This window comes from Paracoccus maritimus (assembly GCF_025195095.1).
Lineage (GTDB): Bacteria > Pseudomonadota > Alphaproteobacteria > Rhodobacterales > Rhodobacteraceae > Paracoccus > Paracoccus maritimus.
Window position 1 is genome coordinate 1 of the sequence record NZ_JANAVZ010000005.1, and the last position, 57,671, is coordinate 57,671.

Annotated in this window: 46 protein-coding genes and 9 pseudogenes; 32 read left to right on the forward strand and 23 right to left on the reverse strand. The window is 61.7% G+C overall.

The window, feature by feature from the left end; translation table 11 throughout:
- Positions 1-914 precede the first annotated feature (914 nt).
- The 6 genes from MU516_RS09665 (at position 915) to MU516_RS09690 (ending at position 7,448) form a co-directional block, all read left to right on the forward strand.
- Complete coding sequence (locus tag MU516_RS09665; protein WP_260277028.1) at positions 915-2,045, forward strand: LLM class flavin-dependent oxidoreductase; 1,131 nt, start codon at positions 915-917, stop codon at positions 2,043-2,045.
- A gap of 57 nt (positions 2,046-2,102) precedes the next feature.
- Positions 2,103-3,281: a CaiB/BaiF CoA transferase family protein gene (locus MU516_RS09670; protein WP_260277029.1), complete on the forward strand. Its 1,179-nt coding sequence runs from the start codon at positions 2,103-2,105 to the stop codon at positions 3,279-3,281.
- A gap of 17 nt (positions 3,282-3,298) precedes the next feature.
- Complete coding sequence (locus MU516_RS09675; protein WP_260277030.1) at positions 3,299-4,039, forward strand: enoyl-CoA hydratase/isomerase family protein; 741 nt, start codon at positions 3,299-3,301, stop codon at positions 4,037-4,039.
- The gene (gene ribB, locus MU516_RS09680; RefSeq protein ID WP_260277031.1) at positions 4,036-5,109 is read left to right on the forward strand and encodes a 3,4-dihydroxy-2-butanone-4-phosphate synthase; all 1,074 of its coding nucleotides are present in this window, start codon (positions 4,036-4,038) and stop codon (positions 5,107-5,109) included. The genes MU516_RS09675 and ribB overlap by 4 nt, the downstream gene beginning before the upstream one ends.
- A gap of 64 nt (positions 5,110-5,173) precedes the next feature.
- A complete protein-coding gene (locus MU516_RS09685; RefSeq protein WP_260277032.1) occupies positions 5,174-6,376 on the forward strand; it encodes a flavin reductase in 1,203 nt (400 codons plus the stop codon).
- Positions 6,377-6,398: 22 nt separating this feature from the next.
- Positions 6,399-7,448, forward strand: a complete 1,050-nt coding sequence (locus tag MU516_RS09690) for a YeiH family protein (protein WP_425606846.1) — start codon at positions 6,399-6,401, stop codon at positions 7,446-7,448.
- Here MU516_RS09690 and MU516_RS09695 read toward each other — a convergent pair.
- The gene (locus MU516_RS09695; protein ID WP_260277033.1) at positions 7,438-8,583 is read right to left on the reverse strand and encodes an MFS transporter; all 1,146 of its coding nucleotides are present in this window, start codon (positions 8,581-8,583) and stop codon (positions 7,438-7,440) included. The two genes, MU516_RS09690 and MU516_RS09695, sit on opposite strands and share 11 nt — an antisense overlap.
- 364 nt (positions 8,584-8,947) lie before the next feature.
- Here MU516_RS09695 and MU516_RS09700 point away from each other — a divergent pair, with 364 nt between their 5' ends.
- Together MU516_RS09700 and MU516_RS09705 are read left to right on the forward strand one after the other, a co-directional pair.
- Positions 8,948-10,258 (forward strand): short-chain fatty acid transporter, encoded by a 1,311-nt coding sequence (locus MU516_RS09700; protein WP_260277034.1) that lies wholly within the window; start codon positions 8,948-8,950, stop codon positions 10,256-10,258.
- 39 nt (positions 10,259-10,297) lie between these two features.
- Complete coding sequence (locus MU516_RS09705; RefSeq protein ID WP_260277312.1) at positions 10,298-11,191, forward strand: LysR family transcriptional regulator; 894 nt, start codon at positions 10,298-10,300, stop codon at positions 11,189-11,191.
- A gap of 113 nt (positions 11,192-11,304) precedes the next feature.
- Here MU516_RS09705 and MU516_RS19440 read toward each other — a convergent pair.
- The 3 genes and pseudogenes from MU516_RS19440 to MU516_RS09715 all read right to left on the reverse strand — a co-directional run.
- Positions 11,305-11,568 (reverse strand): annotated as a pseudogene (locus MU516_RS19440) (transposase); the annotation flags it as partial.
- The gene (locus MU516_RS09710) at positions 11,569-11,820 is read right to left on the reverse strand and encodes a transposase (protein WP_260277035.1); all 252 of its coding nucleotides are present in this window, start codon (positions 11,818-11,820) and stop codon (positions 11,569-11,571) included.
- Positions 11,821-11,978: 158 nt separating this feature from the next.
- A complete protein-coding gene (locus MU516_RS09715; RefSeq protein WP_311319103.1) occupies positions 11,979-12,164 on the reverse strand; it encodes an AMP-binding enzyme in 186 nt (61 codons plus the stop codon).
- Between the two features lie 35 nt (positions 12,165-12,199).
- Here MU516_RS09715 and MU516_RS09720 point away from each other — a divergent pair.
- A pseudogene (locus tag MU516_RS09720) lies at positions 12,200-12,520 on the forward strand (integrase core domain-containing protein); the annotation flags it as partial.
- Positions 12,521-12,747: 227 nt separating this feature from the next.
- Here the strand turns inward: MU516_RS09720 and MU516_RS09725 are convergent.
- Positions 12,748-12,864, reverse strand: a pseudogene (locus MU516_RS09725) (IS5/IS1182 family transposase); the annotation flags it as partial.
- 391 nt (positions 12,865-13,255) lie between these two features.
- Between MU516_RS09725 and MU516_RS09730 the strand changes: the two are divergent.
- The 3 genes from MU516_RS09730 to MU516_RS09740 are packed head-to-tail and all read left to right on the forward strand — an operon-like array spanning position 13,256 to position 17,705.
- On the forward strand, positions 13,256-15,868 hold the full coding sequence (locus MU516_RS09730; protein WP_260277036.1) for a xanthine dehydrogenase family protein molybdopterin-binding subunit: 2,613 nt from the start codon (positions 13,256-13,258) through the stop codon (positions 15,866-15,868).
- Entirely contained in the window at positions 15,868-16,434 is a 567-nt protein-coding gene (locus MU516_RS09735; RefSeq protein WP_260277037.1) for a (2Fe-2S)-binding protein, read from the forward strand. Before MU516_RS09730 ends, MU516_RS09735 begins: the two co-directional genes overlap by 1 nt.
- Positions 16,431-17,705: a c-type cytochrome gene (locus MU516_RS09740; protein WP_260277038.1), complete on the forward strand. Its 1,275-nt coding sequence runs from the start codon at positions 16,431-16,433 to the stop codon at positions 17,703-17,705. The genes MU516_RS09735 and MU516_RS09740 overlap by 4 nt, the downstream gene beginning before the upstream one ends.
- Positions 17,706-18,236: 531 nt before the next feature.
- Here the strand turns inward: MU516_RS09740 and MU516_RS19445 are convergent.
- The 9 genes and pseudogenes from MU516_RS19445 to MU516_RS09780 form a co-directional block, all read right to left on the reverse strand.
- A pseudogene (locus MU516_RS19445) lies at positions 18,237-18,398 on the reverse strand (IS3 family transposase); the annotation flags it as partial.
- Between the two features lie 5 nt (positions 18,399-18,403).
- Positions 18,404-18,991: a class I SAM-dependent DNA methyltransferase gene (locus MU516_RS09745; RefSeq protein WP_260277039.1), complete on the reverse strand. Its 588-nt coding sequence runs from the start codon at positions 18,989-18,991 to the stop codon at positions 18,404-18,406.
- Positions 18,988-19,713, reverse strand: a complete 726-nt coding sequence (locus MU516_RS09750; RefSeq protein ID WP_260277040.1) for a PIG-L deacetylase family protein — start codon at positions 19,711-19,713, stop codon at positions 18,988-18,990. The genes MU516_RS09745 and MU516_RS09750 overlap by 4 nt, the downstream gene beginning before the upstream one ends.
- Positions 19,713-20,795 carry an acyl-CoA dehydrogenase family protein gene (locus MU516_RS09755; RefSeq protein WP_260277041.1) on the reverse strand — a complete coding sequence of 361 codons (1,083 nt, stop codon included), beginning with the start codon at positions 20,793-20,795 and terminating at the stop codon, positions 19,713-19,715. The genes MU516_RS09750 and MU516_RS09755 overlap by 1 nt, the downstream gene beginning before the upstream one ends.
- Complete coding sequence (locus tag MU516_RS09760; RefSeq protein ID WP_260277042.1) at positions 20,792-21,811, reverse strand: glycosyltransferase family 2 protein; 1,020 nt, start codon at positions 21,809-21,811, stop codon at positions 20,792-20,794. The genes MU516_RS09755 and MU516_RS09760 overlap by 4 nt, the downstream gene beginning before the upstream one ends.
- Positions 21,808-23,868, reverse strand: a complete 2,061-nt coding sequence (locus MU516_RS09765; RefSeq protein ID WP_260277043.1) for a catalase — start codon at positions 23,866-23,868, stop codon at positions 21,808-21,810. Before MU516_RS09765 ends, MU516_RS09760 begins: the two co-directional genes overlap by 4 nt.
- Positions 23,869-23,886: 18 nt before the next feature.
- Entirely contained in the window at positions 23,887-24,930 is a 1,044-nt protein-coding gene (locus MU516_RS09770; protein WP_260277044.1) for a glycosyltransferase, read from the reverse strand.
- Entirely contained in the window at positions 24,930-25,844 is a 915-nt protein-coding gene (locus MU516_RS09775) for a glycosyltransferase family 2 protein (RefSeq protein ID WP_260277045.1), read from the reverse strand. Before MU516_RS09775 ends, MU516_RS09770 begins: the two co-directional genes overlap by 1 nt.
- Positions 25,841-27,304, reverse strand: a complete 1,464-nt coding sequence (locus tag MU516_RS09780; RefSeq protein ID WP_260277046.1) for a glycosyltransferase family 2 protein — start codon at positions 27,302-27,304, stop codon at positions 25,841-25,843. The genes MU516_RS09775 and MU516_RS09780 overlap by 4 nt, the downstream gene beginning before the upstream one ends.
- A 168-nt stretch (positions 27,305-27,472) precedes the next feature.
- On the opposite strand from MU516_RS09780, the pseudogene MU516_RS09785 reads away from it, so the two are divergent.
- Positions 27,473-27,649, forward strand: a pseudogene (locus tag MU516_RS09785) (helix-turn-helix domain-containing protein); the annotation flags it as partial.
- Between the two features lie 39 nt (positions 27,650-27,688).
- On the opposite strand, the gene MU516_RS09790 reads toward MU516_RS09785, so the two are convergent.
- Positions 27,689-28,735 (reverse strand): LacI family DNA-binding transcriptional regulator, encoded by a 1,047-nt coding sequence (locus tag MU516_RS09790; protein ID WP_260277047.1) that lies wholly within the window; start codon positions 28,733-28,735, stop codon positions 27,689-27,691.
- A 110-nt stretch (positions 28,736-28,845) separates the two neighbouring features.
- Here MU516_RS09790 and MU516_RS09795 point away from each other — a divergent pair, with 110 nt between their 5' ends.
- The 7 genes from MU516_RS09795 (at position 28,846) to MU516_RS09825 (ending at position 35,212) form a co-directional block, all read left to right on the forward strand.
- The gene (locus MU516_RS09795) at positions 28,846-29,040 is read left to right on the forward strand and encodes a hypothetical protein (RefSeq protein WP_260277048.1); all 195 of its coding nucleotides are present in this window, start codon (positions 28,846-28,848) and stop codon (positions 29,038-29,040) included.
- A 27-nt stretch (positions 29,041-29,067) separates the two neighbouring features.
- The gene (locus MU516_RS09800; RefSeq protein ID WP_260277049.1) at positions 29,068-30,222 is read left to right on the forward strand and encodes a TRAP transporter substrate-binding protein; all 1,155 of its coding nucleotides are present in this window, start codon (positions 29,068-29,070) and stop codon (positions 30,220-30,222) included.
- A gap of 89 nt (positions 30,223-30,311) precedes the next feature.
- A complete protein-coding gene (locus MU516_RS09805) occupies positions 30,312-30,818 on the forward strand; it encodes a TRAP transporter small permease (protein WP_260277050.1) in 507 nt (168 codons plus the stop codon).
- Positions 30,819-30,827: 9 nt separating this feature from the next.
- Positions 30,828-32,159, forward strand: coding sequence for a TRAP transporter large permease (locus tag MU516_RS09810; RefSeq protein WP_260277051.1), 1,332 nt, complete (start codon positions 30,828-30,830; stop codon positions 32,157-32,159).
- A 10-nt stretch (positions 32,160-32,169) separates the two neighbouring features.
- Entirely contained in the window at positions 32,170-33,486 is a 1,317-nt protein-coding gene (hisD, locus tag MU516_RS09815; protein WP_260277052.1) for a histidinol dehydrogenase, read from the forward strand.
- Positions 33,483-34,220 carry an SDR family NAD(P)-dependent oxidoreductase gene (locus MU516_RS09820; protein ID WP_260277053.1) on the forward strand — a complete coding sequence of 246 codons (738 nt, stop codon included), beginning with the start codon at positions 33,483-33,485 and terminating at the stop codon, positions 34,218-34,220. Before hisD ends, MU516_RS09820 begins: the two co-directional genes overlap by 4 nt.
- Positions 34,217-35,212: a zinc-dependent alcohol dehydrogenase gene (locus MU516_RS09825; RefSeq protein WP_260277054.1), complete on the forward strand. Its 996-nt coding sequence runs from the start codon at positions 34,217-34,219 to the stop codon at positions 35,210-35,212. The genes MU516_RS09820 and MU516_RS09825 overlap by 4 nt, the downstream gene beginning before the upstream one ends.
- Here MU516_RS09825 and MU516_RS09830 read toward each other — a convergent pair.
- Positions 35,209-35,949, reverse strand: a complete 741-nt coding sequence (locus MU516_RS09830) for a GntR family transcriptional regulator (protein WP_260277055.1) — start codon at positions 35,947-35,949, stop codon at positions 35,209-35,211. The two genes, MU516_RS09825 and MU516_RS09830, sit on opposite strands and share 4 nt — an antisense overlap.
- Positions 35,950-36,057: 108 nt before the next feature.
- Here MU516_RS09830 and MU516_RS09835 point away from each other — a divergent pair, with 108 nt between their 5' ends.
- The 8 genes and pseudogenes from MU516_RS09835 to MU516_RS09870 all read left to right on the forward strand — a co-directional run.
- Positions 36,058-36,345: a UxaA family hydrolase gene (locus MU516_RS09835; protein ID WP_260277056.1), complete on the forward strand. Its 288-nt coding sequence runs from the start codon at positions 36,058-36,060 to the stop codon at positions 36,343-36,345.
- 2 nt (positions 36,346-36,347) lie between these two features.
- Complete coding sequence (locus tag MU516_RS09840) at positions 36,348-37,529, forward strand: UxaA family hydrolase (RefSeq protein WP_260277057.1); 1,182 nt, start codon at positions 36,348-36,350, stop codon at positions 37,527-37,529.
- A 108-nt stretch (positions 37,530-37,637) separates the two neighbouring features.
- Positions 37,638-38,597 carry a tripartite tricarboxylate transporter substrate binding protein gene (locus MU516_RS09845; RefSeq protein WP_260277058.1) on the forward strand — a complete coding sequence of 320 codons (960 nt, stop codon included), beginning with the start codon at positions 37,638-37,640 and terminating at the stop codon, positions 38,595-38,597.
- A 76-nt stretch (positions 38,598-38,673) separates the two neighbouring features.
- Positions 38,674-40,644, forward strand: a complete 1,971-nt coding sequence (locus MU516_RS09850) for a tripartite tricarboxylate transporter permease (protein WP_260277059.1) — start codon at positions 38,674-38,676, stop codon at positions 40,642-40,644.
- A 20-nt stretch (positions 40,645-40,664) separates the two neighbouring features.
- A complete protein-coding gene (locus MU516_RS09855; protein WP_260277060.1) occupies positions 40,665-41,597 on the forward strand; it encodes a hydroxyacid dehydrogenase in 933 nt (310 codons plus the stop codon).
- Between the two features lie 3 nt (positions 41,598-41,600).
- Positions 41,601-42,686, forward strand: coding sequence for an Ldh family oxidoreductase (locus MU516_RS09860; RefSeq protein ID WP_260277061.1), 1,086 nt, complete (start codon positions 41,601-41,603; stop codon positions 42,684-42,686).
- Between the two features lie 8 nt (positions 42,687-42,694).
- Positions 42,695-43,717, forward strand: a complete 1,023-nt coding sequence (locus MU516_RS09865; RefSeq protein WP_260277062.1) for a YeiH family protein — start codon at positions 42,695-42,697, stop codon at positions 43,715-43,717.
- A gap of 303 nt (positions 43,718-44,020) precedes the next feature.
- Positions 44,021-44,426, forward strand: a pseudogene (locus tag MU516_RS09870) (integrase core domain-containing protein); the annotation flags it as partial.
- A gap of 188 nt (positions 44,427-44,614) precedes the next feature.
- On the opposite strand, the gene MU516_RS09875 reads toward MU516_RS09870, so the two are convergent.
- The 4 genes and pseudogenes from MU516_RS09875 to MU516_RS19450 form a co-directional block, all read right to left on the reverse strand.
- Positions 44,615-45,763 carry a Hint domain-containing protein gene (locus tag MU516_RS09875; protein WP_260277063.1) on the reverse strand — a complete coding sequence of 383 codons (1,149 nt, stop codon included), beginning with the start codon at positions 45,761-45,763 and terminating at the stop codon, positions 44,615-44,617.
- Positions 45,764-45,874: 111 nt separating this feature from the next.
- Positions 45,875-48,943 (reverse strand): Hint domain-containing protein, encoded by a 3,069-nt coding sequence (locus MU516_RS09880; protein WP_260277064.1) that lies wholly within the window; start codon positions 48,941-48,943, stop codon positions 45,875-45,877.
- A 113-nt stretch (positions 48,944-49,056) separates the two neighbouring features.
- Positions 49,057-49,338: pseudogene (locus MU516_RS09885) on the reverse strand (transposase); the annotation flags it as partial.
- Positions 49,321-49,473, reverse strand: a pseudogene (locus MU516_RS19450) (YcbK family protein); the annotation flags it as partial. The pseudogenes MU516_RS19450 and MU516_RS09885, both read right to left, overlap by 18 nt.
- A 647-nt stretch (positions 49,474-50,120) precedes the next feature.
- Between MU516_RS19450 and MU516_RS09890 the strand changes: the two are divergent.
- A pseudogene (locus tag MU516_RS09890) lies at positions 50,121-50,315 on the forward strand (transposase); the annotation flags it as partial.
- A gap of 76 nt (positions 50,316-50,391) precedes the next feature.
- Here MU516_RS09890 and MU516_RS09895 read toward each other — a convergent pair.
- The 3 genes from MU516_RS09895 to MU516_RS09905 all read right to left on the reverse strand — a co-directional run bounded on the left by MU516_RS09895 (position 50,392) and on the right by MU516_RS09905 (position 54,719).
- Complete coding sequence (locus MU516_RS09895; protein ID WP_260277065.1) at positions 50,392-51,444, reverse strand: ABC transporter ATP-binding protein; 1,053 nt, start codon at positions 51,442-51,444, stop codon at positions 50,392-50,394.
- A gap of 18 nt (positions 51,445-51,462) precedes the next feature.
- On the reverse strand, positions 51,463-53,616 hold the full coding sequence (locus tag MU516_RS09900) for an ABC transporter permease (RefSeq protein WP_260277066.1): 2,154 nt from the start codon (positions 53,614-53,616) through the stop codon (positions 51,463-51,465).
- A 74-nt stretch (positions 53,617-53,690) separates the two neighbouring features.
- Positions 53,691-54,719 (reverse strand): ABC transporter substrate-binding protein, encoded by a 1,029-nt coding sequence (locus tag MU516_RS09905; protein ID WP_260277067.1) that lies wholly within the window; start codon positions 54,717-54,719, stop codon positions 53,691-53,693.
- 260 nt (positions 54,720-54,979) lie between these two features.
- Here MU516_RS09905 and MU516_RS09910 point away from each other — a divergent pair, with 260 nt between their 5' ends.
- Genes MU516_RS09910 through MU516_RS09920 form a run of 3 tightly spaced genes read left to right on the forward strand, consistent with a single transcriptional unit; the run spans position 54,980 to position 57,668 of the window.
- Positions 54,980-55,711 (forward strand): response regulator, encoded by a 732-nt coding sequence (locus tag MU516_RS09910; RefSeq protein WP_260277068.1) that lies wholly within the window; start codon positions 54,980-54,982, stop codon positions 55,709-55,711.
- Positions 55,712-55,719: 8 nt separating this feature from the next.
- Complete coding sequence (locus MU516_RS09915) at positions 55,720-56,568, forward strand: hypothetical protein (RefSeq protein ID WP_260277069.1); 849 nt, start codon at positions 55,720-55,722, stop codon at positions 56,566-56,568.
- Positions 56,569-56,570: 2 nt separating this feature from the next.
- A complete protein-coding gene (locus tag MU516_RS09920; protein ID WP_260277070.1) occupies positions 56,571-57,668 on the forward strand; it encodes an FAD-binding oxidoreductase in 1,098 nt (365 codons plus the stop codon).
- Positions 57,669-57,671: the final 3 nt, after the last annotated feature.

The following is a 57,671-nucleotide window of genomic DNA, read 5'->3' on the forward strand; positions in this document are numbered from 1 at the left end:
GACGTCCTCGCACGACTACCTGAAACGACCGCTTCCCAGGTGCACGCTCTACTGCCATGGAACTGGAAAGCTGCGGAGCACCGCCAAGTCGTATGACCGCGGCCTACGCCGGATGCTAACCGTGGAAATGCGTTATCTGCAATTGCTCGACGAAGCCGAATAGACATCGAAAAATTCTCTCAGGCTGAGGTCGAGACGCTGCCAAGGTGGCGAGGCACATAACCTCGTTGACCGGCGCGTCCCACTCACCAGGCGGCGCGTTGGAGTTCTGGGTCAACCCGGACAGCCCGAACCAAAAATCCTTCTTCGGCGAAGACAGAGCATTTGTTTTTTTGCTGCGGCGGCGCCTGGCGTTCCGCGCTTGCCACGGCGGCAGTGCACGAGATGGGCCTCGAAAAGGTAAGCTATGTCGAGGGTGCCCATTCCTCCTGGAAGACGGAAGGCCGCGCCACCGAAGAGGCCGCAAAAAAGGGGTTCACAGAGCAGTGGCCGGGTCGCGGACTCCGGCACTTTCCATCTGCGCTGCCGTCGCATGGCCTCAACTGGGTTCTCCCGCGTGTGCGCCATAAATCTAAACAGCGTTGAGGCAGGCCTTGTTTCAGCGGTCGTTCCGGGTCGAAGAATATGATCCAGGCACTACAACGCAGCATGAGCACCACGTCCGTTCCACTCCCATAGGTTTGACCCTCCTTCCCCCGGTTCAAATCAATTGTAGGAACCGCCTCCACTTTACTCGTTTGCCGGGGCGCGGTGCGGAACCTTACCTTTCTCCTGTCATCGACGGGCCGATCGGATGTCCCGACGAATACCACAACAAGATCAGCCAAAGAGCAGCAAACCTGCTGCTTCTGGTGCTTGCGATGAGGATGGCGGCGGCGCGTTCCGTCCCGCCCCGCACTGAACGGAGGGAACACATGTCCGAGGAACTGCACACGATCCCGGCTTTGGAGGAAGCAAAGCGAAACCCCCTTCTGCTGGGACTGTTTCTGCCTCTGCAATCCGGTGCATGGAGCCCGTCGCTCGCGTCGCGGGATACCAGACCCGACTTTGACTACAACGCGCGCTGCACGCTGATGGCCGAAGAAATGGGATTCGACCTTGTGTTCGGACTTGCTCAATGGATGGGCAAGGGCGGATATGGCGGCGAGATGAAGTTCCGCGAGGATGCCAACGATCCGCTGTTGATCACCGCCGGTCTGGCCGCGATCACCAAGCGGATCATGCTCGTTTCGACCGTGCATATTCTCTACGGTTGGCACCCGCTGCATCTGGCGAAATTTGGCGCCACGATTGATCAGATGAGTAACGGGCGCTGGGGCCTGAACATGGTCACGGGATACAAGAAATCCGAGGTCGAGATGTTCGGGCTTGGCCAGATCGAGCACGATCAGCGTTATGTCATGGCAGAGGAGTTCGTCTCGCTCATGCGCAGACTGTGGTCCGATCCAGACGAGGTGACATTCGATGGCCAGTTCTGGAAGACAAAGAACGCCTTTGTCTCGCCCAAACCGGTCAATGGTCGTTGCTTGCTTGTGAATGCGTCGTCGTCGAAGGCGGGCATGGACTATGCGATCCGCAACTCGGATCTGATCTTCATCACCAGCCCTGCCGGAGCCGACCTGGATGCCGCCGTCGAGGCGCTTCCCGATCACAACCGCAAAATCAAGGATCTGGCGCGCGCGGCAGGTCGGGACATCAAGACGGTCATCAATCCGCATGTGATCTGCCGCGAAACCGAAACGGAAGCGCGCGCGCAATACGACCGAATCCTTGCGCAGCAGGATAGCGTCGCCGCAGACAACTTCTATGCCACGTTCATGGGGGGCGATCAGTCTTCGTGGAAGAGCGCAAGCCGCGATCAGTGGGTCATCGGCGGGAATGTCCACATCGTCGGCACGCCGGAACAAGTCGTCGATGGCTTCCGGCGCCTTAAGGAAGCTGGCTGCGACGGCGTGCAGGTCAACTTCTACGATTACATCAATGACCTTCAGTTCTTTGGTGACCGGGTGATCCCGCTTATGAAACAGGCGGGCCTGCGCGTCTGACAAGCTGCACCTGCCACGCGATCCATCCCCTGAAGAACTTGAAGACAGGCGAAAAGCATGAGCGACGAAACAACCGACACCCGCGGTCCACTGGCTGGCCTGCGCGTTCTTGAATTCGCACAGATCGCGGCGGGTCCGTTCACGGGCAGCCTGTTCGCCGATCTGGGTGCGGATGTGGTCAAGATCGAACGACCCGATGGAGGCGACGGAATGCGCAGTTGGCCGCCCATCCATCATTCGGCCGATGGTGGCGACTTCAGCGGGAACTTCACCTCGTTGAACCGAAACAAGCGTTCTGTCGCCCTCGACATCAAGAATGCCGATGATGCCGCGCGGTTTCGCCGATTGTTGGCCAAGGCCGATCTGCTGATCGAGAATTTCCGGCCGGGTGCGCTGGCACGCAGCGGCTTCGGATACGAAGACTGCAGAGCCATCAATCCCAGGCTCGTGTACTGCTCGATCACCGGATACGGACAGACCGGTCCATACTCGCAGAAGGGTGCGTTCGACGTGACGGTGCAAGCCATGAGTGGCTTGATGAGCGTGACAGGCGAATCCGGCGGCCCTCCGGTCAAGTGCGGTGTTCCCGTAGGGGATTTCGCCGCGGGTCTGTATGCGGCTTTCGTCAGCCTGGCAGCGGTCAACCGCGCACGCGAGACCGGGGTCGGTGCGCATGTAGATTGTTCGCTCCTCGGGGCGCTGCTGGGGGTTTCGGCGCTGCAGACCAGCCAGTTCTTCGGCACCGGGGCGCCGCCTGAAAGGCTGGGCTCCAGACATCCTCGCAATGCGCCTTACCAGGGGTTCGAGTCCGCCGATCGTCCGTTCACGATTGCAGCTGGGAACGACAAGCTGTGGCGCGATACCTGCGCTGTGGTCCAAAGACCCGAACTGGCCGACGATCCGCGATTTCGCACTCAGTCGCTACGCGCCGCCAATCAAGGTGAGCTTGCCGACATACTGCAGCCGATCTTTTTGACCCGGTCCGCTGACCACTGGCTGACCGAGTTCGACGCCAGAGGCATCCCCTGCGCACCAATTAACGATTTCCGGGAAATTCTGGAGGACGAACACGTCCGGCAGGCGGGTTGGATCACCCGAACTGAGATGCCCAACGGGGCCGACGTTTCGACCGTCGGTTTTCCGGTCGGGCTGACCGGTTTCAATTATTCGATCCGTCGCCGTCCTCCTGCACTTGGCGAACATGACGAGGATGTCATGTCGGAGTGGCATGCATGAACGCCGGGGAAGACCACATGCTGTCAGTCGAGCGCGACGCCAGGCTTGACGTTGAGACGATCACGCTTGCGCGAATGGAGCGGGCCAACGCGCTTGGCACCCCGCTGGTCGAACGCCTGATCGCGGAAATGACTCGAATTGCGGAAATCCAGCACAGTACGGGGCGCCAGCAGGTTGTCAGGTTCAGATCGCAGCATCGCGCATTTTCGGCCGGTTTTGACCTGGGCGAGGCTGAAACGCAGTCCGAAGGTGACATCCTGCTGCGCCTCGTGCGTATCGAGACCTTGTTGCAAAGGCTGCGGCGCGGGCCTGTCGCTTCGATCGCGATGGTGCAAGGGGCGGCCTATGGGGCGGGCGCGGATCTTGCCATCTCCTGCACCTGGCGGATTGGAACGCCAAAGGCGAGGTTCCGCTTTCCGGGCTTCGGTTTCGGAGTCGCGCTGGGCACTCGCCATCTTGCGGCGATCGTCGGTGCCGACATGGCACGGCGGATCCTGATAGAGAACCGCATCGTAGGGGCAGATGAGGCGCTGGACTGCGGGCTGCTGACCCATCTCGTTCAAGAGGACGAGTTCGAGGATACGGTCGCATCTCTCTCGCAGTTGCCGGTGCCCTTTCCCGACGGCGCGGTCGCGCGCATCCTCGGGATGACCGGCAGAGTGAGCGAGGACCAGGATCTGGCCGATATGGTTCGCTCATTGGCCGAACCAGGATTGAAAGACCGCCTTGCCGCCTACCAGAAAGCGAACGCAAAATGAGTAATGTGGAACGGGTAATCGCAACGATCCGCGAAGGCGGAATGGTGATCGTGACAGACGACGCCGACCGCGAGGCCGAGGGCGATCTGGTCATGGCCGCCACGCATTGTACGCCGCAATCCATGGCGTTCATCATCCGCAATAGCTGCGGCATCGTCTGCGCCCCGCTGTCCAGGACCGAGGCGCAGCGCCTGCATCTTACGCCGATGGTGTCGGAAAACGACGCGCCGCTTGGCACGGCCTTCACCGTGTCCGTCGATGTCGCGCACGACCTGACCACCGGCATTTCCGCCGAGCAGCGCAGCAACACGATCCGCAGTCTTGCCAATCCCAATATGGGCGCACGGGATTTTGTGCGTCCCGGCCATGTCTTTCCCCTGATCGCCCGCGACGGCGGTGTGCTGATGCGGTCGGGCCATACCGAAGCCGCAGTCGATCTGTGCGAGCTGGCAGGGCTGCCGCCGGTCGGTGTCATCTGCGAACTGGCCAATGACGACGGGACGGTCATGAAGGGAGCGCAGATCGAAGACTTTGCCGAAGCCCACCACCTGCCGATCATCAGCGTCGATGAGCTGATCTATTGGCGTCGCGCGCGCGAAGTGCTCATCAAGCGGTCCGAACCCTTTCAGTCGGAAAGCGTGATCGGCAGGCTGACGGGTTATGCCTTTTCGACACCGTTCGATTCGATCCGTCATTTCGCCTTTGTCTTTGGTGACATCCGCGTCGACCGGCCCGTGCCGGTCCGTATTCACCGGTCCTCTGTCGTCACGGATGTGATCGTGCAGGACAGTATCGTTCACCGCAGCTTGCGCAAGATGCAGTCGGATGGATGCGGAGTATTGGTCTATCTGCGCGAAGGTTCTTGCGGCGTTCCGTTGGCGTCGCTGGACACCGAGGTATCGGCGTCGGAACAGCAACGGCATCGCCAATGGCTGGAGGTCGGTTTAGGGGCGCAGATCCTGAACTGCCTTGGCGTGACACGGATCAAGCTGATTGCGGAACGGGATGTCAGCTATGTGGGTCTGGGCGGCTTTGGCATCAGCATAGCGTCGATCGAGCGTGCGGACTGACACATCGGGTACAGGCATGAGCCGACCTTCGTCCCCACTGAAACCGCAACCGCAAGAGGTTTGAATGACCACGTCCCCCGCCGCTACCGCCGTCACATCCAGCCAATTTCGCGATGTTCTGGGAAATTTCCCAACCGGTGTGGTCGCAGTCACCGGCATTGATGACGCTGGTCAGCCGATCGGCATGATTCTGGGCAGTTTCGGTTCGGTCTCTCTTGACCCGCCCTTGGTGTCCTTCATGCCCGCCAAATCGTCATCGTCCTGGGCCAGATTGGCTGGCTGCAAGCACTATTGCATCAACATCCTGGGCGCGAGCCAGGAGGATATCTGTCGCGTTCTCGCCTCCAAAAGCGCTGATAAATTTCAGGATGTCGCGTTCACCGCGTCTTCTTGCGGCGATCCGATGATCATAGGATCGCTGGCCCATATCCACTGCCGGCCCGTGACCGTCCACGATGCCGGCGATCATGACATCGTCGTCTGCCAGGTCGACGACCTGTCCGCGGCTTCTCCCGGCACGCCACTTCTATTCTATCGCGGCGGCTTTGGGACATTCACGTCGCAGTCGCTCCTCAGCAGTGAAACCGCGTTGATGGACAAGGTCCGGTTGTTGGACCGCATCCGCGATTTGCCCGAATCGCTCGCACAGGAACTGGATACGGAAGTATCCGCCGTTGCCCTTTTCAACGAAGAGATCGTGCTTATCGGCTCCTACGGGCGGTCGCGCGCTGTCGATTTTCCGTCCCGCGTCGGCCAGCATCTTCCCTTCATGCCGCCGATCGGCGGTGTTTTCGCAAGCTGGTGTTCGCCCGAACTGCAAGCGATGTGGCTTGCGAATGCGGGTGCCGCGGGCAGTCCTGAACGAGCTGTCGCAACCGACACGATCAAACAGATCCGGCGTCGCGGATTTGCAATGGGGCTGGGCCATGAACACAGCCTTGCGTGGGAACAGGCGGCCTATTGGAAATCGGCGGGCGATCCCAAGGTCACATCGGCCGAGTTGCGCCGCCGCATCGCGGCCACGCTGCATCATTACAACCCTGCAAGCCTGTGCGATGCCGAAGAGCATGAATTCCACTTTGCGCAGGCGCCGATTTTTGACGCGCAGTCCGAGGTTCAGTTGGCTCTGACCCTATGGGGCCCGCCGGGAAGCATGCCGGTCAAAAACATCAACGTATGGACTGCGCGGCTGCTGGATGCGACGAAGCTCGCGACGGAACGGATCGGCGGCACAGCCCCTGTCGCGGATGCGAACTGTGCTGGTTGAATTCGGCGGGCATGCCCGGCACATGATCGGTCGCATCCGGACTCTGGTTCCCAGGCCGCATTTCGCCAGGGGCGATATCGGTTCGACGTTGCATAACGTCATGCCGGGTATCGCAGTGTCCATCCTCGTGGCGATCACGGCGCAGTTCCTGGCCGAGCACTATGGCATGCCGGCGATGCTCATGGCGTTGCTGATCGGTCTGGCGCTGAATTTTCTCGCCGAGCCCGACACCCGTACCGCCGCCGGCGTGGCGTTTTCGGCTCGGACAATCCTGCGGGTCGGGGTCGCGCTGCTAGGCGCGCGGGTGTCTGCGGCAATGGTCGCGGACCTGGGGTTTGTCATGGTCCTTCTGGTCATGTCCGGAGTGATATGCACGATCTTGTTCAGTTTGCTTGTGGCAAGATTGTTCGGGCATAAGTGGTCCTTCGCTTTGCTATCGGGGGGCGCGGTCGCCATCTGCGGCGCGTCTGCTGCAATGGCGATCGCCTCTGTCCTTCCCCGGCACGAAAAGAGCGAACGCGACCTTGCCTTTACGGTCTTGTCGGTAACGTTGCTTTCGACCTTCGCGATGATTGTCTATCCGATCATTGCCTTGTCGCTTGCGATGACACCCGGCCAGAGCGGTGTTTTTCTTGGCGGGACGATCCACGACGTCGCGCAGGTTGTCGGTGCGGGCTTTTCTGTCAGCCCGGAGGTCGGCGAAACCGCCACCCTGGTCAAGCTGATCCGGGTATCGATGCTGGTGCCCGTTGTGCTCAGCTTTTCATTGTTCGTCCGGTATTCCGGCCGTGGCAGCACCACCCAGAGAGAAAAACTGCCTCTGCTTCCGGGCTTTGTCGTCGCGTTTCTTGCGCTGGCGGGAATGAACTCCGTCGGACTTGTTCCATCTGAGGTCAGCGATATTGCCGGAGATGTCAGCCAATGGGCGTTGTCGGTGGCGATCGCAGCCGTGGGCATCAAGACATCACTGAAACGGATGCTGGATGTCGGTGCCGGTGCCATCGGCCTGCTGATTGTCGAAACCCTGTTTCTGGCGGTGTTCGTGATTATCGGGATGCGTTTCATCGCGTGACGGCATATGGGCGCCACAACAGCATGACGGCCAGACCCGAACAGGAAAAAAATAGGCCCGCCTGAACGATCAAGACGTGCGATTCCTGTATCGCGAACAGCCGCGCCATGACGAAAGATGACAGCGCCTGACTGATTGCGAAGCCACCCGTGGCCGCCATCCAGATGCTGCCCGCATCCTGCGGCGCAAGGCGGCGGGCGTATCCCAGAACGACCGCGGTCATACCGATACCGGCGAAACCGCCCAGGGCGCCGCCAGTCAGCAGCGCGGGGGCGGATTTTACCAACAGCAGCGCGACCGCCGCGATCTGTACTACAAGCCACAGCAACAAGCTGTTCCGCCCGCCGAGGCGATCCGCCGACCTGCCACCAGCAAGAGCGCCAAGAAACCCGCCCAGTCCGAACAGCAGCCAGGCAGCCGAGGCAACTTTCGTTCCTTGGCCATAGGACCGGATCAGAAGATCTGACAAAAAGACCATGTGTGGAATCATGCCTGCGCCAGCTAGGCCATATGCGATGATGGCGGGGGCCGCGCCTGGAACGGCTCTCCAACCCGAAGACGTGGGGTGCAGTCTGGTTCGGGGCCAGATCCGGGACGTCAGCAACCAGATCAGTCCGGTCAGCGCCGACAGGAACAACCAAGCCCATGACAGCGAAATATGCGGCAAGGCTGGTGTCAGCGCTGCGCCCAGCATGATGCCTGACGCGACACCGGCGATGACGGCGCCGCTCGCCACGCCACGAAACCGTTCGGCGACACCCGCCTGCGCCGCCGGACCGGCCAGCACCATCAGGATTCCGCCCGCAAAGCCGGCAACAAGCCTCCATACGCACAGCCAGATCAACCCCAGATCAAACGCACAGGCCAGAAACGACAGGCTCATCGCGGCCATGCCGAAGTTCATGCTGAACCTCAGGCCGCCCTTCGCGGCCATTCGGTGCGCACCGAACACGCCACACAGATACCCCATCAGATTGAACGCACCGACATACCCACCGTCGGCCGACGCGATCCATCCTTGGTTTATCAACTGCGGAAAGAGCGGATTATAGGCAAAGCGGCCCAATCCTATTCCGACGAACGGCCCGGCCGCTCCCGCCAGAACGATCAGGATCTGCTGCCGCGTCTCAGCCATGGTGGAAACCTTTCCGCACTGGTTGTGCGCGCAATCGCTTTTTGAACAGGTATCGGCCTTGCTGGCGCCAAACCAAGCCAGAAAGCCTGATATGAGCAGACCAGAATTGTTGTTGCGCCCGGTCCCACGCTGGCTGGGTTCAATAATCTTGACGAGCCTGTAACAGATTAACTCGCTTGAGAAGACCGCACAGGAAAGGTTCTCTTGGCAGCGTGTCAGCGAAGGAGGAAACGCTGCACCAACACAGATCTGGCAATTTATGTTGACGTGCAACCCGTCCGGATGCCCGAGGGCGCTGTAAGTCGGTCGCGTCGACCAGCTGGGAGCCAGACGCGCTTGGGGAGGGCGCTGAATGTTCAAGACAATGTTTAAACTATCGGTTCGTGCGGTCGAAAGATGGATGCCGGACCCGCTTCTGTTCGCCTATATCCTGACGATCCTGTCGGCGCTCGCCGCCATCGTGTTCATGCGAACGCCGCCCCAGGATCTGGTGACTTACTGGGGGGATTCCATCTGGAACCTACTGGCGTTCTCGATGCAAATGGTCTTGATCGTCATCAGCGGTTTCGTGCTTTCGACGACCCCGCTGTTCAGCCGGATCCTCAACCGGTTCTCGTCATTGGCGACAACGCCGACAACGGCAATATTGCTGGTCTGCCTCGGCACTCTGACGGCAAGCTGGCTGAACTGGGGACTTGGGCTGATCGTGGGGGCAATCCTTGCAAGGCGGATCGCCGTCAAGGTGCAGAACGTCGATTATCGTCTGCTTGTGGCCAGCGCCTATTCAGGCTGGATCGTTTTCCACGGTGGACTTTCGGGCTCGATCCCGCTGCTGATCGCCACTCCGGGTCATTTCCTCGAGGGCAGCATCGGCATCATCTCGACCTCTCAAACGCTTTTCACCGTCTTCAACCTGTTCATCGTTGTTGCATTGTTCATCGCGGTCCCTGTCGTGAACCTGATGATGCTGCGCGGGATAGACGATCCGGTTCTTGTCGATGCGGAAAAGCTGCGCAAGGAAGACGCGATCAAGGTCGATGATCATAAAGACCACACTCTGGCCGACAAGATCGAGAACAGCCGGATCCTGTCGCTGATCATCGGCGGCGCGGCACTTTATTATGTGCTGTCCAGCCTGCTGACAGGCCGAGCGGGGCTGAACATCAACAGCATAAACCTGCTGTTCCTGGCGGCCGGAATCATCCTGCATGGCAGCCCTCGTCGGTTCCTTGACTCGTTGAACGAGGGCGTCAAGCATGTCGGGGCCATCGTCATCCAGTTTCCGTTCTACGCGGGAATCATGGGGATCATGTCCATGTCGGGTCTGTCCGAGGCGCTCAGCGACTTCTTTATCAGCGTGTCCACCGCCGCCACTCTGCCGATCTGGTCATTCCTGTCCGCCGGCATGCTCAACCTTTTCATTCCATCCGGTGGTGGCCAATGGGCAGTGCAAGGCCCCATCATGACGGCAGCCGCGCAGCAGATCGGTGCCGATGTTCCGCGCGTGGCGATGGCGGTCGCCTGGGGTGACGCGTGGACCAACCTGATCCAGCCGTTCTGGGCATTGCCGATTCTTGCTATCGCGGGGCTCAAGGCGCGCGACATAATGGGCTTTTGCATGATGCACACGCTTGTCTCTGCAATCATCATCATGACAGGGTTGCTGGTGTTCTGAGCCCGCGCAATCGCATACGAGAAGAAGGAGGCAGTGGCGATGAATCTGCGCAGGCTTGAAACGCTGTACTGGGCGGTCAGGTTGGGCAGCTTCAAGGCCACCGCCGAAAAGCTGAACTCGACACAATCGACCGTGTCGATGCGAATACAAGAACTGGAACGGGAACTGGGCGTCACGTTGTTCGATCGCTCGCCCGGTATGGTCAGGCCGACAGAGATCGGACGCGACCTGATCCCTTATGTCGAGCAGGTTCTGCGCAGTGCTGCGGAGATGAACGACCGACTGGCCGAGACTGGCATGAATTCCGGACGGATCAGGATCGGTGTCGCCGAAGTGGTTTCGATGAGTTGGCTGCCGCAACTGGTCGCCGCGCTGCGCGTGCGTTACCCGCGTGTGCAGGTCGAGATCGAAGAGGCGTTGACCCGACAACTGGAACAGGGGCTGGAATCGGGCCGTCTGGATCTGGTTCTGGCGCCGGGAGGCAATCAGAACGGGCGCTATCTGGTGCGTGATCTCGGCGCTGTTGAATTCGCTTGGATGTCCGGGCCTTCGCTGTGCTGTCCCGACACCGTGTACACCCCCTCGGATCTGGCAGAGATGCCCATGATTTCGCTGGCCGAGGAAAGCTATCACACGATTTCGATCACCGAATGGTTCAACAACCATCCCCGAACCGCCAATGCCGGAACGTGCCAAAGCATGGGGGTGGCCGCGTCTTTGGCAATCTCCGGCCTAGGCATAACGTTGTTGCCCGTAAAGTGCTATGACGAGGCGCTTGCGCGGGGTCACCTGATCCGTCTCCGGACGTCGACCGCATTTCCATTGATTCCGTTCCGCGCAATGGTCGCACCGCCGACCACTGGTCGGCTTGCATTGAACGTTGCAGAACTGGCTGCGGAAATAAGTACTTTCCTGAACACCGCAGAGGAGTAGTCCACGTTCATGGAGCGGGGCACTCGCAAGGTTCCGGCATCGCGTATCCGCCTCATTTTCGCGCGATGGCGCGGCCAAGGCTTTTCGAGCTGCGGAGCATATCGTTCCCGGCGATCGTGCCAGGGGTCCAAAGCTTGCATGGCGTGGCGTCCTTGCGGAGAGGGATGACGGCTTCCACGTCGCAACCGCGACGCGTCGTGACACTTGCGGAGATGGTAGGCACCATCCGCGGAGAGCCTCCAGATCTTCACGTTGGCGGGAATCTGGTTGAATGATCTCGCCTGCATGGGCGAGTCACCGACGTTGCTACCTATGATTGCGCCAGCGTGGATCTCCGGCGTTCGTTCATCGACAACGATTTGGATCTTGCGCCATATTCAGCTTTTCACGTCGCGGTGCTCACGTTCATGCCACTCTCCTTCGCCCTCGGCTTGCATGTCGGCGCTATCGATCGGCTGATTCAGCGGCCTCTGCGAACCACGTTGTGGAATGTTCACAGCCAAGGTCTTCTGACTATGGCTCAGCGTACTGAAGTCGGGCAGCGCTAAGTGCAGGGCGACCAGACGATAGGGGCTCACATCAAGATGATGGGACAGTGAGACCTTGATGGTTTGCGTGGCAGAAGCCAATCATTGAGCCACTCTGCATATAAAACAGTGTCCAATGTGAGCCAGCGAAGCCAAATTCACAAAATAATACAGATGCTTAAGATCCTTCCAGACGGGAGGCCTTTTTTGCGTTTCGCGCCCGTGTCATCACTGTGCCAACAGAACCCCGACGCCCTGTGTCACCGGATGGCGCCGAAGAGTTCTCCGTCGGCCAGTTTCGCCATGGTGGCGCGCATGATCTTGCCGGAGCGAGTTTTTGGCAGCCGCTCGATGATGACGCCCATACGGAAGGAGGCGACTGGGCCGGTCTCGTCCCTAACCCGTTTGACGCATTCGGCGAGGATCTCGGAATCGGGTCGTTCCACGCGGGCATTCAGGCAGATGAAGGTCAGCGGCGACTGGCCCTCCGGCGTATGTCAGGTCGGATAACGGGCCCGAGTTCATGGCCATCAAGCTCCGCGAGCGGATCGAGGCCGTCGGTGCCAAAACCGCGTAGATCGAACCGGGATCCCCCTGGGAAAACGGCCATGTCGAGAGCGTCAACGCCAGGCCTCGGGACGAACTGCTCAACGGCGAGATCTTCCATTCGCCGAGAGAGGCGCGGATCCTGATCGAACGATGGCGCCGCCACTAACACTGTGCGGCCCCATGCGCCCTGGGCTATCGGCCACCGGCGCCCGGGACCACCATCCCGATGGACCAAGGGCCAATCCTGCAATAACTCTCAAACCGGACAACACGAGAGCGGCAGGCTAGGGGCTATGGGACCTGAATCGCGGTTGAGTGCTTCCCATTCCTTTCACAGGATCTGGCGCAGTTTAACCTATGATCGGGTCGTGCCGATCGAGTTGTGTTGCTTCGGTTTGCAGCGATGAGACCATTGGTGGTGGTCGATCGCGCTGTCGCAGAACTCAGTCTTCGAGCGAGGTTTCCCCTTTCCCGTTGAGTTCATGCCATGCGCTCGATCTCGGCCGAGACGAGTGCGTTGAAGCGGCTGATGACGGCAATGCGGATGTGGATCTCGGCAGTCTGAACGCCGGGATCCCGTGAAGCGATGCGTTCACCTCAAGAAAGGGGTCAGTTTTGCATGCCGTTCCACACCCTATTCCCCCAACGAATGGCTGGCGGACGATAAGTTCCCCTCGCGGTTCCTTTAGCTTGGAACAATTCTCCGTGCCAAGGGTTGGATATTCAGTTCGCGCGTGCGACTTCGTCCGTTTTTTCCGCGGCCAACTCGCATCCGCAAGGAAGCGGAGAGAGAATGCCCCATCTTGATCTATCGCGCCGAGAGTTTCTGGCAGCCGCCGCCGCACTCGGAGTTGCCGCGGCGGTAAGGCCACTAGGGCAGGCCCGAGCCGCGATGATGAATACGGCCGTTGGTCAGGACCATGGTTGGTTCGCGGGTGGAAAGTTGCGTTACCGCCGGGACGGTATGGCGAAGGTAACTGGTAGCAAGGTGTTTTCTATCGACGTACGGGCGCGCGATATCGAAGGCTGGCCTGATCGGCAATCACACGCGCTGACCATTCACGTCCCGCACACGAATCGCATCTATAAAGGACTGGACCTGTCTCTGCTGCGGCCCGATCTTGAGCCGGACGTTCTGATCGACGCTGAACGGCTTCAGCAGGACGGGGTCGCGATGCCGCAATCCGATTTCTACGGCGACTTCTTCCTTGCCCCCGGTGCCGTCCCGCCAATGCTGGGCCAGCCCGTCGCGATTGGCATCTGGCACGATTACGAACGCTTCCGGGCTGCCCGCAAGAAGCTGCAATTCGTCGACAGCATTTTCCTCTGGGGCGAGGTGGCCGACTCAACCGCGCGCGCCCCATATGGCGCAGCTCGCTATGTCCGGATTGGCGGCGACGACCCGCGCGGCGCTGATCGCTTTTCGCCGATGAAGGATCTCGTCGTCTGGCCGCAGACCGACGACAGAGGCGTGCATTGGCCCGGCCCCGACGACGCGGCCTTTGGCGATGCGATGCGCCACTCCGCAGATCTGCGCGCGAAGATGGAAGATCCGCCGGAAGGCTGGCGGGTCTTTGCCCGCAACTATCACAGCCAGTCAGTCGACCCCGCCGCGATGGAGGTGGAAAACGGCCTCGGGTGGTATCAGCCCGAACAGGGCCGGCTGAACGTCGTCGGCGCGACGCAATCGCCCTATACTGTAGCGCATCACATCTTAGACATGATGTCGGCCAGCCGGATGACGTTGAGCAAGCTTGATTTCGTCACAGGCTACACTGTTGGCTATGGCCAGAAGGAACATCAGTCATTCCCATACTATGTCGCAATTGCGGCGCTTTATGCGGAAGGGCGGCCCGTGCGGTTGGCGCTGGACCGCTGGAAACATTTCCAGTTCGCGCTGAAGCGGCACCCGTTTGACATAAGGACCGCTATTGCAGTCGATGCGGAAGGGCGGTTCCAGATCATGACCTGCGACATGACCGGCGACGGCGGCGGGGTGAAGAATTTCAGCCCCTCAGTGGGCACGGTTGCCGTGACGGCGGCTCAGTCGATCTATTACATGCCAAGCAGCGATCTTTCCGTGCAGATGCTTCCCTCGGTCAACGTCACCGCGGGGTCGATGCGTGGCTATGGCACTCTGCAATCCATGGCCACGACTGAGATGCTGGTCGATGAAATCGCGTCGGAAATGCAGATCGACGCCATCGAACTGCGACTTCGCAACGTCATCCGTTCCGGCATGAAGAACACCCAGGGGGCGGTACCTTCGGGCCACTTGAGGGCGGCCGAGATTCTGGAACTTGCGGCCGGGGACCCGATGTGGACCGGCCGACACGAACGCAAGGCCTCGTTCGAGGCCGAAAATCCCGGCATGGTCCACGGCACCGGTTTCGCCGCCGTGCAGAAGGATTTCGGCACGGGCGCCGAAGCCGCCGTCGTGCAGCTTGAGGTAACGCGCGAAGGTCGGCTGAAGATGCGCCATGTCGCGTCCGAGATTGGCTGCGGCTCGACCACCTCGCAATTGCTGGTGGTGCAGTCACATCTGGGCAGGCCCGCCGACGAGGTGGAATTCTCGGTCCAGGACTGGCCGCAGATGCCTCTGCACACCGAGGACGAGCCCTATACGACCTCGCAAGAGGACGAGGACCGGTTGGCGCAGGATCCGCGTTGGGTGCCGCGCTTCACCTCGCCGCGCTCGGCGTCGAACTCGGCCTATTACTTCACACATGCCTCGCGGCAGGCCGCGCAGCTTCTGCTGCGGTTGACGCTGTGGCCGGCGGCGCGGTCGATCTGGTCGGGCGGCGAATCGGGCGGCCAGATGTTGCCGGAACCCGTCGAATTCGAGGATCTGGAATGGCGCGACGGCATGCTGACCGCGCGTTCGATGCAGCCCTTGTCGCTGGAACGCCTGGCCGCCCACGCCCATGCGCGCGGAATGATCACCGGCGTCTGCGTGCATACCTTCAACCGATGGGCTTGGGCAGAGGCTGATTTCGAGATCGGGGGCGACCGGTTCAGGGCCGCCATCGATGCGCTGTCGGTCAAGTGGGGCGAGGCGGCCGACGACGTGACAAAGGCCCGAATGACCGATGGGGGCTATGCGTTCCAGCCACGCGTGCAGGTTCATTACCCGCCGGTCCAGCGCAACAATGCCGGCACGGTCTACTACGCCCCCTGCGCGACCGTGATCGAACTGGCGGTCGAGACCGGGTCGGGCAAGGTCCATGTGCTGTCGCACAAGACATGGCTGGAATGCGGCACCCAGATCGTTCCCGAATTGGTGTCTGGCCAGTTGCAGGGCGGGGTCGCCATGGGTATCGGCCACGCGCTTTACGAGGATCTGCCGCTTGGCCCCGAGGGACCGGGCAACGGCACATGGAACTTCAGCCGTTATCACCTGCCGCGTGCCGCCGAGGTGGCGGTATGGTCCCAGACCGGCCATGTGCTGCCACCACTGAACGACGCGGACCCGCCCAAGGGCATGGCCGAGGTGGTCATGATCCCCGTCGCCGGCGCATGCGCCAACGCCATCGCGCACGCCACCGGCCATCGCTTCCGCGAATTCCCGATCAGCGCGACCCGTATTCAGGAGGTGCTGTGATGGTCGGCCGGATCAATTTTACTGCTTCCATCAACGGCCAGCAGGTCGGGCCGCTGGATCTGCCCGAAGACCTGATGATGGTCGAACTTTTGCAGGAATACCTGAATCTGACCGGCACAAGGCTGTCCTGCGGTCAAGGCGTCTGTAGTGCCTGCGCCATTATCGTGGACGATCCCGATGGCGGCAGTCGGACCGTACCGGCCTGTATCACCGGTGTCGCCTGGCTGAACGGAAAGACCGTCCGCACGATCGAAGGGATCGCAGGGCGCGACGATCAGGGCAATCCTGTGCTCTCGCCCGTCCAGCAGGCGTTTTTGGAACATTTTTCATTCCAGTGCAGCTATTGCACGCCGGGCTTCGTGAACGCTGCGACCGTGTTGGTCGAGCGATTGGAGCGCGCGCCGATCCCGGTTGAGGATGTCGAGGACGCCATCCTGAAGGCGCTGGACCCGCATATCTGCCGCTGCACCGGCTATGTCCGCTATTACCAAGCGGTGCGTGACGTGATCCTGAGCACCCCTGGCCTAACCATCGGCACGGTCGCGGCGGCGGAGCGCCCGGCATGATCCGGCTGCTGAGGATACTGGGGCTGCTGGTGCTGATCGCCGTCGTCGCCGTGGGCGTGCTGTTCTGGATCGGCCGTGACCGTGGTGCCACCCCGCCGGCAAGTGTGGATCTGGCCAATCTCGGCGCCGACCAGCGTCAGCAGATGCTGGAGCGGGGTAGGTGGGTGGCCCGCGCCGCCGATTGTGCGGCCTGTCACACCGATCCGGATGGCGGCTCGGATCTGGCCGGCGGACTGCCGATGGTAACGCCGATGGGCACGCTTTACGGCACCAATATCACGCCCTCGACCGAACATGGTATCGGCGACTACAGCGCCGACGACCTTTACCGGGCGGTCGCGCAAGGCGTCGCGCCGAACGGGCGCAACCTGTATCCGGCGATGCCCTATCCCAGCTATCACCGGATCACCCGCGCGGATTCCGACGCGCTGTGGCTCTGGCTGATGCAGCAACGTCCGGTGGACAAGCCGAACCGCCCTGACGATCTGATGTTTCCGTTCAACATCCGGCCCGGCATCGCGGTCTGGAACGCGCTGTTCCGCCCCGAGGCCGAACCGTTCGATCCACAGGGCCTTGAAAATCCGCAGGGCGAATATCTCGTCGATGTATTGGGCCATTGCGGCGAATGCCACACGCCCCGCAATGTGGCTTATGCGCTGACCGACGATCATCTTGCCGGTGAGGTCATCGAGGGCGCCTATGCCCCCGATCTGCGCCCCGACGCGCTAGCGCGGCGCGGCTGGTCCGGAGAAGATCTGGTTGCATTCCTGCATCGCGGGTTGTCCCCTCAGGGTGTCATGACGTTTCGCATGTTCCCGGTCCTGTCGCATTCGACCAGTCACCTGTCCGAGGATGACCTGTCCGCGATCGCCGACTACCTTGCCGACGGCACGCAACTGCCCGGCCCGCAACAGCGGCCGCCGGGTGGAGCGACTGCGGTGGACGGGCATACGCTGTATCTGGGGTTGTGCGCCGGTTGTCACGGCGACAATGGTCAGGGCCAGCCGCATTCGTCAGTGCCGCTGGATACCAATACCACCGCGATGTATCGCGACCCGCTGAACCTGATCCGCATCATCGCCGAGGGCATTCCCGAACGCGATCTCGCACAGGGAGAGCGTATGCAGGCGATGCCCGCTTTCGGCGGAATGCTGTCCGATCAGCAGATGGCTGAATTGGTCAATTATCTACGCGAAAGGTGGGGCGGGAGGCCCGGCGACGTGACCACCGGCGCCGTCACCTCGGTGCTTGAAGGTAATGAGAGCCACTAGGCGTTTGATCCCACGGTTTGATGGTGCGATCCTTTCGAAGGAATGGATGGATGCCCCGTGGGACAAGTCCGTCACGGCAACGCCACGACCATGTACGCTCTCAGAGCAGCAATACAGCGGTCGCAGGGTATTACGCATTCTATTCCAACGGTCGCCATCACTCTCGCGCCTTTCCCCTGTTTCTTGACTATCTGCGGCAGGAAGGAAGACGTTTTGCGGGAGAGTAGTTCAGAATGCGTTTCCCGTAATGCGTCGCTCAGCCCTGCCGATGTCACTGCCCAATTTGAACGGGCTGTTTGACGAGATTCACACTGCGCTTGGCAAGCATGATGCGCGTCCTCGGGATCAGGTTAGAAGACGCGCTCGCGATGGTGGAGGCGGTGGAGATCTGAGAAGAAGGGGCCAGCGGCTCGCTGCCGGCTCATGCCAGTCATTCGATCCTGACCTTGCGAATGATCGAAGTTAGCCCTTCTGGAAATTCATCCCCTACCATCACTTTCCAGCCGATCCGTTGGCGGCCGGAATGCGGATGCGCTTTGGGTTGTAAAAACATCTCTGCGTGGCCGACCACGCCCGTCCGGCTTCCTGACGCGTCCGGTACGTGCGGCGCCTGATTCTCTAGCGTTCGAGCAGGTTGAAGAAGCTGTGGGCGTGGGCAATGTCGCCGCACAACTGGTGAGCTTCAACAAGCGCTATCTTCACCCCCCCGCCGGACATGTGCGGCATTCGAAGATCGCCGCGATCCAGGACGCGTCTCGATCCTTGTAGATGGCGTGCCGGGGGTGCGCCTCGGCGAGGCCGTGCAGCAGGCGATCCTGTACGTCAAGCGCACTCAGGGTGGTTTCGGTCGGGCCGGTATAGCCGGCGACGAGACAGCAACCGCCTGCGGCCAGAGATTTCGCAACCAGGGTCACGGTCCTGTCGAGTTCCGCGGGACCGAGGTAATACAGAACCTCGGAAAGAACGATCAGGTCCCATCGCCCCGCGGGCCATTCTGCGGGTATCGTTGCGACCTCGAAGCGGGCATTTGGGATCCCGCGCGCCCGTGCCCGTGCTACCGCCGTCTGCGCGAAATCGAGGGCAAGCAAGCTGTCGCAGCGTTGGGCGATCTCCGCGCTCATCACGCCGATGGAGCATCCGATCTCTAGCCCGCGTGGGTATCTGCATCTTGGCAGCAGTGCGAGGCAACGGCGATACTTCTCGGCCTCATAGGCACTGGTCTCGTAGTTCCAAGGATCGGGCTCGGCCTTGTAGAGCGCATCGAAGGATGTTGCATCCCGGGTCATGACGGAATGAAGATCTCGTCGCTGACGATGAAATGGCGTGCCAGGGCCTGTGGCATTCTAAAACCATCCGGGTCGTCGCGGATCAGGTCGGTCATCTGCGATGCATGGGCGAAGACTGCACGGGACTTGGTCCCGCGATGCTCCTGGCTGCGGAACCGTCGCGCCCCCTGCCATCCGCACCCAGCCACGGGACGCTGGACACGTCCCCAGACCGGGCAGGCGAACATTCGAACGCCGCAGTGACGATGCGTCAGCCACTGCGCCAGACGCCAGACACGTTGGTGATCGGGGTGCGGGTCGCCGTTCCAGGTGGTCCAGATCGCCGTGACGTCGGCAAACACCGGCGCCAGGGCCGTCTCGACTTCCGCGAAGCACGCTTGGTTATCCGGCGCGGCCATGTCCGGGTAGCCAAGCCAGTGGACCACGCCGCTCCCCTCCGTGAGGATCTTTACTGCCAGCCCCACCTCGCGGCGTCGGAGCGCCCGAAGACGGTCGGGAGGATGGCTTTTGGAGTTGGGATGCGACCGCGCGCCATCCGTCACGACCGCGACATGGATCCGGCGGCCGGTTGCGGAAGCGGCCGCGATCGCCCCGCCCATCGCGAGGCTTTCGTCGTCCGGATGGGGGGCAAGCACCAGCACGTCGCCCGATCCCGCAAGTTCGGAAATGCCGACGGCCGGCGCATCGCGAGTCTGACCTACGAGAGATGTGAAAACGATCATCAGTCGCTCCAGATTGCGCCGATCGGTTTCCGGGATTCGCAAAGGGTCCGGCCGACCCGCCGAAGCTTGCCGTCAAGGTCAGCCTGCCTCAGGAAGAACCCGAGATCCCGGCGCAGGAGATCGACCGGATGCCCGGTCACGAACGACCGGGTGCCAAGCGCGCGATCGGCCAACGCCATCGCTTCGAGGCACGCGGTCTCTACCGTCTCGCGCGCCGCAAGGGACAGGGCGACATCTTCCTCGCCGGCGCTGGGTGCCTCGACCCTGCACGCGGCATCTGTGACGAACAGGCGCGCCCCGTGCGCGAGGCCCGCCACACGCGCGACACGGTGCAGCTGCGCCTCGTTGGCAGCGTCGCCGAAGCCGCGCACCGCCCTGCGCACCGCCTCGGCGAGCGCTTCCAGGCCGCCCACATGCACCGCGGCATAGCGCCAGACCCCGCCCTGGAAATAAGGCTCACGCAGGTAGTCGCCAGCCCCACCCAGCGGCTCTGCCTCGAGGCCGTCGAAGTCGTAGCGGCCCGAGACGGTCGCCCGCATCCCCGAGGTCTGCCAGACGCTCTGGTCCGCGCGGCGGGCGTCGGCGACATTGGTGATGACCAGACGCGGACCTTCGGGCGTTCCGACAGGAAGGATGGCGCGGCTGACGATCTTCAAGCCCGAGGCGAATCGTTTGCTGCCTGCCAGGATCAGTCGCCCATCGTGATGCACCCGCAATTCGACCGGCGGGTCATCATCGGCCCCCCACACGCCGTACACCCTGCCGTTCAGGGCTTCCGCGGCATGGGCACACCGCTGCGCGGGCGTTCCGTAGATCGCGATGAGACGCATCGCGTTCATGTGGCCTTCGGCCAGACGACCGACCGGCAGACTGGCCGCACCGATGCGGCGCAGAAGATCCACATGGTCCGCGGGATCGGCCACCGCGCACAATCGTCGCAGGATGCCCGAGGTTGCCAGCAAGGCCATGTCCGCCGACAGGTCGCGATGGCCGGCATCGGCCTCTGCCGCGCCGGCGGCGATGGTGGCGAACACGGCCTGTTCGTCATCTTGGATGCGCCGGGGCGCGGCGGTCCCCCTCATGCCGACGCCCTTTCCCGCCTGGCCCGTTCGCTTGCCAGCGCCGCAGCGAGGCGCGGCAGTTCCCGCGGGATGTCGGAAAGGCGCATGCGCATGCGCGGCATCCCGGCAAGGTGCAGGCGCGCCGCGGACAAGGCCTCAGGGGGGATGTCGGGCCGGGCGGAGAGTTCGCGCAGCTCAGACCGCAGCCGGGCCCGGGCCACTGTCGCCTCGGCAGGTTCCAGCAGCCAATCGAGAACCGGGTCGGGGGCGTGGATCCGGGATCGCAGCGCTTCGGCCATGCCCCCGGGCGCGCGCCCATCGAGCCGGCACGACGTTTGCACGCGCGGTCGCGCGGAATGGCGGACACGCCAGCCCCGCAGGTCCGCGCAACCTGCAAAGGCGCGATCCTCGCCGGATGGCAGGGCAGGGAAGCCACCAACGTCGTTGTAGAGCGGCATGCGGAAGGCGAGGCTCGCGCCGGGCTCGGACAGGTGGGGCGGGTCCGGATCGTGCGGAACCGGATCGATGGCGCTTTTCAGGGCAATTGTCAGCGCCATGTATTCCCCCTCCAGCGCCCCGCGTCGCGCGATGACAGGCGGCAGGCGCACGAATTCGGCCGGATCGGGAAGGACGGTGCCGCAGATCAGGTCGGCCCGGTTCAATTCATCCAGGTTTGCCTCGACCCAGTCGGGAAAGATCCGGCTGTCGGCATCCGTCGTCATGACCACGCCGCGCGGCGCTAGATACGGCGCACAGGCGGCGACAAGGTCCCGCCGCACGGCGCCGACTCCACCCCCTGCTGCGTCAGGACAGTGGAGGACGAGGCCGCTTGCCCCGCGCGCTGCGAACCAGGCAAGCGTGCGTTCAAGCGTCCGGTCCGAGCAGCCGTTGACCCCGACCACGATGCCGCCGCGGCGCCGCAAGCTTTCCGCAGCGGCGTCCAGGCAGTCCGCGATGCGGTCTGCCTCATTACGCGCCGGGATCGTGATCGCCACCGGCCAGGGATCGCCCGCACCGAAGCGGCGCGACCCTTTCATGCCCCACGGTCCCAGAACCGCATCCTGGCGCAGGCGGTCAGGAAGTCCTCGGCTCCGTCATCCGCCGAAAGGACGAAGACGCCTGCGTCGGGGTCATCGGGGACTGCCTTCGGCCAGAATTCAGCCTGTGCCGCCTCTGACAGCGCGATGAATTTGAGATGCGCATGGGCGTCGGCAAGCCAGCCGCGGGCCGCATGAACCCGTCCCAGCCTGGTGGCACCCTCGTCGGAGGCGATCACCGCCACGGCGTCATAGAGAACCGACGGCGCCCCATCAAGCTTCTGGTCCGCTTCAATCCGCTGCCCCCGGTTGGACGTGATGCCGCCAACCTTCTCGGCCACGATCTCTACCGTTGCGCCGGCGTCCTCGGCCGCCAGCTTTAATGCCTCGAGGACCTTTGCGTCGATGCCGTCGGTCACCAGCACGCCCAGCTTGCGCCCTGAGAAGGTATCCGGCGCGTTTGCGAGGATGCTGAGCGCTGGCGACAGGTCGGTGTCGATCACCGGCCGCGCCGGTTCCGCCGCCACTGGCACCTCGTTCAGACCGAGCCCGTCCGCGACGATCTCGGCAAGGCCGATGTCGATGTTGACGAGATGCGACACCATCCGTTCGCGGATCGAGACCGCCTCGACCTTGGAAAGCTCGAAGATCAGCGCATCGGCGATGTGATCCTTCTCGGTGTCGGTCTGGCTGAGATAGAACATCCGCGCCTGGCTGTAGTGATCGGCGAACGTCTCCGAGCGCACGCGCAGCTTTTCCCCCTGTTCCTCGGCCGGGTAGGACCGGAAGCCGCGTTCGGGATTCTCGCGCGGACCCTCGCCGTGGCTGTTCGGCTCGTAATTCGCGCGGCCCTGCGGTTTGTGCATCGCCATGTGACCGTCCTGCTGGAGATGCGCGAAGGGACAGCGTGGTGCGTTGATCGGGATGTGGTTGAAGTTGGGGCTGCCAAGGCGCTTCAGCTGGGTGTCGAGGTAGCTGAAGTTCCGCCCCTGCAGCAGTGGATCGTTGGAATGTTCGATGCCCGGCACGATATTGCCGGTCTGGAAGGCGACCTGCTCGGTCTCGGCGAAGAAGTTGTCCACCATCCGGTCAAGCGTCAGCGTGCCCACCATGCGCACTGGAACCTGTTCCTCGGGGACAAGCTTGGTCGCGTCCAGCACGTCGAAGTCGAAGCTGTCGGCGAAATCTTCGTCGAAGATCTGCACGCCGAGATCCCATTTCGGATAATCGCCCTTCTGGATCGCATCCCAGAGATCGCGCCGGTGAAAGTCGGGATCGGCGCCGTTGATCTTGACGGCCTCGTCCCACAGCACGGACTGCATCCCCTGCTGCGGCTTCCAGTGAAACTTAACGAAGCTGGACTTGCCTGCGTCGTTGACAAGGCGGAACGTGTGGACCCCGAAACCTTCCATGAACCGGAAGCTGCGCGGGATGGTGCGGTCCGACATGATCCACATCACCATGTGCATCGCCTCGGGCATCAACGAAATGAAATCCCAGAAGTTGTCGTGAGCGGTCTGGGCCTGGGGGAATGCCCGGTCGGGTTCCTGCTTGGCGGCGTGGATCAGGTCGGGGAACTTGATCGCGTCCTGGATGAAAAACACGGGAATATTGTTGCCGACAAGGTCCCAGTTGCCTTCCTTGGTGTAGAATTTCACGGCGAAGCCGCGCACGTCCCGGGCAAGGTCGGCCGAGCCCTTGTTGCCCGCAACGGTCGAGAAGCGGACGAACACCTCGGTCTTCTCGCCAACCTCGGTCAGCACTTTGGCGCGGGTGACGTCGTCCAGAGACTGCGTCAGTTCGAACGTGCCATGGGCCCCATAGCCGCGGGCGTGCACGACGCGCTCGGGGATGCGCTCGTGATCGAAGTGGAACAGCTTCTCGCGGAAGATCTGGTCCTCGATCAAGTGCGGGCCGCGACGGCCCACCTTAAGGCTGTTCTGGCCATCCGCAATCGGCATCCCGACCTGGGTGGTCATGGTCTCGTGGCCGTCCTGGGCGGTCTGGTGGGTCTCGCCACCGTCGGTTGGCTGGGTCTTGGAGGTCTTACGAGTCATCTCAGAGCCTTTCCTTGGTCAGAGGGATTGGGTTTCGAGCATCCGCTCGTCTTCCTTCGCCGCCGCGCGCGCCAGCTTTGCGCGCCAACGCGCAACGACCCGCGACAGGCGGAAATCGGGCTGCGCGGCCGCGAGGGGTGCTCCGGGGGGTGAAGCGCGCCACTGTCGGACGCGCAGTGCGATGGCGTCGGAATCGGTGGTGTCGATGCACTGCGATGGGTCCGAGGCGACCTCGTCATTCGCGCCCAGTCCCCGTTGCAGAAGGGCCGGGCAACCCAGCGCGTTGGCCTCGGCGATGACAAGACCAAATGTCTCGGCGAACTGGTCCTGCGGATAGAACAGGCAAAGCGCATGTCGCATCTGGAGGTGAAGGTCGGCTTGGGACAACCTTCCGTAGGACAGGACACCATCCGGTATCCGGCCGGTCGGCCATGCCAGATATCCGGGATCGGCGACGGCCAGTCGCACGGTCGGAATTCGTGACCGAAGCACCTCGAACCGTTGAAAGACCTGGGCCAGCCCCTTGTGAGGCGAGCTTGCGTAGAGAAGCAGATCCGGGTCGCGCGCGGTACCGTCGGGTGCCATGTCATCGGCAATCGGGTTGGGTATGTGCGAGATGCTGGCCAGGTCCCGCCCCGCGAAACCGCGCAGCCAGCGGGCATGCGCCGCAGAGACACAGATCACCTCGATACCAGCGGCGCGCAGGCCGGCTGCATACACGCGGTTGTGGCGTCCCGGAAACACATGCTGCCAGACGATGACCCGGGCGCCGGGATGCTGTCGGGCGAGCTTCGCGGCGATCTTCCAGGAGTTGACGACCACGATCACGTCAGGCCGCGCTTCCAGCGGGCAGCTGACATCCCATCCGGAATAGCACACGCCCTTCACCTGGACCGGGCCAGTCGCCCGGGCGGCCTGGTGGACGGTTACCGGCCGATCCACCGCGAGACCCTCGCAGATGCGCACAAGCGTCGCCTCGGTCCCGCCGAGACCGGCAAGATCGCCCGGCGCTCCGCTGTAGGCGCGCGGGGCCATGGCATCAAGGAAGGCGACGCCGGCCATCACGCGAACTTCTCGGTCATGCGCCCGCACAGCCGACCTGTCGCCGCGGGGTCGCAGAGGCCGGGATTGCTGCATGCGGCGACGCGGACCCCCGTAAGATCGATCGGGATCGGCGTCACCTCACGGGTGCGGAACCAGTGGCCCACCGCATCCCAGACTCGCTGCCGATCCGCCTGACGCCGCGCGCTGTCGTAATCGGTCGCCGATTGCTGGGTCAGCCCGTCCGGGGATTCGATCTTGGTGAGCAGGATTTCCGGAATGACCCAAAGCACCTCGCCGGCCATGATCAACCGGTTGCGGAACTCCCTGTCCTCCTCGATGCAATCCGAGAACCCGCCGAGACGCTGGAAGACCGAGTGATGGAACAAACCGGAATTGATATGTGTCCAGTCGCCGGGAACGCCCGCCGCCATCTGCAGGTTCGGGAAGAAGTCGTCGACAAGGCTGAGCGTGCGACGGATCTCGGCGCGTTCGCCGTTCGGCAGGATCAGCTCGTGGTGGGTCAGGACCGCACCGATCTGTATCGTCGTGTTGGGCTCGCGGCCCGCAAGGCGCCAGTTGAGGCAAGGATGAGCGCCGATGGCCTCATTGCCCATCACCCGCGCCTGCCGCATGACCTTGTCGCGATGCGGAATATCGTCAGAATCGTGGAAGGTTACGGCGTCAGATGCCGATAACGCGATGCCCAGGTTCTTTGCCCGCGCGGTGCCGACGTTTTCCGCCAGGGTGATGCCGACGAGTCGCTGGTTGCCCGCATACCTTTTCAGGATTTCGCCGGTCTTGTCGGTCGATCCGTCGTCGATGACCATCACCGTGATCCCTGGATGGGATTGCCCAAGCGCGGCGTCGATCGCCTGAGCCAGGACACTGGCCCGGTTGTACGTGGGGATGACGATGGTGACGCTAGGGATCATGTCCGGACGTCCTTTTCCGAGCTAAGGGAACCGCGGTATGCGGCGAGGCTGGTGCAGGTGCGACGAGCGAATGGATGCGGCAGCATCAGGACAACCGCACCTGCCAAACCCAACCAAGGCAGGAAGGACCAGCTCCAGAGAATCGCGAGACCTGCAGCGGTAAGAGCAGGAAACAGCCAACCGATGCGTTCGGAAGCCTCACCGGCGTCCTTTGCAGTGCGCCTGAAGGTTCCCGAGCGACCCAAGATGGCGTCGATGCTTGCCATTGCCGAGGGTACGATCATCGCGATCCGCACGGCGAGCGCGGCGAGGATCACCGGCAGCGCGGGCCTGCCGCGGACAATCGTACTGATCACCATCGGCAGGCAGACCGAAAGCACCACCAGCAGCAATCCGAAGCCCGAGAGCGCGCACAGCCGTGCAGCTTGACCGCTGTCGTCACCCAACAGCAGGGCGCAGGTGCCCCCGGTAAGTCCCGCCGTGAGCGGCAGCGCCATGTTGGCCCAGGCCGTCAGCTGAGCGAAAACCTGGATCGCGGTGCGCGCAGACATCCCCTTGAACCCCTGCCGGAGCATGTCCGCGTTCCCCGCGGTCCAGCGATAACGCTGAAGCGCGAGTCCGGTGAAATCGATCGGCAGGATACCCCTGCCGACGATGCGGTCGACGAACCGGCCCTGAAACCCCTGCTGCAGCAGTCGCAGCGCCAGTTCTGCATCCTCGGTGATCGTGCGCGCGCTCCATCCGCCGGCCGCTTCCAGCGCGGAGCGCCGGATCACGCTCAATGTTCCCGTCAGCAGCATGGCCTTCGCGCTGTCCGCCTGGCGCGCATGACGCAGAAAGTAGTCCGCCAGTTCCAACGAGAGTCCGGCCGCTGCACCCGAGACGTTGCGGTAAGCCTGCGGGAACTGGATGAAGTCGTCGTCTCGGCACGCCAGTTCGGCGGCCGCGGTTGCCAGGAACGCCGGTGCCACGCAATAGTCGGCATCAACGACGACCACATGAGTTGCCGCCCTGTCCGTGTGGCGCAGCGCAATATTCAGCGCGCCCGCCTTGGCACCCGTCACGCCCTCCACGTGAAAGAAACGGAATCTGGGGCCAAGATCGCGGCAGGTCCGCTGCACGGGCAGCCAGAGCGAAAGATCTTTGGTGTTGTTGTCCAGCAGGATGACCTCGTAGTCCGGCGCACCGACCTGTCGAGCCAAGGCCCGCAAGGTGGCGATGACCATCTGCGGCGGCTCCTCGTGCGTGGCGACGTGCACCGAGAACATCGGCGGCTGATCCGAGGCCCTGCGGTCGGCCGTATGCAGACGCGGCCGCGCGATCCCGGCGAGCAGGTTCAGCATCCCCAGCATGGCCTGCACGGCAGTCGCCAGGGCCACGACTCCCAGCGCCGCGCGGGGTGCCAGGCAGGCAAGCGCCGTCAAGCCGAGGAACACGCCTCGGCCGTCTACCCTGACCATTGCAGAATTCTCCTGAGTGCATCGGCACGGGACATCGTGCGATCCGACAATTCAACACCGCAGGCAGAGCCGTGTTCCAACAACATTTGTTAGGGTGTGTCTGCGGCGTGGTGCGGGTGGGCATCCGGCGCGCACCGGGACGCGGATCTTACTGGGCGCGCGGAAGCGCGACTGCGCATACTGCGACATGCGGAGGAGATCGGTCACGTCGCGAGGACTTGCCGCTATTTCGGGATAGGTCGGTCCAGCTTCTGCCGTTGGCGTAAAGCCTATGCGGAGCATGGCAAAGCTGGCCTGGTTGCGCGAAAGCAGATCCAGCATTCCAATGCCCGATCGTCTTCGCGCTAAAGGCTAAGGAGATGAGCTAAACGCTCTCCATAAGGCTTATCCACTGGAAGGAGGCGCAAGCGAATCGCGAAAGACGAATTCGGCTGAGTAGGACAGGGATTGTGGCTGATGCCCACTGTCTATCCACTCCAACAACCGTTCGCCGGCGGACGCGCCCATGCGCTTGTGCGGAACCCGGACGGTGGTCAATGCAGGAGATACAGCCGTGGCGAGGTCGATATCGTCGAAACCTGTCACCGACAGATCGGCCGGAATGTTGAGGCCCAGGTGTCGCGCGCCGCGCATAGCCCCGGCCGCCAAGACGTCATTGCCGCATATCAACGCGGTCGGACGGTCCGCGCCAGACAATAGCCGCCTTGCGGCGGCTTCGCCATCTTCCAGCGTATAGTGGCATCGAATGACGTCTTCTGGTCCAAGCACCACCCCCGCCGCTTCAAGCGTTGAGGTGATCCCGCGAAGTCGCGCAGTTGCGCGGTCGTTCCCATCGGTCATGCCGGAAATCACTCCGATGCGTCTGTGTCCGAACTCCAGGACGCGTCGGGCGACCTCGGCGGCCGCACGCGTGTTGTCGAAACCGATTGTCAGGTAGGGAAGTTCGTCCGGGATCGACCAAAGAAGTGCAAAAGGTACCTGACGCGCAGTCAGAATGTCATAGGCTTCCGCAGAGCGCTCGGTCCCGATCAGGGCGATGCCGTCAACGCCACGCGCGAGCATCGTCCGCAGTTGAACCTGTTCCTGCTCGGGGGCGTATTGCGAGGTTGCAACGAGCAGTGTCACCTTGCGTAAGGCAAGCGTTTCCTGCAGGGCCTGCAAAGCCGTCGCGAATATGGCGTTTCCCATGGTGGGAATGATCGCCCCGATGGTATTCGTCCGTCGAGACGCCAGCACTTGGCCGCCGAAATTTGGTGTATATCCCAAGGCCTTGACCGCGACCTCGACCGCATTGCGTGTTTCTTCGCGAACCCGGTCGGGTGTGTTGAGACTGCGCGAAACGGTCGCCGTCGATACGCCGGCCAGCCGAGCGACATCCTCGATTGTAGGGAGCCGGTAGGGGCGGTTCTTCGCCTCGGTATCAGATTTCATGTGCCAGGTTCCTTCATCCTGACAATATCGAAAGTAAGCGCTTGCATTGCAACATGTAAGCGCTTACACAGGCGTTAGCCAAGGCGATTCGAACACAAGGGGAGGTGTCGATGAGCATGACTGCAAAGCCTGCATATGGTCTGTCCGCGCTGTTGTTCGCGGGCTTCATTGCCAATCTGTTTCTTGGAAGAAATGGGTCCGCATTCTTCGAGAATGATGCGGAAATGCTGTTGCTGGCGGCGTCCGCCACTGCGTTCGGAATTGGCACGCTGCTAAGCGAAGCAAGAGCAAAAACAGCGAAATGACTGGTTCCAACGGGAGGAGGCGGAACAATGTTCAATGAGAATGAAAGCACGTGGAAGCGACTGGCGTCGCGCCGCAATTTTCTGAAGCTGAGCGGCGCGGGTGGCTTTACGGCCGCCGTCGTTGCCTCGGCGGCGGGGACGCTGTGGTCTGACGAGGCTAGCGCCCAGACCGCCAACGAAGAGCGCGACCGTGAGCAGGCGGCCGAGCACGTCATGACGTTGGCGACGGCCTACACCATGTTTGCCGATCGCAGCTATCCGATCATGCAGCTGGATATGAAGGAGAATATCCAGAACCTCAGCGACGGTAGGATCTATGTCAAACTTGCACCGGCAGGTCAGCTGGGATCGGCCAACGAATTGGTTCAGAAGGTGCAATCCGGCACGATTCAGGCCGCCCAGCATTCGATCGCGAACTTCGCGCCCTACGCGCCAGTCGTCGATCTGATCAACCTTCCATACCTTTGTGGGACCAATCAGCGCTTCACGAATCTTGTGCGGTCGGACAAATGGATAGACACGGTTCATCCGCAGGTCGAGGCGAGGGGGTTCAAGCCCTTGTTCTACGCGTGCATTGATCCGCGTTGTGTCGCCTTGCGCAGCAGCATCGACAAGCCCGTCCTGACCCCTGAAGACATGCGCGGAATCAAGTTCCGGGTACCGGGCTCGGAAATCATGCAGATGTATTATCGCATGGTTGGTGCCAACCCGACACCGATTGCCTGGGGCGAGACGCCTTCAGCCATCCAGCAGGGTGTCGCCGATGCCTTGGATCCGGCACCGGGCGCACTGTACGTCTTTGGCTTCAAGGATATGCTGAGCCATGTGACCTTCACGCAGGCGGTCCCGGATGCGCAGGTCTATTCATGCAATCTGGAATGGTATCAGGGCCTGCCCGATGACCTGCGCGAGGCGGTCGATTTCGCGGCGCAGGTGACGGCGGATCAGAACCTTGCGAAGGTTCCTGCTGCTCGCGGTTATGCCATGGCCGAACTGAGCAAAAGCGGCGTCCAGTTCCACACACTGAACGAAGATCAGTTGGCGCAGTGGCAAGAGGCAGGCGGATATCAGCGCGCGGAATGGGACGAGATGAAGACCCATCTCGCCGGTTCGACGGCCGAGTTCGAGCAGTTCGCCGAAGCGGCGTCGTCGGACGGTCGCGCCTTTGTCCACGACATGTGATCGACACGGGCCGCGCTGAACCGCGCGGCCTTCGCTTCGCCAAACGAAACTTCGGAATCGACCGCCCCGTGGGCGAACGGAGGAGATCTATGTTTCGACTTCTGGACAAGAACATCGAGCGATGGGCGCTGCTGATCTTCTACCTGATGCTGGTCGCTACCATGACCATAGAGGTCATCCGCCGCGAAGTGTTCGCCTATTCCTCGATCTGGGGCGAAGAGATCGTCCGCTACAGCTTTATCTATCTGTGCTGGATCGGCGCGGCGGCAGCGATCCGCGAACGCGCGCATATCCGCATCGACGTGATCCTGAACTATCTGCCGCCGCGCGGTCGGGCGCTGATCTTTATCTTCGGCGATCTGGTAACCTTGGCGCTGGCGCTTCTGGCGCTGTGGCTGGCCATCGAAACAGTCGAAGTGTCGTGGAAATTCGGTTCGGTCAGCCACGGATTGCGGGTCTCGATGGTATGGTTCCTGATGGCGGTGCCGATCGGGTTCTCGCTGATGATCTTCCGTCTTCTTCAATGCCTTGGCCGGGACCTGCGCGATCTGCGCGAGGGCAATCCCGTCTATGAAGGCGAACGTCTGTTCGAGTGAGGTTCCGATATGCTTTGGCAACAAATGGAACAGGGCGCGGTCGCGCTGGATTGGACCTTTTACCTGCCCGTTCTGGTGTTCGTGCTGCTGGTCGCGCTGGCGGTGCCGGTCTGGGTCGCGATCGGCTCGGCTGCCGTGCTGCTGCTTCTGACCTCGCAGGTGCTGCCCTTGTCGCTTGTGGGAGAGGGTCTGTTTTCGGGCATCGATCATTTCGCCCTGACGGCCATCCCGCTATTTATCCTGACCGGGGACGTGCTTGTCCGCACCGGGCTTAGCCGAAAGTTTCTGGACGTGGCCGAAGCGCTGACCAACTGGACGCGCGGTGGCTTCGGTTCGGCGACGGTGCTGGTCTGCGGCATGTTCTCGGCCATTTCGGGGTCGGATGCAGCGGGCGCCGCTGCGGTCGGTCGGATGACCATCAACCGTCTCGTCGAAAGCGGATATCCCCGTCCATATGCCTGCGCGCTTGTGGCGGCAGGGGCTTGCACGGGCATCCTGATCCCGCCCTCGATCGCCTATATCGTGATCGGGCTGGTCCTGGGAATTTCGGCCTCGACGTTGTTCAAGGCGGCTTTGATCCCCGGCATCATCATCCTTGCCTCGATCCTGGTAACGAACACTATCGTCAATCGTCGCCACGCCTATGAAAAGGGAAATGCCCTTACCTTCGGCGAGTGGCTGACCAATCTGGGCCGCACCATTGCGCATGGATGGTATGCCTTCATCGTTCCCGGCGTCATATTCTGGGGCATTTTCAGCGGTCGCCTGACCCCGACCGAGGCCGGTGCCACGGCCGTCACCATAACAATTATCCTAGGCTTCATCCTTGGTACGCTGAAATTGTCGGATTTTCCGTCGATGATGGTCAGCTCGGCCAAGGTGAACGGGGTGATCGTGCCGATTATCGCGATGTCGCTGCCGCTGTCGCAGGCGCTGTCGGCGATGGGTGTGCCGCAGGGCTTCGTCTACACGATGACGTCGCTCAGCAGCGAGCCCTGGGTGATGATCCTGTGCATGATCGCGATCCTGATCCTGGCGGGCTGCGTCATGGAAACCACCCCCAACATCGTCATCCTTGCTCCTCTGCTTAAGCCCTTGGCTGACAGTATCGGCATGAACGACATCCAGTTCTGCGTGATGATGATCACCGCGCTGGGGGTTGGGTTCATCACGCCACCACTGGGGCTGAACCTGTTTGTCGTCGGCGGCCTGACCGGAGAATCCATCCTGAAGATTTCGGCGCGCGCCGTTCCCTTCGTCCTTTGCATGCTGATCGTCGTGCTGCTGATCGCCTATCTGCCGGTCGTCTCGACGCTGATGCTTCCCGATAACCTGAAGTAAGAGGGCCAATATGTCAGTCACCTATCTGAAGAAGGCTGCTCGGCAATCCACGAGCGATGCCGGCGAAACGCGCGAAACCGTCCAGAATATCCTGACCGAGATTGAACACGGCGGCGAAGAGGCCGCGCGCAAATATGCCGACAAGTTCGACCGCTATGGCGGCAATATCGTCCTGACCCGTGACGAGATCGAGGCGGCCTCGGCACGACTGAGCCAGCAGTTGAAGGACGATATCCGCTTCGCCCATGACAATGTGCGCCGCTTTGCCGAAGCGCAGAAGGAGACAATCCGAGACTTCCAGACCGAGATTCAGCCGGGTCTGATCCTTGGTCAGAAGGCAATTCCCTGCAATGCCGCTGGTTGCTATGCGCCGGGCGGGCGATACAGCCATGTCGCCTCGGCGCTGATGACGGTGACGACGGCCAAGGTCGCGGGCTGCGGGCACATCTCGGTCTGCTCGCCCCCGCGTCCCGGGGTCGGCCTGAACCCGGCCATCGTTTACACCGCCGATCTGTGCGGCGCCGATCAGATCCTTGCGCTGGGGGGTGTTCAGGGTATCGCAGCCATGGCCTTTGGCCTGTTCGGATTGCCGCAGGCCGATATCCTGGTCGGCCCCGGCAACCAGTTCGTGGCCGAGGCCAAGCGCCTGCTGTTCGGCCGGGTAGGTATCGACATGTTCGCGGGTCCGACCGACAGCCTCATCCTGGCGGACAGGACAGCCGATCCCGAAATCGTCGCCTGGGATCTGGTTGGTCAGGCTGAGCATGGCTACAACTCGCCCGTCTGGCTGGTGACGGATGATCGCGCCTTGGCGGAAAAGGTCCTGTCCCGCGTGCCGGAGCTGATCGCGACGCTGCCTGAACTGAACGGCAAGAACGCCGCCGATGCGTGGCGTGACTACGCTGAGGTTGTCGTTTGCGATACGCGCGAGGAAATGGCCGCGACCTCGGATCGCTATGCGCCCGAACACCTGACCGTGCAGGCGCAGGATCTGGATTGGTGGCTGAACCGCCTCTCCTGCTATGGCAGCCTGTTCTTGGGCGAGGAAACGACGGTTGCCTTTGGCGACAAGGCGTCGGGCACCAACCATGTTCTGCCGACCTCGGGCGCGGCGCGCTACACAGGCGGCCTTTCGGTCCACAAATACATGAAACTGGTCACCTGGCAGCGCGCCACCCGCGAAGGTGCCAAGCCAATCGCCGAAGCGACTGCCCGCATTTCCCGTCTTGAGGGGATGGAAGGTCATGCCCGCACCGCCGATATCCGGCTGGCCAAGTACTTTCCAGATGAGCAGTTCGATCTGACCGCGCAAGAGGTGCCAGCGTGACGCCATCGCTATCAGTCGAAGGCCGCATAGCGTGCGTCACCGGGGCCAGCTCCGGTCTGGGTCGCACCATCGCGCAGGCGTTGGCCGCGGGTGGCGCAAGGGTCGTCAGCGTATCGCGCCGGAAGGCCGATTGGTGCGACGGCAGGGCTTCGGTTGCGATCTCGGCCGATCTCTCGGACCTGAAAGCGTCCCCCGATATTGCGGCCGAGGTTTCAGAGGTCTTTGGGCCACCCGATATTCTGATCAATGCGGCAGGCGTGAACACGCGCCAGCCCGCCGATCAGGTCACCATGGATGGCTGGTTGACGACGCTGGATCTGAACCTGTCCGTGCCGTTCTTTCTGGCGCAGGCGATGGTACCCGCGATGCGTGAAAAAGGTTGGGGAAGGATCGTCAATTTCGCGTCGCTGCAAAGTCAGCGGGCGTTTCACGGCGGGATCGCCTATGGCGCGTCGAAGGGTGGCATCAGCCAGTTGACCCGCGCCATGGCCGAGGCCTGGTCCCGCGACGGCATCACAGTCAATGCCCTGGCACCTGGCTTTTTCCCGACCGAGTTGACCGGCCCCGTCTTTAGCAATGCCGAGCTGTCCGCCCGCAATGCCGCGCAGACATGCATGGGACGCAACGGTCGGCTGGAAGACATCATCGGCCCGGCGCTGTTTCTGTGTTCGTCCGCGTCGGAATACGTCACCGGGCAAGTGCTTTACGTCGATGGAGGATTCACCGCGAAATGAAGGCGCTTGTCTATACCGGCGTGAAGCAGCTGCAATTCATCGACCGTCCCGAACCGCGGCCGAAGGCATGCGAGGCCCTGATCCGGGTCGAGGCTGTGGGAATTTGCGGATCCGACATGCATGCGTGGGCGGGTCATGACGACCGGCGCCCCGCGCCTCTGATCCTCGGGCACGAGGCGGCGGGCACTGTCATTGACGGACCGATGAAGGGGCGGCGCGTAACCGTTAACCCGCTGGTGACCTGCGGCGAATGTAAAGCCTGCAAAGGCGGACGGGACAACCTATGCGCGACTCGGCAGATCATCTCGATGCCGCCTCGCGAGGGCGCCTTCGCAGAATTTCTGACCATGCCCGAACGGAATCTGATCGCGGTGCCTGATCACGTCTCGCTTGCCGTCGCCTCGCTGGCCGAGCCGCTGGCTTGCGGTTGGCATGCTGCGCGTCTGGCGCAGAAGGCGCTGGACGTGCCGTTGCCTTCGGCACGCTGCCTCGTCATGGGTGGCGGCGCCATCGGGCTGGGGGCGGCGCTGGTCCTGCGGGCCATGGGTGCCGGACAGATTTTCGTCGCCGAAACCTCTGCCGCGCGTCGCGCGATCGTCGGTGCACAGGACGGGATCGCGGTCTTCGACCCGATCGGCGATACGTCTCCGCAGGGCGTGGATCTGGTCATCGATGGTGTCGGTTTCGGTGCGACCCGCGCAGCGGGCAGTCAGGCCCTGCGACCAGGCGGCGTGTTCATGCATATCGGTCTTGGCGATACGGCACCGGGGCTCGATATACGACGCGCTACATTGCAGGAACTTACCTTCATCGGCACCTATACCTACACAGCCCAGGATTTCCGCGACACGGCACAGGCGATCTTTGACGGTCGTCTTGGCGCGCTGGACTGGACCGAAACCGCGCTTTTGTCGGACGGCGCGGATGCGTTTCAGTCCATTGCCGACGGCAGGGTTGCTGCGCCGAAGGTCACGCTGCTGCCGCAAGCTTAGTCCAGTGTGACCCGATAGCTGAAACGATCCGTGCGATACAGGCTGCGGCGCCGCTCGATCGGGCGGCCCAGAATATCGAAGGCAAGGCGTTCGACCTGCAACAGCGGGGCGCCCTCGCAGATGTTCAGGGCCTTGGCCTGCGATGGCGTCGCAGCGGTTGCGACGATGCATTCATCTGCTTTCAGCACGATGCAGCCATAGTTCTGCTGATACAGGATATACAACGCGCTGGGCAGCGGTGCGCGATTTTCTATCCCCGCAAACAGCGCCGCCGGAACGACCGAGGTCTCGACGGTGCTGTTGATCCCTTCAAGACAGCGGATCCGGCTGATCTCATAGACCCGATCGGGCTTGTCAAACAGCAGTGACTGTTCTTCCGCGGTGGCCGCGCGCTGTACCACCTTTTCGTCGACCAGCTCGGGTCGGATGACCGCGCCGTCATGGTCGCGAAGCCGAAAGAAGTTGAACAACGAACTATCGGGTGTCCGTGCCGTGACGAATGTGCCGCGCCCCTGTTCACGGCGCAGGATGCCATGCTGTTCCAGCATCATCAGCGCCTTTCGCGCGGTGCCCTGAGAGACGCCGACCTCCGCGGCAAGTTGCGTTTCGCTGGGCAGCATCCCGCCAGGAAGCAATTCGCCTGCGGCGATTCGCGCGACGATCGTGTCGATGACCTTCTGATAAAGCGGCTGACCCATCCATGACGTCCAATGCTGTCGTTTCCCTGTGAATACCATGCGAAATCCTTCGTGCGCAATACATATACATAAAGTCTTGTATAAGACTTGTTATACATGTTAGAAGCCGACTCGAGGAATTCATGCCATCATGTAAGGGAGGATCCTTTGAGCATTCCGCAACTTCTGGTCCACGATCACGAGGATAACGTCGGCGTCGTCGTCGTCGAAAACCTCAGCGCTGGCACCGACATGCTGTGCGTTGTCACGGCTGACAACTCGGATTTTCGCCTGACCGCAAAGGCCGATATCCCCATCGGGCACAAGGTCGCGCTGAAGCCGCTGAAGGCTGGCGACACGGTCGTCAAGTACGGCGAAGACATCGGCAAGATGGTCGGTGACGCCGAGGTGGGCGGTCACGTCCATACCCAAAACTGCAAGACGAAACGGTGGTAAGAATGGCATTGGATTTCAGCAACACGACCGTCAAGGCATGGCGCCGCGAAAATGGCCGCGTGGGTGTCCGCAACCACGTCCTGATCCTGCCGGTTGACGATATCTCGAACGCCGCCTGCGAGGCCGTGTCCAACAACGTCAAGGGTACGCTGGCGATTCCGCATGCTTATGGTCGCCTGCAGTTCGGTGAAGATCTGGAACTGCATTTCCGCACCATCATCGGCACCGGCGCGAACCCCAACGTCGCCGCCGTGATCGTGATCGGGATCGAGCCCGAATGGACAAAGGTGATCGTGGACGGCATCGCCAAGACCGGCAAACCGGTGACCGGCTTCTCGATCGAACAGAAGGGCGATTTCGAGACGATCCGTCAGGCCAGCTGGAAAGCCAAGGAATACATGCACTGGGCGACCGAACTGCAAAAGGAAGACTGCCCGATTTCCGAACTTTGGGTCTCGACCAAATGCGGTGAAAGCGACACCACTACCGGACTGTCGTCCTGTCCGACCGTCGGAAACATGTATGACAAGCTGCTGCCCCACGGGCTTTACGGCTGCTTTGGCGAAACGTCGGAAATCACCGGGGCCGAGCACATCTGTGAAAAGCGTGCGGCAACCCCCGAGGCGGCGGCCAAGTTCAAGCAGATCTGGCAGGCCTATACGGATGACGTGATCGAGGCGCACAAGACCTCGGATCTGTCGGACAGTCAGCCCACCAAGGGCAACATCCTGGGCGGTCTGACCACGATCGAGGAAAAGGCTCTTGGCAACCTGGAAAAGATTGGCAAGACATCGACTTATATCGATGCCATGGGTCCGGCCGAAACACCGTCCAAGGGGCCGGGGCTGTATTTCATGGACAGTTCCTCGGCGGCGGCGGAATGCGTCACGCTGATGGCGGCAGGGGGCTATGTCATCCACACCTTCCCGACGGGGCAGGGCAATGTGGTCGGCAACCCGATCGTACCGGTCATCAAGATCTCGGGCAACCCGCGTACCCTGCGCACGATGTCGGAACATATCGACGTGGATGTCACCGGCGTGCTGACCCGTGAACAGACCATTGACGAGGCGGGCGATGCGCTGATCGACATGATCATCCGCACCGCCAATGGCCGCGCCACCGCAGCCGAGGCGCTGGGGCATCGCGAATTCTCGATGACCAAACTGTATCGCAGCGCCTGATCGCGCCGCGCACCGCCGGCCCTTTGGGGAGGGGGCCGGCGGATTTTTGCGCGATCCGCTTCCGCGCTCCGATGCGCGAGAGCGTCAAACGAAAATGGGAGGAATGACATGCTTGAAACTACGAAGTTCGGGAATCTGATCGGCGCGGCTGCGACGATGCTTGCGATATCGGCCTCGACGGCGTTCGCGTGGCCCGACGGGGCGGTGAACTATATCATCCCCTTCAACGCGGGCGGAGAAAGCGACATCACCGCGCGCTATCAGCAACCTTATTTCAAGGAAGCGACCGGTCAGGATCTGATCGTGCAATACCTGCCGGGGGCAGGGGGGGCACAGGCGTGGTCCGGGCTGAACGGCTATAACGGGGACGGGATGACGATCATGGGCACGAATCTGCCCCATATCGTTCTGCAGCCGCTGTTGCAGGATCCGGGCTATCAGACCGACGACATCACCAATGTCTACATGTTCCATTTCACCCCGGATGCGCTTCTGGTGCAGAAGGACAGCCCGTTCCAAAGTGTGCAAGATGTGATCGAGGCCGCGACCCAGAACCCCGGATCGGTGATTGCGGGCGGGACTGGCACCAACTCGGCCAATCACGTCGCCAATCAGGTCTTCACGAACGAAACCGGGGCTGAGACGACCTATATTCCTTACAGTGGCACCGGCGCCACCGAATCCGGCCTTCTGGGCGGCGAGGTCGACGTGTTGTGGGGCTACACCACCGTGGCCGCGCGTCAGGCCGATTCTGTGCGGATGCTGGCAGTTGCAACCGATGAACGTCATCCGCTGTTTCCGGATGTCCCGACATTCAAGGAACTGGGAATCGATATGGTCGGTGGCGCGTATCGCGGGATTGCGGTCCCGTCCTCGACCCCGGAAGAACTGCGCCAGCAGCTGTCCGACACGATCGGCAAGATCAACGCCGACCCCGAATTCCGCAAGCGGATGGAGGCTGACGGATATGCGATGATCGACGTGCCCTATCAGGAGATGGCGGCGTTCATGGCCGACCGAAAGGCCGCCTATGAGAAGGTGGCTGAACAGCTGAACTCTCAGAACTGATCAGGACCGGCGACGCGGCGGAGATATTCCTGCCGCGTCCGAGGCGCGTTTCTTCGGTTTTTCCGGGAGGGATCTTATGGCTGATCCGCTCAGCATCTTTCTGACCGCCCTGAGTCCCATGAATGTCATGCTGGCGCTGTTGGGCGTTCTGGCAGGCACCGTCATCGGGGCGCTGCCGGGGCTTTCCGCCACCATGGCCATCGCGGTTCTGGTGCCGTTCACCTTCGTGATGGACCCGGCCTCGGGGCTGATCATGCTGGGGGCGATCTATACGGGCGCGATCTATGGCGGTGCCTTCGCCGCCATTCTGGTCAACACGCCGGGCACGCCGTCTGCCATCGCAACCACGTTTGACGGGTTCCCGATGGCGAAACGAGGCGACGGGGATCTTGCCGTGACGCTTGCCACGATCGCCAGCGTGGTCGGTGGGCTGGTCGGGGCGATCTTGCTGATGACGCTGTCCCCGAAACTTGCCACGCTTGCCCTGGCGTTTCAATCGACCGAGTATTTTTGGCTGGCGATCCTGGGGCTGACGCTGATCGCCACGTTGTCGCAAGGCAATGTGGTCAAGGGCATGATCGGCGGCATGTTCGGGCTGTTCCTGTCGATGATCGGTGTTGCCGTGATCGGTGGCGATGTGCGCTTCACCGCCGGCATGCCCTCGATGCTGGGCGGAATCGACATCGTGGCCGCGCTGATCGGTCTTTATTGCATTCCGGTCCTCATCAACATGGTCGCTTCGGCCGGGCAGCATCTGGAACCCGCGCCGGCGCGCGGGTTTCGGTTTTTCGAGGCACTTGGAATTGCGCTTCGCGACTGGATCAATCTGCTGCGCTCGTCAATCATCGGCACGCTGGTCGGTATTTTGCCGGGGGCGGGCGGCTCGATCGCGTCGCTGATATCCTATGCCGAGGCACGCCGCGCCTCGCCCCGATCCGAGAACTTCGGCAAGGGAGAGCCGTCGGGCCTGCTGGCGACCGAAAGCGCCAACAACGCCACCGTAGGCGGCGGGTTCATTCCCACGCTGGTGCTGGGCATTCCGGGCACGCCGCCCGACGCGGTGATCATGGGCGCGCTGATGGTGCAAGGCATCCGCACGGGGCCAGCGCTGTTTCAGTCGGGCGATGGCACCGTCTATATCTTCATGCTGGGTCTGCTGATCGCGACGCTGCTGATGTTGCCGATCGGGTTGATCGTCGGGCGCTATGCGTTCCGCTTTATCGCCAATGTTCCCAAGGCGATGCTGGTGCCTTTGATCGCCTACATGACGGTGGTGGGCAGTTTCGCGATCCATTCGAACCCTCACGACGTGCTGGTCATGGTGGTGACGGGGCTGATCGGCTGGATCGCGGCTCGCGGCGGCTACGGTGCCTCGCCCATCGTACTGGGGCTGGTGCTGGGACAGATCGCGGAACAGGGCTTCATGCGAGCCTGGATGATCGGCGGCGCAAGAGGCGATTTCATGGGCCAGTTGCTGCTGAATCGTCCGATCAGCTGGGGCATCGTCGCACTGATCCTGCTGACGCTGTGCCTGCCATTGTTGCGCATGAGGCGTCAGGCACAACCGGTGCAGGCTGCGACGGTGCGGGTCGGTCATCGGCCCGATATGCCAGGGCTTGTCGGTGCTGTGGTCTTTCTGCTGCTGGCAGCCTGGATCCTGCTTCAGGCCCGAACGCTCAGCACGATGGCTGCGGCCTTCCCGCTGGCAGTCGGTGCGGCGATGGCGATGCTGTCGCTGTTGCAGATCCTGCGGTCATGGCGTGGACGCGTCACGACGGACCCGGAAGGCGCGTCGGACGACGCCACGGGGCGTGGCGCTGTGCTGGCGATGACCATGCTTTTGTGGGCGCTTCTGTTCCCGGTGCTGGGCATGTTCACGACCTCGCTGCTGGCCTGCGTGATCCTGACCATGACGGGCCAGTTCGGCCGACTGACGACGCGGCAAATGGTGATTTACGGCCTGGGCGTTCTGATGATGGTCAGCGCGTTTTATCTGCTGATGGTTCGGGTTTTGAACATCCCGATGCCCATCGGCCTGCTTCCCTGACAAGTGACGAAAGGAAGAAGATGTCACGCATTGTGATTTCCGAATTCATGGATACGGATGCTGTGTCGCGCCTGACCTCGGCTGCCGAGACCACCTATCAGGCGGATCTGGTCGACAGGCCTGACGATCTGCGCCGCGCCGTTGACGGGGCCGAGGTGCTGATCGTGCGCAACCGGACCCGCGTCGATGCCGCATTGCTGGACGCGGCCAAGGGGCTGCGCGCGATCGGGCGTCTGGGCGTCGGGCTGGACAATATCGATCTGCAGGCGTGCAAGGAACGCGGCATCACGGTCTGGCCCGCCACCGGTGCCAACGATCTGGCGGTTGCGGAGTACGTGATCACATCCGCGATGATGCTGCTGCGCGGGGCCTATCTGGCCAGCACTCGCGTGGCGGCGGGCGAATGGCCGCGGCAATCGCTGATCGGGCGCGAGATGTCGGGCCGGGTAATGGGGTTGCTGGGCTACGGCGCGATAGCGCGCCAGGTCGCCAGTCGCGCCAAGGCGCTGGGAATGTCGGTCATCGCGCATGATCCGCATCTGCCCGGGAATGATCCTGCGTGGCAGGGTGCGCGCAGCGTCGGGTTCGATCAAATGCTGGCGGGGGCCGATGTGCTCAGCCTGCATGTTCCACTGACGCCGCAGACTTGGCACGTGATCGACCGGGCGTCACTTGGCAAGATGCGGCCGCAATCGGTCCTGATCAACGCGGCGCGCGGCGGCGTTGTTGATGAAGCAGCCCTTGCCCAGGTGCTTCGCGACGGCAAATTGGCGGGTGCGGCGCTGGATGTGTTCGAATCCGAGCCTCTGAGCGCGGAACAGGGCTCTGCTTTCGCTGGAATAGGCAACCTGATCCTGACCCCCCATGTCGCCGGCGTGACCGAGGAATCCAATGTGCGCGTCAGCAATTTGATCGCAGACAAGGTGTTGGATCATCTGAAGGAAAGGACCTGATCCATGGCAAATCTGACCCTGTCGCAAGCCCATGATCTTGTCGTCCAGACGTTGATCCGCTGTCGGACGTCGCCGGGCAACGCGCAGTCCGTCGCCCGGGCACTGGTTGCGGCCGAGGAATCCGGACAGTCGGGACACGGATTGCGCCGCGTTCCCGCCTATGCCGCGCAGGCGTATAGCGGCAAGGTCGATGGCCATGCCAATCCCGCGCGGCATCAGGGACGTCCGGGCGCCCTGACTGTTGATGCCCGGAATGGTTTTGCTTATCCCGCCGTGGATCTGGCGGTCGAATGGCTGACGACCGCGGCACGCCATCAGGGAATTGCCGTCGCAGGGATCACCAGATCGCATCACTGCGGCGTCGCTGGCGTGACGGTCCGCCGGCTTGCAGATGCCGGGCTGGTGGCGATGATGTTTGCCAATACACCTGCCGCCATGGCGCCGTGGGGCGGCCGCAGGCCGTTGTTTGGCACCGATCCCATCGCCTTCGCGGCGCCGCGTCCGGGTGGAAAACCCGCTATTGTGGTCGACATCTCGCTGTCGAAGGTGGCGCGGGGGAAAATCATGGCGGCCGATCAGAAGGGACAGCCGATCCCGGAGGGATGGGCGCTTGACGCTGACGGTCAGCCGACAACCGATGCCCGTGCGGCGATGGCCGGAACCATGCTGCCGATGGGCGATGCCAAGGGTACCGCGCTGGCATTGATGGTGGAACTTCTGGCCGCAGGGCTGGTCGGCGCGAATTTCGCGCACGAAGCTTCGTCCTTCTTTACCGCTGATGGCCCGGCGCCGGGCGTGGGGCAGTTGATCCTTGCGATCGATCCCAACGGCTTCGCGCAGGACGTCGCCGACCATCTGGCCGGAATCGTCGGCGACGTCGATGGACAGGATTCAAGTCAGGCAAGGTCGCACGCCCTGTCGCGATTTGACGATCTGGCGCGCGCCGTCGAAGAGGATCCCGGCGCACGTCTGCCCGGTGCGCGGCGGCACGAACTGGCCCGTCAGATTGCCCGGGACGGGATCGAGGTCGATGACGATCTTCTTGCCCAGATCGCCGCAGTCGGCGCGACGGCACCGGCCGGCACATGAGCCTTGCGATGAAGACTCATACGCCCAATGCGATCTTGGAACGGGTGCGGGCCTTGATGCCCGGTGTCGCGGTCTCTGTCCTGGTCGCGGTAACCGCGATGTTCCTGTCGGAACATTACGGAGCCCCTGCCATGCTGATGGCGCTACTGCTGGGGCTGTCGCTGAATTTTCTGGCCGAACAGGGCACGCGCACCGTCCAGGGCGTCGAATACGCCGCCAAATCGATCCTGCGCATCGGTGTCGCGCTGTTGGGGGCGCGGATATCGGCACAGATGCTGTCGGAATTGGGTCCGGCGATGATTGGCATCGTGATCGGCGGCGTCATCTTCACAATCCTGTTCGCGCTGTGGGCTGCGCGGCTATTTGGTCGCGGTTGGCGCCTTGCGCTGCTGACTGGTGGGTCGGTCGCGATCTGCGGTGCTTCGGCCGCCATGGCGATCGCGGCTGTGCTGCCCAAGACCGACAAATCCGAACGCAACCTCGCCTTCACCGTTCTTTCGGTGACGCTGCTTTCGACCGTTGCGATGATTGCCTATCCCTTGCTGGCCAGCTGGTTCCACTTCGACGCGCTGGAATCCGGCGTGTTTCTGGGCGGGACGATCCATGACGTGGCGCAGGTCGTGGGTGCTGGCTTTTCCATCAGCCCCGAGGTCGGCGAAACGGCGACATTGGTCAAGCTGATCCGCGTGTCGATGCTGGCGCCCGTGGTGCTGATCTTTTCATTGTCGATGCGTCTCGGGGGGCTGGAAGATCGGGCCGAAGGTGGCAAGCGCCCGCCCTTGCTGCCGTTGTTCGTGGTGGGATTCCTGTTCCTTGCCGGGCTGAATACGGTGGGCGTCATACCGCCTTCGGTCTCGGACCTCTTTGGCACCATCAGTCGTTGGGCGCTTCTGATCGCCATCGCGGCCGTCGGGATCAAGACATCGCTTTTGCGAATGCTGGATGTAGGTGCTACCGCGATTGCTTTGATCATTGTAGAGACGGCCGTTCTCGGCATCTTCGTTGTTGCGGGTGTGCATTTGTTCAGATGAGATTGGGCATGATCAGAAAAGGATCTGGCGCCTCATCGAACGACGGATTCAGGGATCTCAGCCATCCAGACGAATCGTGCAGAAAATGGGGCCGGTCATCTCCGCGCCGTGTCTGCTGCGAAGACTGCGCCGATCAGCGTCTGGGGTTCGGCCGCCTGAAGGACTGGCGCGGCATAGCTACCCGCTATGAGCGGTGCGGTGACAATCGTTCTCGCCGCAATCATCATCTTCTGGCTCTGAAATTAATCGGGATGAACCCTAGCACAGGCAATCCAGGGCCATTCGATGGAAATGACGGGTGGCTCGGGCTGCGATCAGGCCACGGTCATGCACAAGCCCAGGCTGCTCAGTGATCACGGCTCGTCTTACGTTGCTTCCGATCTGGCCGACGATCTTGAAGACAAGGGCATGGGCCATGTTCGTGGCGCCCCGAACCATCCATAGACTCACGGCAAGATCGAGCGTTGGCACCAGACCATGAAGAACCGCATTCTGCTGGAAAAACTACGTCCTACCCGGCGACCTGGAACGGCAGATCGGCGCCTTCGTCGATCATGACAACAACCGCCGCTATCATGAGAGCCTGACGAACCTGACACCCGCCGACATCTATCACGGCCGCAGCGCGAAAGTCCTGAAAACGAGAGAGGAGATCAAGAAGCAGACAATCAGGCACAGCCTCTTGCAGCACCAAGCCGCTGCCGCCTAAACTTGAACAGAAACCGAACCAGAGCCGCCGTTACAAAACGGCCCGAAAAGTCCGAAAAACTCTGACGATGGACATCTCGTTTTGTGGTTGGGTTAGCACCACCATCAAAACGACCAACCGCACCCACTTTCAAGGGGAACACCACCCCCAATCCAATTCGAAAAATTGGGGGCGGTGTCAGATCAGATCTAGACTAAAGCACTTTTAGATAGAGCCTTTCTGTGCCGGTCCGATTTGGCAGCGATACGCGTCACCAGGCGGCGGGCGCGGGACCCAGGGACAAGCGAACGGGCCGGTTTCATTACGTCCGGCGAGTCCAGATCAAACAGCCCCGGGAAGATTTCGCGTATTTCGCGAATGGCCTCGGCCGGCATGGACTTGACCGCCTCCGGGCCGAGGAACAGGCTTTCTGTATCGGCGCCGTTCGAGATCACGATCTGATGCTCATTAAAGAGTATGTGCCAGTAGGTTACAGATTCGACTTCCTCGGCGATCTCCACCCCGTCAAATGCGCTCAAATGCTTGGCCGCAACCAGAACCTCGCTTTCGCCAAACATGCGATCGGCGATCCGGTCAGAAATCGCGATTCGATGCTGCGGCGAAACCAGGAGATCTGAAACCGGCAGGTCGTCCCCAAGTGCGCCGGCGCGGATCCGGATCGGCATTAGATGCGGCGCCGACTGCAGCTGCGCTGACGAAATATGTGCCGAACCAATCCACACAATCGGCTGGAGCCCATAATCGCGCGTTACAATCCTGTCGCCCGGCCGAAGGTTCTCGACGGGAACTTCACCATTTTCAGTCCGGATCAGAGTGCCTGATACGAAGCAGGGAACCGTGCCGAAGTTGTTAAGATTGGAGCCGACGTCGTTGGAGGTCGGGGTGGAATCCATGGCCCCTGAAAAATCGAATACGACACTCTCGGTTCCATCAAGGTCTTGAGCCGCGATGAACGTATCCGACGGCACCGACATAACGGTTCCGTCGCTCAGAATATACACGAAAAGTTGGCTTATTGGGACCGGTGAGCCACCGTCAATTGTAATCGTTACTCCGCTGAGCCCAATGAACTGCTGAACGGTAAGTTGAGTCGCACCGCCATCCAGCGAAATCGTGTCGTCAGTACCATTACCCAAGAACGCGCTGTTGAAGTTCTGCTCGAGAAGAACATCAAGACCGGATGTTCCGGGCGGGCCCGTAAACACATCCGCAATCGTATATGTTGACGATGCCGCTGAACCTAGGCTTTGGGCTGCGGTCACAGCTTGTGCATCGTTGGCAATCGTAGTCACGTTCGGCACGGTAGTGTCGATAATCCAAGTTTTTATCAGGGGCATGAGAGGTCTTTCTTATAGATTTATTCCGATCAGTAAATTTGGCAGCCCCACTCGCTTTCCGTCACGTAAGTGACAGGTGTCTTGTGGCGCTTGAATTGCAGTCATCAAACCTCAGGACGATTCAGCACGCAGGGGCGGCGCGCATTGCAGATTCTCCTCAACAAGTGGCCTCTTGTTCTTAATTATCCGTTCAACCAGGCGTCGGGCCTTGCGCCCGGGCGCCAGCGGACGGGCCGGGACAAGCCTTTCCGTCGTAAGCGATCCCAGCTCGGGGAAAATCATCATGATCTCGTCCCGTGCTTCGGGGCTGAGCGCCTTGAGCGCTTCCGGTCCGGTAAACAGGCTTTCTGTCGGGGCTCCATTCGAAAACACCACTTCATGCGTCTCGAAAACGAAGTGAAAGTAGCATACTTCTGTCAGGTCCTCGGCAATTTCCACGCCTTCAATCCCCAGCAGTTGCTTCGCCGCGACAAGGATCTCCTTCGCGCCAAACATTCTCGAAACCAATTTGGAGCGAATGAGCACCCTGTGTTGCGGCGAGACAATCAGGTCTCTTTCCGGCTGATTGGGGCCCAGAGTGCCCGCGCGGATACGAATAGGTCTGAGGTTCGGACATGCGCTCAGATCTTCGGCAGTCAGAAGCTGTGACCCGATCCATCGGATGGGCTGATATCCGCGGTCCATCGTCAGGACTTCGGAACCGATTTCAAGCTGCTCGACCGGCACCTCGCCGTCGCCGGTCCTGATCCGCGTTCCGGCACCGAAACAAACGACATTCACGCCTTCCCACTCTGAGATAAAAAAGTTGTTCCAGGTCAGCGGGAGGTTTGCACCCGTGGCGGATTGCGAGTTCAGGCTGCCATCCGGGTTTAGTGTCCAACCTGCGGCAAGCGCGGCGGAGACGAACGACGCTTGCTCAGTCGGGCCGGCGAAGGTCATGGTCAGAATATCGTTGTCGCCAGCGTTTTCACCGCCATAGATAGTATTCAGCGGACCGCCCGTCTCGCCTGTAACGCCAAGGGTGACCGTATCATCGCCCGTGCCGAATGACATGTTGTTGAGCGTAGAAACCCATCCATCCCCGATCGAGATCGTCGAGTTTTCGCCAGCGCCTATCAGGTTGCCAAAGGTAAAGTTGTCCCCTGCCGTGATATTGGTCGTGCCTCCCGAACCAGCGTCGATATTCACGCCCGCCCCAAGGGTGACATCATTTCCGATGGTCAGGGTCACATCGGACCCGGCGGCGGCAAAATCGGTAAAACCCGTGATATTGGTGCCGTCAGCAATAGAAATGATGCTCGTGCTGCCGGTGTCGTCAAAGTAGGCCGTGCCGTTGACTTGCAGGTTTGCACCGCCGGTGAAGTTCAGCGAGTTGCCACCCACGTCAATCCCGCCGAGCGTGGAGTTCTCGCCAATTGTCGCCGTCGTTGCCGTGCCGTCGGTGTTCCCGATGTAGGCTATGCCCAAAGTGGTCAGCCCTGCGCCGGCGTCGAACGTTACATTGTCGCCACTTACATCGAGCAGACCGCCAATGTTCGCCCCTGGCCCGAAGGTGGTGCTGTTGGACGTGGAGCCAAACGCGCCGGTATAGGCCGCGGCGCTGGTGGAGAAATTCGTTCCGGTGGTCATGGTGAACGTATCGCCGTTCGCGTCGAACGTGCCACCAAAAGTCGTGTTGTCGCCGAACTGAAGATCGGTGGTGCCGTCGCTTTCACCGATAAGCGCGCCGGACCCGGTGGTCAGCCCGGAGCCTGCCGTGAAATCGAGCTGGTCGCCATACATTGTTGTAAAGCCGTCGATATTCGCGTCGATGCCGAGCGTGATATCGGTGATGCCGTTCAAATCGCCGAGAATCGTGCTGAGCCCGATATCAAGGCGATCGCCGATGACTGCGGTTGCGTCGTCCCCACTGATCTCGAAAGAGCCGGTGACGGTCGCATCATTCAATATGTTGATATTTGTTGTGCCCTGCGAGGCGCCGAGGAAAACAGAGCCATCCGCGGTCCACGCCTGACCGATGTCGATCGTATGGTCCGAATTGAACCCGTTCGCATAGACGAACTCGGTGTTCACATTGTCGCCGAAATCGATATCGTAGGTCGAATTGGCCGAGTTCAGATAAAGAATGCCCGTTGTGGCACCATTCGCCAGGCTGAGAACCTGTCCTCCGCCGGCGGCGCCGGCATCGACCGCGCCATCGGTTCCGAAGAATATGTTGTTCGTCGTGCTGCCGGCATCGACATTCACGGTGTTGTCGCTGAACGCCCCGTTTACATAGATATCCGATGTCGTTGTTCCGGTGCCGATGTCGACCAGGTTCTGTACGTTTCCTCCCGAGCTTCCGGCGCCGTTCGCAAAGATCGAGCCAACTGAACCGTTGTCACCAAAGAACACACTGTTGTTGACGCCGCCGGCGTTGGCGGTTGTCGACCCGTTGACGGTGGAAAAATCTCCGACGGTCAGGCTGTTGTCGCCGCCTGTGCCATTCACCGTGAGGCCACCGGCCGAGTTCAGGTTGTTGCCAAAGACGACGGTAGCCGTGTTGCCGGTCCCGGTTGTCGCGATGTTTAGCGATGTTCCACCCGAGGACAAGGTGGTGTCGTTCCCGAATGTCAGGTCCTTCACCCCGTCTCCGCTGGCAGAAATGCTCGTTGCCGAGAGGCCCGCGCCGAACGTGCCGGTCAACGCGCCCGAACCGAAATTCATCGCGCCGTTCACGATGGTGTTGGTCCCGGCCGTGATGACATCGTTGCCTGCACCGCCGGTGATGGTTCCATCGACGGTTACATCAATGCCCAGTGTAACAGTGTTGGTGCCGCCGTCACCGCCGTCGCCCAGCCGAAGATTGCCGGTCGTGGCGCCATCGCCGACGGTGTAACTGGCGCTGTCAACTGTCGTGCCGGTAAAGTTGTAACGGCTCGCATCCACGCCCGCCGCGATCTGAACGTCAGGGCTGGTGTTGTTGCCAAGCGTGATCAGCCGGTCGCCAGTCGCACCGGTATTGGTCTCGTTAATCTGAATTTCATAATTCAGTGTTGGACTGGAGACAGGCGCGTTGAACGTAATCGACGCAGTGACAGTGGGATCAATGATGTAGATATCACCATCTGCAACCGTAATCGTGCCCTGAAGAATCTGTCCTGGGCCAGTGATTGTGGGAACGACTATATATGTCGGCATAGTTCTTACTTCACTTCACTGGGTGACGATGGAGACCAAGCTGTGTTCCAATTTCCCATTTTCTTGTCGTCCGTCAATGTGGAAAGATTTTCCCGAATGGCCTGAGGTCATGGTCAGGCGGCTTTCGTGGTTATGCTGCGAATGGGGTCGATCTCGTCCTTGTGGATAAGGGCGAAGGCCTCGACCATCATGTAGCGGCTCGAGGTTTGCCATTCGTCGTTCTGCTCGAACAGCACGGCGCCGATGAGGCGCAGGATGGAGGCCTCGTTGGGGAAGATGCCGACGACATCGGCGCGGCGATTCACCTCCTTGTTCAGGCGCTCGATCGGGTTGGTCGAATGCAACTTGGTGCGGTGCTGTCGCGGGAAGGACATGTTGGCCAGGACGCTCTGCGCAACCTCCACCCCGGCCGCACCCAGCGCCGCCACGCCTGCCGCGCCACCGCCCTTCATGGTGCGGCTGTCGGCCAGCACTTCGCGGGCGAGCGGCGTCTCGGCTGCAAATGCAGTCGCCCGGACCGGGAACCGCTGGTCGTGCGACCCAGCCAGTACGACGCCGGACTGCGCCTCGCGCGCGTGTCTCTGTACCACCAGGCAGGATGTGACGATTGGTGAGCCCTTGAGTGACGGCATAGGACGACCAGCCCCGGCATTTGCCGCAGCCGGTCCCCACTGCCGTCAGCTGTCCGTGTTGACCGGAGCCGCCCCGTCGCTTAGGCCCCCGGGATCGCATCAGCCCGCGTCTCGGGGTCGGCCGCTACATTCGACACCGGGCCTGGTGCCGGGGGACGCGCTTCGGCCTTTCGGACTGCGCCTGGCATCTGTCCCCGACCCGTGGTGTGCCATCCCGGCCCCCGGCGCCACGGTCTTGAAACCCTCCGCCGAACCGGATCATGCCCGCCGGTAGAGCGAAACACGATGCGGCAACGGCATCAGAGCCGTTAAATTATTGTAATATTGTCACTAATTGGCAATCACCGCCGTCTGGCGACAGCCTGCTGAATGGAGTGGTTGCTTGATCTCGCGATGGCTGATTGAAGGCGCTTTGCGGCCCCTGCAGCTCTTTCTCTGACACAGAGGAAGATTCGTCCGAAGGGGGAGCATTTCGTTGAAAAACTCTCGCTTGATCGAGGGGCGTCATGCCGATTCAAATCGGCCAATAGGCGAGACTATCGGCTATGATGGCACCGAGGCAGGAAACGCAACCGGCGCTGTTCTACGAGTTCTCTCTGGAAGATCACGTCCCGCAGGATCACCTCTTGCGGTCCATCGCTCGCTTCGTCGACCTGAGCGGCATCCGCGCCTATCTCGCGGATTGTTGCAGTCACACGGGGCGGCCATCCTCGTCAACTGTGTTGGTCGCACATCGTTTGCGCGCATCGCCAAGACGCTAGAGGAAGCTTCAGGCCGGTCCGAACCAGGCTCATGTGGCTGCCCGGTCTGGACGATTCACTGGCTGACCAGACGGATGTCCTCGGAGCGCCACGACACAAACAAGTTGTCCCCGCGTCTGAAAGGCGTTTCCAAGGGCGGGAGGATCGCAAAGATCTCACCCACATTCGATGTCAGCGAATACTGGATGTGATTTCCCAAATAAGCGGCGTAGCTGACCTCTGCCGGAATACTGTCCGTCCGAGGCGTCGCAGACAGGGCAATTTGATGTGGCCTCAGGACCAGCTTGACTGCCCCGGTAAGAGTGGTCTGCATCACCAATTTGTGGTCGATCCCATCGACGCGAATGCGTTTTGTCTGTCCGCTGCCGATAATCTCAGCATCGATCAGGTTTGCATCGCCGATGAAATCCGCGATGAACGCCGAGGCGGGGCGCTCATACAGGTCATGCGGCGTTCCGGCCTGTGCGATCTCGGCGTTTTTCATAACGATGATCCGGTCCGAGACAGCCATCGCCTCTTCTTGATCATGGGTCACATACACGGCGGTCAGTCCAAGCCGCTGCTGGATCTGGCGAATTTCTTCGCGCACATGGCGGCGCAGCTTGGCGTCCAGGTTCGACAGTGGCTCGTCCAGAAGCAGAACCTCGGGTTCAAGAACAATGGCGCGTGCAACGGCGACGCGCTGCTGCTGGCCGCCGGACAGCTCGGATGGAAGGCGGTCGCCGAACCCCGTCAGGCCCACCATCTCCAATCCTGCCTCTGCGCGGGACTGTGCCTCGCGTCGGGGCATGCGCTTGACGGTCAGGCCATAAGCGACGTTCTCGGCCACGGTCATGTGCGGAAACAGCGCGTAGCTTTGGAAGACCATCGAAACGCGGCGATAGGTCGCCGATAGGTTTGTCACGTCCTCGCCGCCGATCAGGATGCGACCTTCGCTGGCGGATTCCAGCCCTGCGATCAATCGCAGGGTGGTAGTCTTTCCGCAGCCCGATGGACCCAGCAGCGTGCACAGCGTGCCCGGCGCGATATCCAGCGTCAGGGGTTTGAGGGCGGTGACCTCGCCATAGCGCTTGGCCACATTTTCAAAGCGGACGGAGCCCTTGGTCATCGGGAAAATCCTTTCATATCACGCCGCGACCCGGTCGGACCGGCGAAGGCGGCGGTGGCCGATCACGGCCTGGAGGGCGAGTATGGCGGCCAGCATTGTCACGATCAGCACGACCGAATAGGCGATGGCGATACCGAATTCATTGTTCTCGACCCGGCCGACGATGAAGTTGGTGGCCAGGTTGTGACGGGCCGAGACGAGGAAGATCACGGCAGAGACCGAGGTGATTGCGCGCACGAAGCTGTAGGTGACGGCGGCAAGGATGGCCGGACCCAGAAGCGGCAGGATCACCCGGCGCAACGTGGTAAAGCTGTTCGCGCCAAGCATGATCGAGGCTTCGTCCAGCGATTTGTCCAACTGGCTCATAGCGGCGATGCCGCCTCGTACGCCCACCGGCATGTTGCGGAAGATGAAAACGAGGACCAGGATCAGCGCCGTTCCCGTCAATTCGATTGGTGGAAAGTTGAAGGCCATGACATAGGCGACGCCGATCACCGTGCCGGGGATCGCGAATGACAGCATGGTCGAAAACTCGAACACGTTTTTGCCGGTAAAGCGTTGGCGTACCAGCAGATAGGCGGTGGCCAATCCAACGGCCGCGGTCAGCGGGGCCGAAATGGCGGCGATGGTCAGGGTCGAGACATAGCTGTCCCAAGCTGCGCCCACGAAGTGCACGCCGTTGCGGACGACGATGCCGAACGCCTGCTTGTAATGTTGCAAGGTGAAGCTGTGATCATATCCCCACAGTTTGACGAAGCTGCCGAAGGCGATCAGCACATAGATCATCAGCGTGAAGGCCGCCCAAGGCAGCGCGGTCAGATAGCACGCCCATTTCAGCCCCGGGTTCAGCGCGGCATTCTGGCCGTTATCGGCCTTGCCGGTGACGGTCGCATAGCTTTTGCGGCCAAGCCACATCCGCTGCAGCACGAACGCCGCCAGCGTCATGGCCAGAAGCGTCATCGACAGGATTGCGGCCTTTGCCGGGTCGGCCACCGTGCCGACGATCGCGAAGTAGATTTCGGTCGAGAGCACATTGAAATTCCCGCCCAGCACAAGCGGGTTGCCGAAATCGGCAAGGCTTTCGATGAAGCCAAGCAGGAAGGCGTTCGCCAGTCCCGGCCGCATCAGCGGCAGCGACACCCGGCGGAAGGTCTGCCAGCGGTTAGCGTCGAGGGTCTGGCTTGCCTCTTCCATCGAGGGGCTGATGCCCTCGACCACGCCGATCAGGACCAGAAAGGCGATGGGCGTGAATGACAGCATCTGCGCCAGCCAGACGCCCCAAAAGCCATAGAGCCAGCGCGTTTTCTCCATCCCGAAGGCCCAATGGGCAAATTCGGTAATCGAGCCGGATCGCCCGAACAGCAGGATCAATGCCAGACCGATGACAAAGGGCGGGGTGATGATCGGCAGGATGGTCAGCGCGCGAAGCAAGCGCTTGGCGCGGAAATCTGTGCGGGTGAAGATCAGCGCGAAGGATAGGCCTAGAAGCGTTGTGCCAAGCCCGGTTAGGATACCCAGCATCAGCGAATTGAAAGCCGCACCGCAGGTTCCGCTGCCGGTGACGCAGCCGAGGGACCATGTCTGCGGTGAAAAGAAGCGTGGCACGAATTCCGACAGGCCGAATCCGGCTCCGCCGCGTAGTTCGAACGCCTGAACGAAGATGAACGCCATCGGGTAGAAGACGAATACGGCGACGAGAGCAACGATCAGCCCGACAAGGCCGGTCACGAAGGCATCGCCTCTGCCCCGGCCAAGCGCCGAAATGCCGGTGGTCATTACGAACAGAAGCGAGACGGAGACGACAAAAGCGCCAGCCCCCATGCCCGGCTGCGCGGCATCGCCCAAGGCGGCCAGCCGCGGGCCGGTTCCCAAGATCAGCAGCGCCTGCCCGATCAGCAACGCCAGCCCGGCAACGCCGCAGACCAGCCATGCGCGTGCCCGCGCCGCCTGAGACAACGGCAGGACCGTTGCAAGCACAGCGCCCAGAAGCCCCAGGGCCGGACCCAGAAGCCAGATCCGACCCGACGCCACATGCAGCGCCGCGGAAGCGCCTGTGCCGCCCGGATCGGTGACCCAGCCGAAGGTCCAGAAGCCGCCCTGAACCATGTACCAGGGCAGAAGAAGAAAGGCTGTGATCCCCAAAAGGGACCAGAACCGGACAATGCGCGTCATCGTGAAATTCCCGTTCGAGGAAGGGGCGTCCCGTGGCCTGCACGCCACGGGACGCCCCGAAGGTCAGGTCGGGATCATTCTTCGATGGCGCCGCCTGCGCCTTTCACGTCCTTTTCCCACCGCGCCAGCAGACGCTCACGGGTTTCGGACGATCCGTAGGTGGCAAAATCGTAGTCGATCAGCTTGACCGATGCCATGTCCGGGGCCTCGGGGTCCGTCTCGGCGCCGGGGTTCGACGGGATGTTATAGACGCCGACTTCAAGGCCGGGCGACTGACCCTCGGCCGAGGTGACATATTCCACGAATTTCGTGGCGGCTTCCATGTGCGGCGTGCCGGCAACGACGGACACCGCACCCAGTTCGTAGCCCGTCCCTTCGCAGGGGGCGACGATCTCGACCGGGAAACCCTCTTTCTTCAGCTTGACCATATCATGCATGAAGCCGATGCCGATGGTTGTCTCGCCCCGCGCGGCGGCCTTGCCGGGGGCCGAACCGGATTTGGTGTACTGGTTCACATTGGCGCCGATCTCGGCCAGCAGCTTGTACGCCTCGTCCTCGCCGAACAATTGCACCAGCGTCGCCAGTTCGGTGTAGGCCGTGCCCGAGGAATTCGGGTTGGCCACCTGGATTTCGCCGCGGTAGTCGGGCTTGGCCAGATCGCGCCAGCAGGCCGGGGTGGGCAAGCCCTTCTCGGCCAGAATCTCGGTGTTGTAGATGAAGCCCAGCAGGCCGACATGCACGCCGATCGCCTTGCCGTCGGTCATCTCGGTCATGTTCTGCGCCCATCCCAGAAGGCCCGAGACATCGACGCCCGAGGCCTCGGTCAGACCTTCGTTGGCAGCGATGATATGCGGGTCGCCCGTGCCGCCCCACCAGACGTCGACCTTCGGATTGCCCTTCTCGGCGCGCAGCTGGGCCAGAACCTCACCGGTCGATTTGCGGATCATGGCGACGTTGACGCCGGTGTCGATCTTGAAATTCTGCGCCATCAGGTCGCACCATGTCTGCTCGTTCGAGCAGACGACGTTCAGATCCTCGGCAAAGGCGGCTGGCGCGGCCATGGCGGCGCAAAGCGCCAGGGCGCTGATCGAAATCTTATTCATGCTATCCTCCCGTTGATGCCGCGGCGGGCCAAGTCAGCCGTCGGACCGCGATCATGGCGCAGCCTGACACGACCGTGGCACGCGGCGCGACCCCTGCCGGTGTGAACAGTCCTGCAATGCGGACAGTTTTCGATGAACAATGTTACAGAACCGTGGATCGGGCGTCATAATTGAAATTCGAATGGCCCTTCTGTTTTAAAGTGGCGCTGCGGTATCATGCCGGGGCCGCAAGGCAGCGGTGCGCCGCCGGGAGGAAGTTCATGTCAGCAGAGCCGCCGGGCGTCATCGGACCGCGGGTCGTGATCGTCGACGACGATCCCGAACTGCGCCTAAGCGTCGCGGCCTTGCTGGAACAGAACGGCTTTTCGCCCGTACCGGTCGCCGATGGCGCAGGGTTCTTTGCTGCAGCCGCCGGGACGCCCGTTGATATGGCGCTGATAGACCTGCGGCTCGCGGGCGAAAGCGGACTGTCGCTGGCCATACGCATTCGTGAAATGATGGGCCTGCCGATCGTCATGCTGACTGGGCGAGGCGATGAGACGGACAAGATCATCGGACTGGAAACCGGGGCGGACGATTATATCATGAAGCCTTTCAACCCGCGCGAACTGGTAGCTCGTTTGCGCGCCGTGCTGCGCCGTGCGGGTCATCCGGCGCTGGTGGCGCCAGACCGCAGCAACAGCCACATCCGCGTGTTCGGCCGCCTGCGGCTGGACATGACCCGACGAGAGCTTCTAGACCCCGAGGGTCAGGAGATTGCGCTGACTAATGCCGAATATCGGCTGCTCAACTATTTTCTGCGCCATCCCGACCGGATCATCCCGCGCGCCGAAATGCTGAGCGAGCTGGGCAACGATCTGTCGCTTTATATGGACCGCACGATCGACGTGCTGATCCTGCGACTTCGTCGCAAGATCGAGCCGGTGCCCTCAAAGCCCGAACATCTACAGACCCGGCGCGGGCAGGGTTATATCTTCGTAACCAGACCGTGACGAAGGCGTTGCGCCTGTCTATTCGCGCACGTTTGCTGGTGGCGCTGGTGGCGCTGGCGACGGCAACGCTGGTCGTAGGCGGTGCAAGCTGGTTCACGCTGAGCCAGTCGACCTCCCGGCTTGATCGGCTGCATGATGATACGCTGCGCAAGGTGGACGATGCGCTGATCCTGTCGCGCCGTGCCTCTGATCTCGCGACCCGCGCGCCTTACCTTCTGACCATCCAAAGTCCGTTTCGGATGGCTCAGGATGCCGACGGGGCCCGGGGTCTGATCGCGGGGATTGCCGAACGGCTTTCGGCCGCGGAGGCGGATCTTGCCGCTACGCTTCGCGAGATGGACGAGAGCGTGCGTGACATGGTGGACGCTGCCGCTGCACGCGACGCGCTGGAGGACAAGATTTTACGCCGCAATGGTCAAGCTGCAGCCATTGAACGCGCGCTTTTCGCGCGTTCCGACGCTGCAGCAGGCGGGCGCGACTGGCTATCATTGCAACGCATTTCCAGCGCGCTTGTCGGGGCCGGGCGGGCGGACAGCCTTGTCAGCGCAGGCGAGTTTCATCGCGACTATTTCCGCCGGGTGCAGGCGATGACAGATATCAGCGACCCTGATGTCAGAATCGAGCTTGAACGATTACGCGAGCTTGCCGAAGGCCCGGATGGCCTGTTCGAACTGCGAAGGCTTGAACTGGCGCGCAAGGTCGCGGCCGAGGCCGCGCTGGCGCGCATCCGGCGCGGGGCCGAGGCCATCAGCGAACATGCCGCCCAAGTGACCGCACGCGCGCAATCAGACATCGCAGCCGAACGCGATCGCACCTTGGCCTCGATAGCTTTTGCGCGCGGGGTACGGCAGGAATGACCATGACCGTTCGCGCTGGCACCCCGTTGGAGGAGGTCCAGAATCGGGCGCATGAGCTTGGCCTGGATTATCCGGTGGACATTGGCGCTCGCGGAACCGCGACGATCGGCGGCACGATCGCAACGAATGCCGGTGGAATTCGCGTCCTACGTTACGGCATGACACGGCAGCAGGTGTTGGGGCTGGAGGTCGTCCTGCCAGACGGCGAGGTGCTGACGCAGATGGCGGGCATGGTGAAGGACAATTCAGGCTACGACCTGAAACAGATTTTCATCGGCTCGGAAGGAACCTTGGGGGTCATCTGTCGCGCTGTCCTTCAGCTGAAGCCTTATCATCCCAACAATGCACTTTCACTTGTCGCGCTCCGTGATCACGAAGCAGCCTTGCAATGCTTGTCCTCTTTGCGCGAACGGTTTGACACTGCCCTGATCGCTTTCGAGGGAATGTGGCCCGACTATTGGCACTTGGTCTGTCGTGAAGCTGAAATCGCCAGATCTCCAATCGAAGGAGCGCACGGTTTCTACGCTCTCCTGGAAATCCAGCTGCGGCTAGACGAAACTTCAGACGCGCTTGAAGCGTGGCTTCTCGACGCTCTGGAACTTGACCTGGTCCAGGATGGTGTCTTGGCCCAGTCAATAGCCGAGCAAAAGGACCTTTGGGGCATCCGGGAGGCTGTAGGAGAAATCGATGATCATCTCGGCCCTCACATCAACTTCGACATTGGAGTTTCCCCGTCTCGACTTGGCGACTTCTGCGTGGAAGTGGAGCGCGTTCTGGCCTCAATCCCCGATGCTTCTCGCTGTGTGAAGGTCGGCCACGTTGGCGACGGAAATCTGCATCTGCTGGTCTCTCACACTTTAGGGTGCGACACGTCAATGATTGAGGGTGCAGTTTATGAACTCGTGCAGCGGTATTGTGGTGCTGTCACAGCGGAGCATGGTATAGGGCGTGTGAAGGTTAATTGGCTTCCTGCAAGTCGCACCAAAGCGGAACGCAGACTCATGGCCAGTATCAAGAATTGCATCGACCCGTGCAATCTGATGAACCCCGGCGTCATTCTTGCATCGAAAAAGTTCGATACCAAATCTGCTTCGAAGTGATCA

Bases quoted from the DNA above. Each gene is read 5' to 3' on its own strand.
- MU516_RS09665 (WP_260277028.1), top strand. From the start codon at position 915: ATGTCCGAGGAACTGCACACGATCCCGGCTTTGGAGGAAGCAAAGCGA.
- MU516_RS09670 (WP_260277029.1), top strand. From the start codon at position 2,103: ATGAGCGACGAAACAACCGACACCCGCGGTCCACTGGCTGGCCTGCGC.
- MU516_RS09675 (WP_260277030.1), top strand. From the start codon at position 3,299: ATGCTGTCAGTCGAGCGCGACGCCAGGCTTGACGTTGAGACGATCACG.
- ribB (WP_260277031.1), top strand. From the start codon at position 4,036: ATGAGTAATGTGGAACGGGTAATCGCAACGATCCGCGAAGGCGGAATG.
- MU516_RS09685 (WP_260277032.1), top strand. From the start codon at position 5,174: ATGACCACGTCCCCCGCCGCTACCGCCGTCACATCCAGCCAATTTCGC.
- MU516_RS09690 (WP_425606846.1), top strand. From the start codon at position 6,399: ATGATCGGTCGCATCCGGACTCTGGTTCCCAGGCCGCATTTCGCCAGG.
- MU516_RS09695 (WP_260277033.1), bottom strand. From the start codon at position 8,583: ATGGCTGAGACGCGGCAGCAGATCCTGATCGTTCTGGCGGGAGCGGCC.
- MU516_RS09700 (WP_260277034.1), top strand. From the start codon at position 8,948: ATGTTTAAACTATCGGTTCGTGCGGTCGAAAGATGGATGCCGGACCCG.
- MU516_RS09705 (WP_260277312.1), top strand. From the start codon at position 10,298: ATGAATCTGCGCAGGCTTGAAACGCTGTACTGGGCGGTCAGGTTGGGC.
- MU516_RS09735 (WP_260277037.1), top strand. From the start codon at position 15,868: ATGGTCGGCCGGATCAATTTTACTGCTTCCATCAACGGCCAGCAGGTC.
- MU516_RS09740 (WP_260277038.1), top strand. From the start codon at position 16,431: ATGATCCGGCTGCTGAGGATACTGGGGCTGCTGGTGCTGATCGCCGTC.
- MU516_RS09745 (WP_260277039.1), bottom strand. From the start codon at position 18,991: ATGACCCGGGATGCAACATCCTTCGATGCGCTCTACAAGGCCGAGCCC.
- MU516_RS09750 (WP_260277040.1), bottom strand. From the start codon at position 19,713: ATGATCGTTTTCACATCTCTCGTAGGTCAGACTCGCGATGCGCCGGCC.
- MU516_RS09755 (WP_260277041.1), bottom strand. From the start codon at position 20,795: ATGAGGGGGACCGCCGCGCCCCGGCGCATCCAAGATGACGAACAGGCC.
- MU516_RS09760 (WP_260277042.1), bottom strand. From the start codon at position 21,811: ATGAAAGGGTCGCGCCGCTTCGGTGCGGGCGATCCCTGGCCGGTGGCG.
- MU516_RS09765 (WP_260277043.1), bottom strand. From the start codon at position 23,868: ATGACTCGTAAGACCTCCAAGACCCAGCCAACCGACGGTGGCGAGACC.
- MU516_RS09770 (WP_260277044.1), bottom strand. From the start codon at position 24,930: ATGGCCGGCGTCGCCTTCCTTGATGCCATGGCCCCGCGCGCCTACAGC.
- MU516_RS09775 (WP_260277045.1), bottom strand. From the start codon at position 25,844: ATGATCCCTAGCGTCACCATCGTCATCCCCACGTACAACCGGGCCAGT.
- MU516_RS09780 (WP_260277046.1), bottom strand. From the start codon at position 27,304: ATGGTCAGGGTAGACGGCCGAGGCGTGTTCCTCGGCTTGACGGCGCTT.
- MU516_RS09790 (WP_260277047.1), bottom strand. From the start codon at position 28,735: ATGAAATCTGATACCGAGGCGAAGAACCGCCCCTACCGGCTCCCTACA.
- MU516_RS09795 (WP_260277048.1), top strand. From the start codon at position 28,846: ATGAGCATGACTGCAAAGCCTGCATATGGTCTGTCCGCGCTGTTGTTC.
- MU516_RS09800 (WP_260277049.1), top strand. From the start codon at position 29,068: ATGTTCAATGAGAATGAAAGCACGTGGAAGCGACTGGCGTCGCGCCGC.
- MU516_RS09805 (WP_260277050.1), top strand. From the start codon at position 30,312: ATGTTTCGACTTCTGGACAAGAACATCGAGCGATGGGCGCTGCTGATC.
- MU516_RS09810 (WP_260277051.1), top strand. From the start codon at position 30,828: ATGCTTTGGCAACAAATGGAACAGGGCGCGGTCGCGCTGGATTGGACC.
- hisD (WP_260277052.1), top strand. From the start codon at position 32,170: ATGTCAGTCACCTATCTGAAGAAGGCTGCTCGGCAATCCACGAGCGAT.
- MU516_RS09825 (WP_260277054.1), top strand. From the start codon at position 34,217: ATGAAGGCGCTTGTCTATACCGGCGTGAAGCAGCTGCAATTCATCGAC.
- MU516_RS09830 (WP_260277055.1), bottom strand. From the start codon at position 35,949: ATGGTATTCACAGGGAAACGACAGCATTGGACGTCATGGATGGGTCAG.
- MU516_RS09840 (WP_260277057.1), top strand. From the start codon at position 36,348: ATGGCATTGGATTTCAGCAACACGACCGTCAAGGCATGGCGCCGCGAA.
- MU516_RS09845 (WP_260277058.1), top strand. From the start codon at position 37,638: ATGCTTGAAACTACGAAGTTCGGGAATCTGATCGGCGCGGCTGCGACG.
- MU516_RS09850 (WP_260277059.1), top strand. From the start codon at position 38,674: ATGGCTGATCCGCTCAGCATCTTTCTGACCGCCCTGAGTCCCATGAAT.
- MU516_RS09855 (WP_260277060.1), top strand. From the start codon at position 40,665: ATGTCACGCATTGTGATTTCCGAATTCATGGATACGGATGCTGTGTCG.
- MU516_RS09860 (WP_260277061.1), top strand. From the start codon at position 41,601: ATGGCAAATCTGACCCTGTCGCAAGCCCATGATCTTGTCGTCCAGACG.
- MU516_RS09865 (WP_260277062.1), top strand. From the start codon at position 42,695: ATGAAGACTCATACGCCCAATGCGATCTTGGAACGGGTGCGGGCCTTG.
- MU516_RS09875 (WP_260277063.1), bottom strand. From the start codon at position 45,763: ATGCCCCTGATAAAAACTTGGATTATCGACACTACCGTGCCGAACGTG.
- MU516_RS09880 (WP_260277064.1), bottom strand. From the start codon at position 48,943: ATGCCGACATATATAGTCGTTCCCACAATCACTGGCCCAGGACAGATT.
- MU516_RS09895 (WP_260277065.1), bottom strand. From the start codon at position 51,444: ATGACCAAGGGCTCCGTCCGCTTTGAAAATGTGGCCAAGCGCTATGGC.
- MU516_RS09900 (WP_260277066.1), bottom strand. From the start codon at position 53,616: ATGACGCGCATTGTCCGGTTCTGGTCCCTTTTGGGGATCACAGCCTTT.
- MU516_RS09905 (WP_260277067.1), bottom strand. From the start codon at position 54,719: ATGAATAAGATTTCGATCAGCGCCCTGGCGCTTTGCGCCGCCATGGCC.
- MU516_RS09910 (WP_260277068.1), top strand. From the start codon at position 54,980: ATGTCAGCAGAGCCGCCGGGCGTCATCGGACCGCGGGTCGTGATCGTC.
- MU516_RS09920 (WP_260277070.1), top strand. From the start codon at position 56,571: ATGACCGTTCGCGCTGGCACCCCGTTGGAGGAGGTCCAGAATCGGGCG.